This is a genomic window from Streptomyces qaidamensis, assembly GCF_001611795.1.
Lineage (GTDB): Bacteria > Actinomycetota > Actinomycetes > Streptomycetales > Streptomycetaceae > Streptomyces > Streptomyces qaidamensis.
The window spans coordinates 8,886,781-8,943,303 of record NZ_CP015098.1 but is presented as its reverse complement, the minus strand read 5'-3'; the positions used below and the strand labels follow the sequence as shown (position 1 = coordinate 8,943,303).

At 70.2% G+C, this 56,523-nt stretch carries 54 protein-coding genes and 2 pseudogenes (2 of these 56 cut by a window edge); 29 read left to right on the top strand and 27 right to left on the bottom strand.

All coding sequences use genetic code 11. From position 1 onward, the window contains the following. Window positions 1–26, top strand: partial view of a GNAT family N-acetyltransferase gene (locus tag A4E84_RS39250; RefSeq protein ID WP_062931101.1) — the 3' end only. The gene continues 1,192 nt to the left of window position 1, outside the view; the window shows 26 of its 1,218 coding nt (coding positions 1,193–1,218); the start codon falls outside the window, past its left edge; the stop codon is at window positions 24–26. Window positions 27–134: 108 nt separating this feature from the next. Here the strand turns inward: A4E84_RS39250 and A4E84_RS39245 are convergent, their stop codons facing one another. From A4E84_RS39245 to A4E84_RS39235, 3 genes are read right to left on the bottom strand one after another with little or no spacing between them, the layout of a single operon-like run. Next, window positions 135–665 (bottom strand): cupin domain-containing protein, encoded by a 531-nt coding sequence (locus A4E84_RS39245; protein ID WP_062931100.1) that lies wholly within the window; start codon window positions 663–665, stop codon window positions 135–137. 45 nt (window positions 666–710) lie between these two features. Further along, window positions 711–1,775 carry a phosphotransferase family protein gene (locus A4E84_RS39240; protein WP_237305090.1) on the bottom strand — a complete coding sequence of 355 codons (1,065 nt, stop codon included), beginning with the start codon at window positions 1,773–1,775 and terminating at the stop codon, window positions 711–713. Further along, on the bottom strand, window positions 1,772–2,776 hold the full coding sequence (locus A4E84_RS39235) for a C-terminal binding protein (RefSeq protein ID WP_062931099.1): 1,005 nt from the start codon (window positions 2,774–2,776) through the stop codon (window positions 1,772–1,774). The genes A4E84_RS39240 and A4E84_RS39235 overlap by 4 nt, the downstream gene beginning before the upstream one ends. A gap of 712 nt (window positions 2,777–3,488) precedes the next feature. On the opposite strand from A4E84_RS39235, the gene A4E84_RS39230 reads away from it, so the two are divergent. Next, window positions 3,489–4,757, top strand: coding sequence for an MFS transporter (locus A4E84_RS39230; protein ID WP_062931098.1), 1,269 nt, complete (start codon window positions 3,489–3,491; stop codon window positions 4,755–4,757). Between the two features lie 89 nt (window positions 4,758–4,846). On the opposite strand, the gene A4E84_RS39225 is transcribed toward A4E84_RS39230, so the two are convergent. Continuing rightward, the gene (locus A4E84_RS39225; protein ID WP_237305089.1) at window positions 4,847–5,671 is read right to left on the bottom strand and encodes a fumarylacetoacetate hydrolase family protein; all 825 of its coding nucleotides are present in this window, start codon (window positions 5,669–5,671) and stop codon (window positions 4,847–4,849) included. Between the two features lie 140 nt (window positions 5,672–5,811). On the opposite strand from A4E84_RS39225, the gene A4E84_RS39220 reads away from it, so the two are divergent. Further along, window positions 5,812–6,840 carry a LacI family DNA-binding transcriptional regulator gene (locus A4E84_RS39220; RefSeq protein ID WP_062931097.1) on the top strand — a complete coding sequence of 343 codons (1,029 nt, stop codon included), beginning with the start codon at window positions 5,812–5,814 and terminating at the stop codon, window positions 6,838–6,840. A gap of 85 nt (window positions 6,841–6,925) precedes the next feature. Here A4E84_RS39220 and A4E84_RS45055 read toward each other — a convergent pair. Both A4E84_RS45055 and A4E84_RS39215 read right to left on the bottom strand, forming a co-directional pair. Next, window positions 6,926–7,093 (bottom strand): annotated as a pseudogene (locus A4E84_RS45055) (helix-turn-helix domain-containing protein); the annotation flags it as partial. A gap of 71 nt (window positions 7,094–7,164) precedes the next feature. Then, complete coding sequence (locus A4E84_RS39215) at window positions 7,165–7,530, bottom strand: VOC family protein (protein ID WP_062931096.1); 366 nt, start codon at window positions 7,528–7,530, stop codon at window positions 7,165–7,167. A gap of 92 nt (window positions 7,531–7,622) precedes the next feature. Here A4E84_RS39215 and A4E84_RS39210 point away from each other — a divergent pair, with 92 nt between their 5' ends. Continuing rightward, window positions 7,623–8,588 carry a helix-turn-helix transcriptional regulator gene (locus tag A4E84_RS39210; RefSeq protein ID WP_062931095.1) on the top strand — a complete coding sequence of 322 codons (966 nt, stop codon included), beginning with the start codon at window positions 7,623–7,625 and terminating at the stop codon, window positions 8,586–8,588. A 636-nt stretch (window positions 8,589–9,224) separates the two neighbouring features. Here A4E84_RS39210 and A4E84_RS39205 read toward each other — a convergent pair. Then, entirely contained in the window at window positions 9,225–9,953 is a 729-nt protein-coding gene (locus A4E84_RS39205; RefSeq protein ID WP_062931094.1) for an SDR family oxidoreductase, read from the bottom strand. Between the two features lie 70 nt (window positions 9,954–10,023). Between A4E84_RS39205 and A4E84_RS39200 the strand changes: the two genes are divergently transcribed. Then, window positions 10,024–10,401: a MerR family transcriptional regulator gene (locus A4E84_RS39200; protein WP_062931093.1), complete on the top strand. Its 378-nt coding sequence runs from the start codon at window positions 10,024–10,026 to the stop codon at window positions 10,399–10,401. A gap of 151 nt (window positions 10,402–10,552) precedes the next feature. Continuing rightward, the gene (locus tag A4E84_RS39195) at window positions 10,553–11,455 is read left to right on the top strand and encodes a DUF3626 domain-containing protein (protein ID WP_062931092.1); all 903 of its coding nucleotides are present in this window, start codon (window positions 10,553–10,555) and stop codon (window positions 11,453–11,455) included. Between the two features lie 378 nt (window positions 11,456–11,833). Here A4E84_RS39195 and A4E84_RS39190 read toward each other — a convergent pair whose 3' ends face one another. Together A4E84_RS39190 and A4E84_RS39185 are read right to left on the bottom strand one after the other, a co-directional pair. Beyond that, window positions 11,834–12,832: a VOC family protein gene (locus A4E84_RS39190; protein ID WP_062931091.1), complete on the bottom strand. Its 999-nt coding sequence runs from the start codon at window positions 12,830–12,832 to the stop codon at window positions 11,834–11,836. Window positions 12,833–13,004: 172 nt separating this feature from the next. After that, the gene (locus A4E84_RS39185) at window positions 13,005–13,571 is read right to left on the bottom strand and encodes an NADPH-dependent FMN reductase (protein ID WP_062931828.1); all 567 of its coding nucleotides are present in this window, start codon (window positions 13,569–13,571) and stop codon (window positions 13,005–13,007) included. Between the two features lie 405 nt (window positions 13,572–13,976). Between A4E84_RS39185 and eno the strand changes: the two genes are divergently transcribed. The 6 genes from eno (at window position 13,977) to A4E84_RS39155 (ending at window position 20,166) form a co-directional block, all read left to right on the top strand. Next, complete coding sequence (eno, locus tag A4E84_RS39180) at window positions 13,977–15,287, top strand: phosphopyruvate hydratase (RefSeq protein WP_062931090.1); 1,311 nt, start codon at window positions 13,977–13,979, stop codon at window positions 15,285–15,287. Window positions 15,288–15,346: 59 nt separating this feature from the next. Further along, a complete protein-coding gene (locus tag A4E84_RS39175; RefSeq protein WP_062931089.1) occupies window positions 15,347–16,351 on the top strand; it encodes a VOC family protein in 1,005 nt (334 codons plus the stop codon). Window positions 16,352–16,383: 32 nt separating this feature from the next. Then, window positions 16,384–16,935, top strand: coding sequence for a carboxymuconolactone decarboxylase family protein (locus A4E84_RS39170; RefSeq protein WP_062931088.1), 552 nt, complete (start codon window positions 16,384–16,386; stop codon window positions 16,933–16,935). 40 nt (window positions 16,936–16,975) lie between these two features. Then, window positions 16,976–18,085, top strand: coding sequence for an alcohol dehydrogenase catalytic domain-containing protein (locus A4E84_RS39165; protein ID WP_174569497.1), 1,110 nt, complete (start codon window positions 16,976–16,978; stop codon window positions 18,083–18,085). Between the two features lie 87 nt (window positions 18,086–18,172). Beyond that, window positions 18,173–19,078, top strand: coding sequence for a LysR substrate-binding domain-containing protein (locus tag A4E84_RS39160; protein ID WP_062931086.1), 906 nt, complete (start codon window positions 18,173–18,175; stop codon window positions 19,076–19,078). A 221-nt stretch (window positions 19,079–19,299) separates the two neighbouring features. Further along, window positions 19,300–20,166 carry a 3-hydroxybutyryl-CoA dehydrogenase gene (locus tag A4E84_RS39155; protein WP_062931085.1) on the top strand — a complete coding sequence of 289 codons (867 nt, stop codon included), beginning with the start codon at window positions 19,300–19,302 and terminating at the stop codon, window positions 20,164–20,166. Between the two features lie 2 nt (window positions 20,167–20,168). Here the strand turns inward: A4E84_RS39155 and A4E84_RS39150 are convergent, their stop codons facing one another. Beyond that, the gene (locus tag A4E84_RS39150; RefSeq protein ID WP_062931084.1) at window positions 20,169–21,119 is read right to left on the bottom strand and encodes an AraC-like ligand-binding domain-containing protein; all 951 of its coding nucleotides are present in this window, start codon (window positions 21,117–21,119) and stop codon (window positions 20,169–20,171) included. A 251-nt stretch (window positions 21,120–21,370) separates the two neighbouring features. On the opposite strand from A4E84_RS39150, the gene A4E84_RS39145 reads away from it, so the two are divergent. Both A4E84_RS39145 and A4E84_RS39140 read left to right on the top strand, forming a co-directional pair. Further along, window positions 21,371–22,552 (top strand): acyl-CoA dehydrogenase family protein, encoded by a 1,182-nt coding sequence (locus A4E84_RS39145; protein ID WP_062931083.1) that lies wholly within the window; start codon window positions 21,371–21,373, stop codon window positions 22,550–22,552. Further along, window positions 22,549–23,043: a flavin reductase family protein gene (locus A4E84_RS39140; protein ID WP_062931082.1), complete on the top strand. Its 495-nt coding sequence runs from the start codon at window positions 22,549–22,551 to the stop codon at window positions 23,041–23,043. The genes A4E84_RS39145 and A4E84_RS39140 overlap by 4 nt, the downstream gene beginning before the upstream one ends. 76 nt (window positions 23,044–23,119) lie before the next feature. On the opposite strand, the gene A4E84_RS39135 is transcribed toward A4E84_RS39140, so the two are convergent. The 11 genes from A4E84_RS39135 to A4E84_RS39090 all read right to left on the bottom strand — a co-directional run bounded on the left by A4E84_RS39135 (window position 23,120) and on the right by A4E84_RS39090 (window position 34,471). Next, the gene (locus tag A4E84_RS39135) at window positions 23,120–24,085 is read right to left on the bottom strand and encodes an electron transfer flavoprotein subunit alpha/FixB family protein (RefSeq protein ID WP_062931081.1); all 966 of its coding nucleotides are present in this window, start codon (window positions 24,083–24,085) and stop codon (window positions 23,120–23,122) included. Window positions 24,086–24,119: 34 nt separating this feature from the next. Then, complete coding sequence (locus tag A4E84_RS39130; protein WP_062931080.1) at window positions 24,120–24,902, bottom strand: electron transfer flavoprotein subunit beta/FixA family protein; 783 nt, start codon at window positions 24,900–24,902, stop codon at window positions 24,120–24,122. A gap of 26 nt (window positions 24,903–24,928) precedes the next feature. Next, window positions 24,929–26,104, bottom strand: coding sequence for an acyl-CoA dehydrogenase family protein (locus A4E84_RS39125; RefSeq protein WP_107308446.1), 1,176 nt, complete (start codon window positions 26,102–26,104; stop codon window positions 24,929–24,931). A gap of 88 nt (window positions 26,105–26,192) precedes the next feature. Continuing rightward, complete coding sequence (locus A4E84_RS39120) at window positions 26,193–27,428, bottom strand: CaiB/BaiF CoA transferase family protein (protein WP_062931826.1); 1,236 nt, start codon at window positions 27,426–27,428, stop codon at window positions 26,193–26,195. A 56-nt stretch (window positions 27,429–27,484) separates the two neighbouring features. Next, a complete protein-coding gene (locus A4E84_RS39115) occupies window positions 27,485–27,919 on the bottom strand; it encodes a Zn-ribbon domain-containing OB-fold protein (RefSeq protein ID WP_062931079.1) in 435 nt (144 codons plus the stop codon). Between the two features lie 246 nt (window positions 27,920–28,165). After that, window positions 28,166–28,333 carry a hypothetical protein gene (locus A4E84_RS43650; protein WP_167455432.1) on the bottom strand — a complete coding sequence of 56 codons (168 nt, stop codon included), beginning with the start codon at window positions 28,331–28,333 and terminating at the stop codon, window positions 28,166–28,168. Between the two features lie 97 nt (window positions 28,334–28,430). Then, window positions 28,431–30,167 carry an MGH1-like glycoside hydrolase domain-containing protein gene (locus tag A4E84_RS39110; protein ID WP_062931078.1) on the bottom strand — a complete coding sequence of 579 codons (1,737 nt, stop codon included), beginning with the start codon at window positions 30,165–30,167 and terminating at the stop codon, window positions 28,431–28,433. An 81-nt stretch (window positions 30,168–30,248) separates the two neighbouring features. Beyond that, window positions 30,249–31,073: a carbohydrate ABC transporter permease gene (locus A4E84_RS39105; protein WP_062931077.1), complete on the bottom strand. Its 825-nt coding sequence runs from the start codon at window positions 31,071–31,073 to the stop codon at window positions 30,249–30,251. After that, a complete protein-coding gene (locus A4E84_RS39100; protein ID WP_062931076.1) occupies window positions 31,070–32,053 on the bottom strand; it encodes a carbohydrate ABC transporter permease in 984 nt (327 codons plus the stop codon). Before A4E84_RS39100 ends, A4E84_RS39105 begins: the two co-directional genes overlap by 4 nt. Before the next feature lie 10 nt (window positions 32,054–32,063). After that, the gene (locus tag A4E84_RS39095; RefSeq protein WP_062931075.1) at window positions 32,064–33,305 is read right to left on the bottom strand and encodes a sugar ABC transporter substrate-binding protein; all 1,242 of its coding nucleotides are present in this window, start codon (window positions 33,303–33,305) and stop codon (window positions 32,064–32,066) included. A 143-nt stretch (window positions 33,306–33,448) separates the two neighbouring features. After that, a complete protein-coding gene (locus tag A4E84_RS39090) occupies window positions 33,449–34,471 on the bottom strand; it encodes a LacI family DNA-binding transcriptional regulator (protein WP_062931074.1) in 1,023 nt (340 codons plus the stop codon). Between the two features lie 467 nt (window positions 34,472–34,938). Here A4E84_RS39090 and A4E84_RS39085 point away from each other — a divergent pair, with 467 nt between their 5' ends. The 6 genes from A4E84_RS39085 to A4E84_RS39065 all read left to right on the top strand — a co-directional run bounded on the left by A4E84_RS39085 (window position 34,939) and on the right by A4E84_RS39065 (window position 40,768). Next, window positions 34,939–38,589 (top strand): LamG-like jellyroll fold domain-containing protein, encoded by a 3,651-nt coding sequence (locus A4E84_RS39085; RefSeq protein ID WP_062931073.1) that lies wholly within the window; start codon window positions 34,939–34,941, stop codon window positions 38,587–38,589. 160 nt (window positions 38,590–38,749) lie between these two features. Then, window positions 38,750–38,953 carry a hypothetical protein gene (locus A4E84_RS39080; protein ID WP_062931072.1) on the top strand — a complete coding sequence of 68 codons (204 nt, stop codon included), beginning with the start codon at window positions 38,750–38,752 and terminating at the stop codon, window positions 38,951–38,953. Window positions 38,954–39,042: 89 nt separating this feature from the next. Continuing rightward, window positions 39,043–39,444, top strand: a complete 402-nt coding sequence (locus A4E84_RS39075; RefSeq protein ID WP_237305088.1) for a VOC family protein — start codon at window positions 39,043–39,045, stop codon at window positions 39,442–39,444. 96 nt (window positions 39,445–39,540) lie between these two features. Continuing rightward, entirely contained in the window at window positions 39,541–40,056 is a 516-nt protein-coding gene (locus A4E84_RS39070; RefSeq protein WP_062931070.1) for a P-loop nucleotide/nucleoside kinase family protein, read from the top strand. 26 nt (window positions 40,057–40,082) lie between these two features. Next, the gene (locus tag A4E84_RS42720) at window positions 40,083–40,229 is read left to right on the top strand and encodes a hypothetical protein (RefSeq protein WP_237305087.1); all 147 of its coding nucleotides are present in this window, start codon (window positions 40,083–40,085) and stop codon (window positions 40,227–40,229) included. Window positions 40,230–40,297: 68 nt separating this feature from the next. Further along, the gene (locus A4E84_RS39065; protein WP_062931069.1) at window positions 40,298–40,768 is read left to right on the top strand and encodes a hypothetical protein; all 471 of its coding nucleotides are present in this window, start codon (window positions 40,298–40,300) and stop codon (window positions 40,766–40,768) included. Window positions 40,769–40,973: 205 nt separating this feature from the next. On the opposite strand, the gene A4E84_RS39060 is transcribed toward A4E84_RS39065, so the two are convergent. Further along, entirely contained in the window at window positions 40,974–41,402 is a 429-nt protein-coding gene (locus A4E84_RS39060) for an ATP-binding protein (protein ID WP_107308445.1), read from the bottom strand. Between the two features lie 199 nt (window positions 41,403–41,601). Here A4E84_RS39060 and A4E84_RS39055 point away from each other — a divergent pair, with 199 nt between their 5' ends. Continuing rightward, window positions 41,602–41,967 (top strand): STAS domain-containing protein, encoded by a 366-nt coding sequence (locus A4E84_RS39055; protein ID WP_062931067.1) that lies wholly within the window; start codon window positions 41,602–41,604, stop codon window positions 41,965–41,967. A gap of 28 nt (window positions 41,968–41,995) precedes the next feature. On the opposite strand, the gene A4E84_RS39050 is transcribed toward A4E84_RS39055, so the two are convergent. From A4E84_RS39050 to msrA, 5 genes are all read right to left on the bottom strand, one after another. Then, window positions 41,996–42,874 (bottom strand): alpha/beta fold hydrolase, encoded by an 879-nt coding sequence (locus tag A4E84_RS39050; RefSeq protein WP_062931066.1) that lies wholly within the window; start codon window positions 42,872–42,874, stop codon window positions 41,996–41,998. 111 nt (window positions 42,875–42,985) lie between these two features. Next, entirely contained in the window at window positions 42,986–45,583 is a 2,598-nt protein-coding gene (gene rph / locus A4E84_RS39045) for a rifamycin-inactivating phosphotransferase (protein ID WP_062931065.1), read from the bottom strand. Between the two features lie 556 nt (window positions 45,584–46,139). Further along, on the bottom strand, window positions 46,140–46,409 hold the full coding sequence (locus A4E84_RS43640) for an aldehyde dehydrogenase family protein (RefSeq protein WP_062931064.1): 270 nt from the start codon (window positions 46,407–46,409) through the stop codon (window positions 46,140–46,142). Between the two features lie 215 nt (window positions 46,410–46,624). Then, window positions 46,625–46,753, bottom strand: a complete 129-nt coding sequence (locus tag A4E84_RS45310; RefSeq protein ID WP_257784362.1) for a hypothetical protein — start codon at window positions 46,751–46,753, stop codon at window positions 46,625–46,627. A gap of 299 nt (window positions 46,754–47,052) precedes the next feature. Continuing rightward, complete coding sequence (msrA, locus tag A4E84_RS39035) at window positions 47,053–47,562, bottom strand: peptide-methionine (S)-S-oxide reductase MsrA (RefSeq protein ID WP_062931063.1); 510 nt, start codon at window positions 47,560–47,562, stop codon at window positions 47,053–47,055. Between the two features lie 125 nt (window positions 47,563–47,687). Here msrA and A4E84_RS42715 point away from each other — a divergent pair. The 8 genes and pseudogenes from A4E84_RS42715 to A4E84_RS39000 all read left to right on the top strand — a co-directional run. After that, window positions 47,688–48,060 (top strand): annotated as a pseudogene (locus A4E84_RS42715) (TetR family transcriptional regulator); the annotation flags it as partial. 286 nt (window positions 48,061–48,346) lie between these two features. Then, entirely contained in the window at window positions 48,347–48,874 is a 528-nt protein-coding gene (locus A4E84_RS39030; protein ID WP_062931062.1) for a hypothetical protein, read from the top strand. 400 nt (window positions 48,875–49,274) lie between these two features. Then, entirely contained in the window at window positions 49,275–51,401 is a 2,127-nt protein-coding gene (locus A4E84_RS39025; protein WP_062931061.1) for a hypothetical protein, read from the top strand. A gap of 99 nt (window positions 51,402–51,500) precedes the next feature. Continuing rightward, on the top strand, window positions 51,501–53,021 hold the full coding sequence (gene pelF, locus A4E84_RS39020; protein WP_062931060.1) for a GT4 family glycosyltransferase PelF: 1,521 nt from the start codon (window positions 51,501–51,503) through the stop codon (window positions 53,019–53,021). Next, window positions 53,018–54,436 (top strand): hypothetical protein, encoded by a 1,419-nt coding sequence (locus tag A4E84_RS39015; RefSeq protein ID WP_062931059.1) that lies wholly within the window; start codon window positions 53,018–53,020, stop codon window positions 54,434–54,436. Before pelF ends, A4E84_RS39015 begins: the two co-directional genes overlap by 4 nt. A gap of 51 nt (window positions 54,437–54,487) precedes the next feature. Continuing rightward, complete coding sequence (locus A4E84_RS39010; protein ID WP_062931058.1) at window positions 54,488–55,489, top strand: GDP-mannose 4,6-dehydratase; 1,002 nt, start codon at window positions 54,488–54,490, stop codon at window positions 55,487–55,489. A gap of 43 nt (window positions 55,490–55,532) precedes the next feature. Further along, a complete protein-coding gene (locus A4E84_RS39005; protein WP_062931057.1) occupies window positions 55,533–56,246 on the top strand; it encodes a nucleotidyltransferase family protein in 714 nt (237 codons plus the stop codon). Between the two features lie 7 nt (window positions 56,247–56,253). Beyond that, window positions 56,254–56,523, top strand: partial view of an NAD-dependent epimerase/dehydratase family protein gene (locus A4E84_RS39000; protein WP_062931056.1) — the 5' end (the start) only. It continues 633 nt past the right edge of the window; 270 of the gene's 903 nt are visible here — the first part of the coding sequence; it begins with the start codon at window positions 56,254–56,256; its stop codon lies off the right edge, out of view.

Below are 56,523 nucleotides of genomic sequence, written 5' to 3'. Positions count from 1 at the left end.
CGCCGCACTGCCTGCACTGGTTCTGACCGCGCCTGCAGCCCTCGAAAACGTCCCGCTCATCGACTGCTCGGTCGGTGCGTCAGCCGCAGGAAGCAGCGGCAAGGATCGCCCCCGTTACTGAAGTCCGGCCCCGGTCAGTCGCCTTGTTCCGCGCCGATGAGGACGAACGCCATGGTGGCCGGCTGGTCGCTGCGGTTGCGCCAAGCGTGGCGGGTGCCGTTCTGGATCACGATGTCGCCCGGAGAGAGCGATGTGCAGTGGCCGTCATCGAGTTCGAGGACGATCTCGCCGTACAGCACGATGCCGTAGTCCACGGTCGGGGTGGCGTGCATGCCGTCGGGTTCGATGAGTTCGGCGATGCCGGGCGAGTCGGCCCGCTGCTCCCGGTCGAAGGCGGCGGGGTCGAACGCCGGGTCGGCGAAGGCGGATTCCGGCGGGAAGGTCAGCACGATGAACCGCGTACCGCCGGGCGCGGGCAGCAGGCTGGTGATGTCCGGGGTGGGGTCCTCCCCGGACCGGGTGGCCTTTTCGCCCGGTTCGGTGGCCCAGGGCAGCCGGGACACCCAGCCCGGCAGGCTGACGAACTCCCGGCTCCGCGGGACGGGGCCGTCGCTGACGACGATCGATCTGCCGTTCCCGTCGTGGCCGGTGACAACTCTGCGCATGTGTCTCTCCTCGGCCGGGCCGGTCGGGCCCGGCCCATCGGTCGGTCAGTCGAGCGGGGTGCCGACGGGTTCGGCCTGGGCCGGCAGGGCGGTTTCCCACAGGTCCACGACGTCCGACATCGTGGGAGCCGGCGCCCGCAGCAGGGCCGTCGCCGCCGTGCGTACGAACAGCCGGTGCCGGTCGTCCGTGAGGTACTCCACCGGGGACTTGCCGTCCACACGCGCCAGCAGCAGCGCCGGGAGCAGGGTGGCGGCACGCTCCTCGACGGCCGCTCGCGGCTCCCAGTCGACACAGCGGGCGTACGCCTCGGCCAATGCCCGGGCGGAGCGCAGGAGTTCGCCGCGGCAACCGGGCACCACCAGGCTCTTGAGGAGGAGGTGGTTGACGCAGAAGGCGACGTCGAAGGCCGGGTCCCCGTACCAGGCGCACTCGGCGTCCAGCAGCACCGGACCCGACGGGCCGACGAGGATGTTCTTGGGGCTGACGTCACCGTGCACCAGGGCCGCGTGGGTGGTGGCCGTGCGGTCGGCGAGGCCGCGGACGGTGTCGGCGAGGGAGGGGTGTGCGGCCGCGGTGGCGAGCAGGTACGGCTCGATGCGCAGCGCGTGGAAGTTGTCGTCGGTGGCGAACTCCGCCGCGAGGTCCGTGTCGCCCGCGCTCGCCGCGTGCAGCGCGCCGAGCAGTTCGCCGACCGCCGCAGCGGTCGTCACCCGCACCTCACCCCCCAGCAGCTGCGCCTTCCAGACGGGGTACCGCTCGGGAGGAAGGTACTCCATGGCGAACAGGCCGGCTCCGGGGTCGTGGGCCAGCAGGCCGGGGACGCTGTCCGGGCGGTGCCGGGAGGCGAACCGCATCCAGGCCCACTCGTAGGCGTTGCGCGACACCGGTGCCTGCCAGTCGGCCGTCACCTTCAGTTTGGCCAGGGCACGCTTGACGCAGAGGGAACGTCCGGGCAGGTCCACCCGCCACAGGTCGGACGAGACGCCGCCGGCCAGCGGCGTCCAGCGGGCGGTTTCGCCCGGTTCGGCGAGGCACTGGGTGATCAGGAAGTCCGTCAGCGCGGTGCCGGGCCCGAGGGCCGCACTCATCTGCGCGGAGCTCGCGTTCATCGCGGGTCACCCGACCCGGCGGGCAGGTCACGAGGGGTGTTGCAGGCGTGGGCCGGTGTCCCGCCCGCCAGGACCCGTACGACTTCCTCGGCGGCGCGGCGGCGCAGCTCGATGACCGACGCGTCGGAGGAGAAGGCGACGTGCGGGGTGAGGAGCGCCCCGGGCTGTGCCGAGAGCCCGGCGGGGACGTCCGGCTCGGTCTCCAGGACGTCGAAGGCGGCGCCGTCCAGGTGCCCGCTGTCGAGCGCCTTGATCACAGCGTCGGTGTCGACGAGGCCACCCCGGCTGACGTTGACCAGCAGACCGCCCGGCCGCATCAGCGCCAGCTGGTCGCTTCCGATGATGTGGTGGGTGGCGGGCGTGAGCGGCACGTGCAGGATCACCACGTCGCTACGGCGCAGCAGTTCCTCCAGGCCGGTCATCTCCACGCCGGGAGCGTCCCGCGGCGGGTGCGGGTCGTGGGCCAGGATCCGGCAGCCGAACGCGCCGAGCCTGCGTGCCGTGGCGCGTCCGATCCGCCCGAAGCCGACGATGCCGCAGGTCAGCGTCGACAGCCGGCGCAGCCGTGCGCTCGCCGGGTTCCAGCGGCCCGCCCGGACCTCGCGGTCGAGGACGGCCAGGCCGCGCGTCCAGGCCAGGACCATGCCTACGGCGTGGTCGGAGACCTCCTCGACGCAGTAGTCCGGAACGTTGGTGACCCACACGCCCTGCTCGGTGGCCGTGTCCACGGCGATGTTGTCCAGGCCCACTCCGAGCCGGGCCACGACACGGAGATCCGGGGAGGTCCCGATCGCGGTGGCGGAGACCGGGGCCCAGCAGGTCAGGATGCCGGCAGGGCGGTGCTCGGCCACCAGCTTCTCGATCGCCCCGGCGGAGGAGGGCTCGGCGGGGCCGGTCACCAGGGTGTGGCCCGCGTTCTCGATGACCGACCGCTCGACCGAGTCGTCGGGCCAGGCGTAGTCGGTGAGCAGCACGGTGCCGGGGCGGCTCGGTGGTTTCATGGCAGGTCGTCCTCGCAGAATCGTGCGGCCGCAGCGGACGGCCGGGCGTCCCGCCCGGTCGCGTCGGTCAGCAGGTTTGATCGTCATCCGGCACGGCGGCCGATGTCACGCCCGATCGGGCCTTCGGTCGCCGTGGGTGGGGTGGAGAGGTTCGCAGGGCTCGGGTGGGGTGCCGGTGCCCGCCGACTTGTGGTCGGTCGGGGCGGCGCGCCACGTCACGGGTACGGGTCACGAGATGCCGAGGCACGTCGTATCACTCTGTCATAGCCACTGGTGCTAACGATAGCACTGGCGGGCTTCTCTGCGTCAAGAGCGAGACAACAAGCCGGTTACCAAGCGGAAAACGGGGGCCGCCGAAGAAATCCGGCGTTCACATCTTGACGCGCCCTGAACTTCCCTTCATCGTTCTGGCAACGCCGACCGTGTGACCAGAGCGTGGAACGCACGAGATCCGGCTGTCGAAGACGCCATAGCCACGGACGTCCCCGACGGGCGACATACGGCTGAATTCCGCACGCGGCATCCGACCGCGCGGCTGCCCCTTCGCCCCCCATATCGCCGGTCGGCGCTTTCTCGCCACATGCCGGCCCGACCGTGCCGTTTTTCAGCTCACCCTTCTCGCCTCACCGCATCCGGCCGCCGTGCGCATCACCCCGTACCGGCGATACGTCCACCGCGGCCTGCCGTGGCCCGTTCCTCCTCAGGAGCCGTAGTGACTCACGCAGCGCAAGTCGACACCAGTGCCATGCCCGCCGACGACACGGAGGAGACCAGCGCCCCTCCCCTTTCCAAGAGCATGATCGGGCTGGGCTTCCTGCTGATCGTTCTCTCCTACATGGTCAATGCGATGGACCGCCAGGTCTTCCCCCCGCTGCTCCCCAACATTCGTCAGGAGTACGGATTCTCCCTGGAGCAGGGCGGGCTGCTGGCCACGAACTTCACCCTCGGCATGGCGCTGGCCGGTCTGCCCGCGGGCTACCTCCTGGACCGCTTCCGCCGCAAGACGGTGCTGCTCGCCAGCATCGTGATCTACTCCCTGGGCACCATGGCCACGCCGCTGGCGACCGGCTTCGCCGACATGACCCTGTACCGGGTCGTCTCGGGCTTCGGCGAGGGCATGCAGTCTGCGGCGATCTTCGCGGCGATGGGCGCCTTCTTCGCCCACCGGCGCGGCCTCGCCTTCGGTGTGATCGGCGTGGGCTACTCCGTCGGCGTGTTCATCGCACCGCTGATCGGCGTCGAGCTCATGAGCATGCACGGCACCTGGCACTCGCCCTTCTACCTGTTCGGCACGGCTGGGCTGCTGATCGCCGCCGCCTCCCTGTTCCTCGTGAAGACGGGTCTGACCGAGACCTCCGTCGAGAAGGTCCTCTCGACCAGGACGTACGAGCACATGCCGGCCTCCGCCTACAACCGCAACACCATCGCCCTGACCGTCCACGCCGTCGTCAGCGGTGTGGCGATCTACGGGTTCCTCGGCCTGTATCCGACGTACCTGATCAGCTCGCTGCACTACTCCCCCGAGCAGGCGGCCCTGGCCATGAGCCTCCTCGGCTTCGGCGGCATGACGGCCATACTCGGCGGCTGGCTCGGTGACCGGGTGAACCAGCGCAACCTGCTGATCCTCAGCCTGCTCGCCGTCTCGGTCATCAGCGTGTGCATCTACGAGACGCGGGCCGCGGTGGAGGTGCAGTGCGTGTTCGCCTTCCTGATGGGCGCCTTTGGGCTGGGCTTCATCTACCCGAACACCAACAGCGCGATCCAGCGGGCGGTCCGGCCGACGCAGATCGGGCGCGCCTCCGGCCTCTTCGTCACCGGCTACTACGGGCCGGCGGCGTTCTCGGGCCTGCTCTTCGCCGCGCTCGTGGACTCCTTCGGCTGGAGCCGGGCGGGGATGCTCCAGGTCACCGTCCTGCCGTTGCTGGGCGTCGTCGCCCTGGCATTCGTCCGGCCCGCGCAATTCAACAACGCGGTCCGCTGACCGCACGCTCCGCCGGCACTCAGAGGGCCTGCCCACCGCCGAGCGGTGGGCAGGCCCCGTCGTTCGTGGACACCGGGGGCGTCCGCCGGTCAACGGCTCTCGGCCACGACCGGATTGCGCAGGACGCCGATGCCCTCGATCTCCACTTCGACCTCGTCCCCGGGGCGTATCGGTCCGACACCGGAGGGCGTGCCGGTCATGATCACGTCCCCGGGGAGCAGCGTCAGATAGCGGCTGAGGTAGCTGACGATCTCCGGAACCGGGAGCAGCAGGTCGGCCGTGCTCGCGGACTGCACGACGGTGCCGTTCACCCGGGTGGTCAGGGCCAGTCCCGATGGGTCGAGTTCCGTCGCGATGACGGGCCCGAGGGGCGCGAAGGTGTCTTGCCCCTTCCCGATGAGAAGCGTTCCGAACGCGCTCTCCTTGCGCTGGACGACACGGTCGCTGACGTCATTGCCGCACGTGTAGCCGAGGATGTGGTCAGCGGCTTCGGAGGGCTTGACATGGCGAGCCTCCTTTCCGATGACGACGACCAACTCGCCCTCGAAATGAATCAGTTCGCCGTCGGACGGATACACGATCGCGTCGCCCGGCCCCACCACCGCCGTACTCGGCTTCATGAAGCACACCGGCACCTCGGGGATCTCACGGTCGGTCTCGCCGACATGTGAGGCGTAGTTGTAGGCGAATCCGAAAATCCGGGGCCGGTCGACCGGCGGGAGGACGACGACGTCATCGACTCGGTCGGTGTGCCCCGCAGGGGACAATCCGGTAAAGGGATCGCCTTCGAATCTGGCGATACCGACGCCTCCGGATTCAAGCTCTCCGTAATGACGTTCGCCGCCGACGGCATATCTGACGATGCGCACGGACACCTCCGCAACTAGGCAGCCGCGGGCGGCTGCACGTCCCATCCATCAGTGCTAACGTTAGCACTCGACCGAGCATACGCTCGAGGGCTCAGCTCCAGGCGACCACGGAGCGCAACACCGGTGCTATCGTTGGCACACGGAAAGTGACGACACGGGACCAGTCAGCCGAGGAGACTCCTTACGTGATCACCACCAGGGACATCGCCGAGCGCCTCGGAGTCTCCGTGTCGACGGTGGGACGGGCGCTGGCCGACGATCCGCGCATCAGCGAGGAGACGAAGTTCCGCGTCCGCCAGGCCGCTTCCGACATGGGGTACGTGGGCAACCGTGCGGCCCGGATGATGCGCGGAGCGTCCAGCAACGTGGTCGCGCTCGTGATCCCCGACATCCGCAACAGCTTCTACTCGACCATCGCGCACGAGCTGTCCAAGAACATGGAGTCCGAGGGCTTCCAGCTGATGCTGTCGGAGACCGACGACGACCGGACGGCGGAGCTGCGCCACCTGCGGGAACTGTCCGCGAACCGCGTGGCCGCCGTCATCATCGTGCCCAGCGCGCGCCCGCACAGCGAGTCCGTCAAGCTGTTGCGTGCCCTCCCGCATGTGCAGTTGCTGCGCCGGCACCCGTCGCTGGGTTCGCAGTGGTTCGGCGTGGACGACCGGGAGGCGCTGCGCCGGGCCACGGCCCACCTGGTGGCACAGGGCCACACACGCCTCGCCTACCTCGGCGGCCCCGAGGAGCTGCCCACCGGCGCCGAGCGTCTGCGCGGGTTCCGCAGCGCCCTGCGCGAAGGCGGCCTGCCGGACGACGCCGGGCGTGCGGAGCTGGGCCCGCCGTCGTCGGTCGACCACGGCCGCGCGACGGTACGCCGGCTGCTGTCCGACCCGGATGCGCCCACCGCGCTGGTGCTTGGGTCGATCCAGCTCACCCTCGGCGTCCTGGAGGAGCTGTCCCGGCAGGGCGTCAAGGTGCCCCAGGATCTGTCCGTGGTCGGGTTCGGCGACGAGCCCGGCTTCTCCTGGTGGGGCCCCGGACTCACCACGATCGGCCTGCCCATCCAGGAGATGGCCACCGGCTGCGCGCTGTGGATGATCCGACGGCTCAAGACCGAGCCGGGCAACGACGGCCCGTACACGGCAGTCTCCCCCGGTTCGTTGATCCTGCGTGGTAGCACGGCATCGCCTGACGGGGGGACTCCGTCTGGTCGATGAAGCGGCGTTTGCCGAGGCCGAACCGGGTGAGGTGTCGACTGCAGTCCGCCGGTCGAATCACAAAACTGATACTCACAACTTCGCGGTCGTGCAATCCCGCATCACCATGGAGCCGCCGGCGATTTACCCACTTGCCGGCGCATGCGCGAGAGGTGCCCATCTCAGCGGCGACGTGGGCGATGGGACGCGTCTCGCACCGCTTCACGAGCCGCCTGCGGCCCTCGACGCTCAGGGGCGCATTCGCGTGGGGCACTCGTCGTCCTCTCGAAGTCAGACAACGGCAGGCGCGACACCTGTCGTGCGTGCCTGCCGCATTGCGGCCTTTCAGTCCCGCGGTGCCACGCGGATCCGGTTCCCGTCAGGATCAGCTGCGAGGAAGGTCAGCCCGAACCCCGCATCATGTGGCTCCTGCAGGATCGTGACGCCCTTGGACTGCCACTGCTTGAAGATCGCGTCGACCTCGTCGGGCCCACCGCCGATGGCCAGGCACACCTCACTGGTACGCGGGACGTCCGGTGACAGATCCTCGAACTGGCCAGACCACAGAGCGAGGTCAGCGCCTGGCCCGAGGTCGAAGGTGATGTATCCCGGAGTCTCGAACGACGGCCTCATGTCGAGGAGGTCACCGTAGAAACGCGCTGCGGCGGGAGCGTCGTTCACATAGACGATGGACACGACGGATGTGGTCATGGTTGTTCCTTCTCACAGGTCGTAGGTACGCATCCATCAGCTTGACCGGGATATGCGCCGTATCATGTCGCAATTCCTGAGAAACTTGGTGTGTGACCCCGGACCGCTTCTTCTCGCTGATGCTGCTCCTCGCATCAAGGAATGCTGTGACCACACAGGAACTTGCCTCGGCGCTCGGGGTGTCCCTTCGAACCATCACCCGGGACCTGAACTGGCTCCGCGACGCCGGTCTGCCGGTGACCGCGCAACGGGGCCGCCTCGGAGGCGTGACCATGCTGCCCGGGTCCGGGCTCGACCTCACACGACTCACGCCGGGCGAGCGTGATCATCTGTCGCTCACCGGGCTGGATGAGAAGCAACGTGCGGAGCTCAACGCATCCGTCGAAAGCCGGCGCGCGCTCTCCAAGATCGCCGCTGGCCACTCACGTCGGGTTCATGAGCTCCTGCCGCTCACCGACGTAGTGCACGTGGACAGCCGTCCCTGGCTCCAGGCACATACGTCCGGCACGACTCCGGCTTCGCTGATCGGCGCAGTGCGGCGAGGTCGCCGACTACGGATCGAGTACGACAGCCGACGCGAATCATGCCCACGCCACCCGGTCGTGGATCCCTACGGGCTGTTCGCCAAGGCCGGCACCTGGTACCTCGTCGCCGACTGTGCCCGCGTGCCACGGATGTACCGACTCGAACGGATCACGACGTGGAAAGAAGTCGACCAGCCACGACGGATCCGCGAGAACCAGACCCTGGCCACCGTCGCTGCAGCGCTCATTGATCAGTGGGAACACAACCACGCGATCGAGGTCAGCGCCACCATCGACCAGACGCAGATCGAGCGAGCGCAACGGATCTTCGGCCAACGCCTCGTCCGGGGCGACCATGAAGAATCCGCCACCGGCCACAAGGTGACGATCCGCTTCCTGCATCTGGAGGACGTACGAGCACTCCTGCCGTTCGGGAGCGCCATCACTGTGCACGGCCCCACCGAAGCCAGGGCTCACCTCAGCGACCTCGCCACCAGCCTTGCCCAACACTATGCGCCGACACCAACGTCCTGACCCGCAACACCAGTCCTCGGCGAGAAGGGGGACTTGACCTGCCCGAGTCCTGGGCCGGGGAGAGTCGGCTCGAAGATCTACTTGGTGGGCCGGCGGCGCATCCCGAAGCCCTCGACCCGGACAAGTAGTTGCAGCCGGGATGCCGGACTTCCGAAGCTCGCGGGCCAGATACTCCATCTCGGGAAGCGTTCCTGAGTAGTCACCATCCAACACACGGCGCAGCACAGCCCTTGCGTACATCAGGCCGATGCCGAGCTCGGCCCGCAGCAGGCGCATGATGTCAACGCTCCTCGCCGGCGGAGGGCTCACCTGCAGCCACGCGGGTCCATGCTCGGAGAGCATGGACCCGTTGTTCTGCCGGTACGGTGTCACCGGACACGGCTGCGGTACAGCCACAAGTGGAACAGGTCGACTCCACGTCCCAGTGCATTTCGCTCTGCCCGCCGCATCCCCGAACGACCAACGCGACCATCGCCTGCACTGGTCCCTATGGCGTCGTCGACACCAGACCCGCGCCCGCGGCTGCCACTACCGCCGACGCGAGGCCAGAGCATGAAGATCCACAACTGCGGGTGGAGTGTCAATTGGCTGAGCTCAGAAGCAACCGACCGAAGGCAGTGCGCCCCGAGGGGCCCCTCATGCCGCCGTCAGCGCCGCCAGGGCGCGGTCCATCGCGGCGTTGAATTCTTCCGGCGTCAGCGGCAGCCGGGACTTGACGTCCCGACTCCACTGGTCGGCGAGGACCTCGGCGGAGTTCGCCTCGACACCGTCGAGCGCCGCGTCGGCCAGGTCCGACGGCGCGATCTTGGCCACGGGCCAGCCCGCGGCCATGTCGGTGTCGGCCAGGCCAAGGTGCACCGCTGTCACGAGTGTGCCCTGCTCGGCGAGTTCCAGGCGGACGCCGTTGGTCATGGCCCAGGCGGCGGCCTTGGTCAGGTGGTAGGCATTGGCGCCCTTGCCCCCGAACCATGACATGGCGGAGAGGACGTTGACGATCGCGCCCCCGTCGTTCCTGGCGAGCGCCGGCGCGAACTCCCGGATCATTCCCAAGTGGCCGAACATGTTGGTCTCCAGCTCGTGCCGTACCGCGTCCAGCGAACCGGTCACCAGGTCGGTCCCCGTCTGGATCCCCGCGTTGTTGATGAGCAGCGAGACGTCCGGGGCGGCCTCGGCTGCGGCCCTCACGGATGCGGGATCGGCGATGTCGAGGGGCAGCACGTCGACCCCGGGCAGGTCCACGGTCCCGGGCCGGCGAGCCGTCGCGTAGACCTTGCGGGCGCCCCGTTCGAGCAGGCGCTGGGCGAAGGCGCGGCCCAGGCCGCGGTTGGCTCCGGTGACAAGGGCAACTGAGTTGGTGATGTCCATGCCCCGTACGCTAAGACCTGACGCTAACGTCAGAGGCAAGCGCTGTTCAGGCCGGGGGAGAGGAATCGCCATGACCGTCACGGAGGCCGCGGGCGAGCGGCTGATCCGCATCGGCGAGGTGGCGCGGGGTGCCGGCGTCTCGGTACGCGCCGTGCGCTACTACGAGCAGCAGGGGCTGCTCATCGCCGAGCGCAGCCCATCCGGCCAGCGCCTCTACCGGCAGGATGCCGTCACCCTGGTCCGCTTCTTCCAGCAGATGTTCGCCGCCGGCCTGACCAGCCGAAGGATCACGGAACTCCTTCCGTGCTGGGACTCCGGGCACACCGACGCCGGGCAACGAGCCATGCTGCGCGCCGAGCGGGACCGCATCCAGGCCAAGGTCGACGACTTGCAGGCTGCCCTGGACCGCCTCGACGAGGTCATCGCGATCACGGACACGCACCCGTAGGCGCGGTCGGTCGGACGTCGCACCAGCGATCTACGGCTGGAGGACCAAGAGGTCGTCCCGGCCGGTGTTCAAAGCTCCGCCTCCCGCACGGTCGGACTGTCGGTGGACAATCCGCGTGCAGCGGTAGATCAGCTTGAGGAACACTGTGCGGATGAGCTCCGCAGCCTCCCGGACATCACAGGAACGGGCCCTTCGCCATGTCGCGGCACTGGCGTCGGGCCCTCCGATGGACCCGACGCTGCGGGTCACCCTGAACTTCCATCCAGACCGCCTGCTGCACGGCAAGCCGATCCTGCATGCCATGGCCGAAGACGGTGTCTACCGCTCACAGTTCGTCACGGGGACCAGCAACGGCGGACTGACCGCATATCTCGGCGGCGACCGGTGGCGCTGGGAGAGCCGGATCTTCGACGGAGCCTACGACGAGGCGCCCGCTCACGACCGGCCCGTCTATGGGGCGTTGAACTTCCGCCGCAAGCCCGTGGGCGGGGCACCGCGGTTCGGCTCTGCCCACTTCCGGCTGACAGCCGAGACGCCGGCGCGGACCACGTTCTGCTACCCGGACAGTTTCCTTGAACCCTCGGATTTCGGCGTCGCGGCCCGCCTGGGGCTCATCGACCTTGCCCTCGCCGATCGTCAGGACGACCTCGACGACTACATCGAGGCGCAGGTTCACGGGCCTGTACGACCGAGCTGCGACGCGGAGGCGCTGGTCCTGGACCCCTCCTATCGGGGTACTGCCGTCGAGGCTGCGGCCTTGCGCCTGGGCTGCCCCGTGGAGTGGCACCCCGGCTTCCGACTCGAGGTCGAAGAACTCCTCCGTCATCCCGGCTACCGCGGTCAGGAGTACGTCGACCTGGGCGCACAGATCGCCGTCGACGGCGTACTCGATCCGCGCATCGTCGGGGATGCAGCGCGTACCGGCCACCATGACCCGCAGGCGATCAAGAAGGTGTGGCACTGTCTCGCGCGCTTCGGGGCGCCTGGGAAGGCCGTTGACCATTCGGTGAGTCCGGCACCGACGGAGGGGGCTGTACTCGACGGGCTCCGTTGAGGGGCTGGTGCCGGAGTTCGTCGTGGCAGACCGTCCACGGACGCTCCTCCGAGTGGTTCGCTGCACGGGTGGGGAGGAAGCTCCATCGCCCGGTACTCGACGATCTCGGCGCCCGGGGAGATCCGGATGGTCGCGATGCGCGATGACCCTGTGAGCCCGGCCCGCGGGCCCGGCTCTGTTCGGCTGTGTGTCGTTCCAGGCAGCGGCATCAGGCCCGCCGGGTGCGGGCGAGAGTGACGGCGCTGCGGGACACCCTGTCCACAGCGGAGTGTCCGTCGTGCGGGGCGCGGTGGACGCCGGGGGCCAAGGCGAGTACCGATCGCCCCGGCCGCGATGCCTGCCGCCGCCTGAGCCCGGCCGACAGCAATCTCGTCGTCGTCACGCCGGCACCGAGGCCTGGCGGAAGACGATCGCGGTGCCGAGGGCGGCCACCGCCGGGACGAAGAGATCACCGGAGGGCGACTCCCGTAGCGGAATCCCTTCCTCCTTCAGTATGTCCCGGACGACGGCGAGCTCGCGCACGGCGACCGCGTAGGCGACGAACGCGGGCAGCGCGGCGGGGCGCTCGTCCGGGAGAAGTGCCGTGAGGTGTGTGTCCGGCACAAGGGTCAGTGCGGCGCCGTCGAGGTCGAAGGCCCGTGCCGGGCCGTCCGCCCGCGCCGGACGACCGAGGTAGTTCTCATAGCGGGCCTGGACGAGGGCTAGTTCGGCTTCGGCGACGCAGAGCACGACCTCGATCAGATCGAAGGCACCGTTGGGGTGGTCCAGAAGCCGGCTGCCCTGGATGTCCGCGTCCAGGTCCGCGACAGCTCCAACGCGGCCTTCCGTGGTGGAGCCGTTCCCCGTCCCCGTCCCCGTCCCGTCGCTGTCGATCTCCAGATAGCGGACGAGTTCCGTGCGGATTCCGCTGCTCGTCCCCACCGGGCGCCTCACGGCGTTCACCCCGCCGTGGCCGACACCGGCGGAGGCGAGTCTCGTCGCCGTGGCATCGATGTCGGGCGAAGAGAACATCAGGATGTGCAGACCCTCGAAACGCCTGAGCATGAACGCCAGTTTGGCGCTGGTCTCGCCGATCCGCTCCAGGAGCAGCGGCAGTTGGCTCGCCGGTGCCTGGAGCGGGACCAGGTGTGCGTCCTCCGGGATGCGCGTGGCGTCGCCGTCCCGCACACAGGTCGCGAGTTCGATGAAACTGCGCCGGAAGTCGGCGTGGGTGTTCGCCGCGCCGAACGGCTCGGGCTCGGCCCCCTCGGCCGGTGCCATCGTGGGGTAGCTCGGTGGCGGCACGGCAAATCCCAGGCGCCGGTACAACGTGAGCGCCTCCCCCATGCTGCCGACGACGTGCCCGACATGATGCAGACGTGCGATGTCATGTCGCATGGCCGCCACCGTAGGTCGGCGCCACCAGGCGGTCAACGAACCGGCGCCGGGGCACTTACGGAATGTGTCCGGCTCCTGTCCGTCACGTCCCCCTCGAACAGCAGGCTGCGGACACAACGCGATCCACCGCCCGCTGGAACCGAGCCCACCCACCGAAACGTGAAACAGGCACTCAGTACGTTTCCCTGCGCAGCCGGCGCATCACCGTTGCCGTGCGCACGAGTTCGTCCAGCATGTGCTCCGCGGCGGTCTCATGGATCTTGCCGGCCAGGAAGGCTCCGTCCTCGACGCGCTCGCTGACGAACGGGATGCTCACGGTCGGGCCGATCGGCAGCATCCTCAGGTTGGCCACCACCTGCTTGGCCATCTGCACGGCGCGGGTGCCCGCCGAGACACCTCCGTAGCTGACGAACGCGGCCGGCTTGTGCTGCCACTCCACGACGAGGTAGTCCCACGCGTTCTTCAGCGGGGCCGGGAAGCCTCCGTTGTACTCCGGGGTGACGAACACGAACGCGTCCGAGGCGTCGACGATGCGACTCCACGTGCGGGTGTGGCTGTGCGTGTACTGCTGGAGAGCGGGCGGATGCGGCTCGTCGAAGAACGGGAGGGCGAGTTCGCGCAGGTCGACCACGTGCGACTCGAACTGCTCGCACTGCGCGGCCCTGGCCGTGAACCAGTCGGCGACGGACCTGCCCACGCGCCCTGGACGCGTGCTGGCCACGACTGTGGTGAGGGTCATGGGGGCCGCAGAGGGCTCGGGGGACATGAGGACCCGCTTTCCTGTGGGCCGCGCAGGGCCGGCGAACCCGCGCTGCCTGTGCTGTCCGTCCGTCCAGGACAGCGCGGGCTCGCCGGAGTCTCTTCCGCGGCATCCCAGTCTCACGACGGGTTGTGCGAACGATAGCACTGACTCTCAGCAGGGCCAAGAGTGAGGCAGAACGGCAAGCCGAGCTCGCATTGCGGCACACCCCACCCCTTGACAGAACCATCAACAGTTCGCACGATTGCGCTATCGATAGCACGTAGTGAGCCGCAGCGGATGAACACGTCTCCGACTGCGGGGGCGCCCCTCCTCCTCCTTCTGGATGACCGGCACATGCCGCCCGGCGCCCCGATCGTCCGAACTCCGAAAGGTTGCACCGCCATGACAGACGCGCGGATCGCCGAGCTCTATGGCCGCCGGGTGTGGGATTCCCGCGGGCGCCCCACCGTGGAGGTCGAAGCGCATCTGGCGGACGGCGCGATCGGCCGGGCCATCGCACCGGCGGGCGCGTCGACGGGCCAGGGCGAGGCGCTCGACCTTCGGGACGGTGGCAGCCGCTTCGGCGGGCTGGACGTCCGGCGGGCGGTCGGTTCGGTGAACCACGAGATCGCCCCCGCACTCCTGGACCGCGACGCGAGCGATCAGGAAGCCATAGACCGGCTCCTGGTCGACCTCGACGGCACTCCCGACCGCAGCCGCCTCGGCGGCAACGCGATCGTCGCCACGTCCATGGCGGTCCTGCACGCCGCCGCGGCGTCGGAGGGCGTACCGCTGTGGCAGCACCTGGCGGGCGGACGACCCGTCCGGATCCCGCTGCCGGAGATCCAGATCTTCGGCGGCGGTGCCCATGCGGACCGTCGCGTCGACGTACAGGACTTCATGGTCATGTGCCCCGCGGCGGGCAGCTTCTCCGAGGCCCTCGACTGGACCGCGGAGATCTACCGGGCGGCCGGAAGCCTGATGCGCCAGGCGGGCAAGGCCCAGGGTGTGGCCGACGAGGGCGGCTTCTGGCCCGCCTTCGACTCCAACGAGGAGGCCCTCGAAACGCTCACCCGGGCGATCGAGAAGGCCGGTTTCGACCCCTCGACGCAGGTCGGCATCTCGCTGGACATCGCGGCCTCGCAGTTCGGCAGCGGCGGGCGGTACACGCTGGCCCTGGACGACCGCACGCTGGACACCACGGCGCTGATCGACATGCTGGGCGGCTGGATCGAGCAGTATCCGATCCTCTCCGTCGAGGACCCGGTGGGCGAGGACGACACCGACGGCATGGTGGAGTTCACCCGGCGCCACGGCCACCAATGCCAGGTGATCGGAGACGACTACCTGGTCACCCATGCCAAGCGGGTGGAGGCCGCGGCCACGACCGGGGCCGCCAACGCCGTCCTCGTGAAGCCGAACCAGGCCGGCACGGTCACGGAGGCGTTCCAGGCGCTGCGGGCCGGGAAGGACGCCGGCTTCGGCACCATCGTCTCCGCCCGGTCCGGTGAGACCGAGGACGTCACCATCGCCCATCTCAGCGTCGGATGGGATGCGGGACAGCTCAAGGTGGGCTCGTTCACCCGCTCCGAGCGCATGGCCAAGTGGAACGAGGTTCTGCGCATCGAGGAGTCCCTCGGCGCATCCGCGGAATTCAGCGGATGGTCCGCATTCACCTTCTCCGATTCCGGGTCTTCCACGACCGAGCCGTAAAAGCAGTTCAAAGTATTACAGTCATCGAAATACAGAGCCGATCGGAGCACGGAGACCCCATGCTGCCACCCGTCAATCTGCGCCCGAGTTTCAATATCACCCGCGCTAGCCACGTCCGCCTCACCGTCGCCGATCTGGCCGAGAGCCGGAACTTCTACGTGAACGCCCTGGGGCTCGTCGTCAGCGACGAGGACGAGCGCACCTGCTACCTGCGCGGCCTGGCCGAGGCCTGCCACCACAGCCTCGTCCTGGAGCTCGACGAAGAGGGCGCGGGCGCGTGCAAGAGGATCGGCTTCCGGGTGTTCTTCGACGAGGACCTCGATCTCGCGTACGCCTGGTTCCGGGACCGCGGGCTGCCCGCCGAGTGGGTGGACGCCCCGTACCAGGGCCGCACCCTGCACGTCAGTGACCCGATCGGCACGCCGCTCGAACTGTGCGCGCACATGGAGACCCGGCCGCGGCTGCACATCGACTTCCAGCAGTACAAGGGCGCCCACGCGCAGCGGCTGGACCACTACCAGACCTTCGCGCCCGACGCCTATGAGCTGTGCGCCTTCTACAGTGAGCTGGGCTTTCGCAACTCGGAGTACCTGGAGCACGGCGACAAACTGCTGAGCGCGTTCATGTACCGCAAGGGCACCTGCCTCGACCTCGCGATCGTCGAAAACACCGGGCCCGCCCTGCACCACTTCGCCTACACCGTCTCGGAGAGCCGCGACATCTTCACCGCGTGCGACTGGGCGGGCATCCTCGGCTACGGCGAAGGGGTCGAGCGAGGCCCCGGGCGCCACGGTCCCGGCGGGATGCTGTTCGCGTACCTCCGCGACCCCGACGGCCACCGGGTCGAGGTCTTCAACAGCCACTACCAGACGATCGACACCGAGGTCGAGCCGGTGCGCTGGGACGCGGCATCGCTGAGCACCAATGTGCGCTGGGGGCTCCCCGCCCTGGAGAAGTGGTACTTCGAGGCGTCGCCGTTCGTCGGCGCGCCGCTGATTCCGCCGGCCGAGAAGCCGAATCCGATGTCCCTGGAGCGGTTCCTGCTGGAGCAGCCCCTTCCCTGACCTTCCGCCCGCACCGCCCCCAAGGAGACGCCATGGCACGAGTTCCCTATCTGCGCCGCGAGGACGCGGACGAGTCGCTGAAGCCGCTGTACGACCGGCTGGAGACCGAACGCAAGGTCCCGACGGCGAACATCTTCCTCGCCCTCACCCACGCGCCCACCCAGCTGGACGCCTTCCTGACCTACGCCAACTCGCTGCGGGCCGCTGATCTCAGCCCCAGGCTGCGCGAACTGGCGATCCTGACCGTGGGTCACGCGACCCGGTCGGCGTACGAGGTCGCCCATCATCAGTCGCACGGCCTCAAGGCCGGGCTCACCGAGGAACAGCTCGCGGCGGTGGCCGACTTCGAGCACTCCGGTCTGTTCGACGAGACGGAGAAGGCGGTCATGCGACTCGCCAAGGAGTCCACCCTCCGGGTCGACGTCCCGGAGGAGACCTGGCAGGCCGCCGCCGCTCATCTGACGAGCCGGCAGATGGTCGAACTGTCGTTGTCCATCGCCTGGTACAACTCCGGCGTCCGCATCATGGGACTGCTGGGTATCGACCTCGAAGACAATTATCCGGACCCGTTCGCCCATTCCTAGGTTTCGGCACCGTACGGCTCACTTATTCAGGAGTATTTCCATGGCGAAAATGCTCGCCGCGAGACTGCACGAACTCGGTGCGCCGATGTCGGTGGACACGGTCGACGTGCCCACCCCCAGGCCGACCGACGTGCTGGTGCGGGTCAAGGCATGCGGAATCGTGCCGAACATGGCCAATGTGATCAACAACTGGCCCACCTGGTACCCGCATCAGCCGCTGCCCCAGCTCCCCGCGATCTTCGGTCTCGACCCCGCAGGTGTGGTCGAGGCCGTCGGCGAGGCGGTGCTCAACACCAAGCCCGGCGACCGGGTCTATGTGAGCCCGCTGCGGTCCTGCGGCAGCTGCCAGGTGTGCCGCGGCGGCGAACTCAGCCGATGCCGCTACTTCACCCTGAACGGCTACTTCAGCACCTCCCGCGACGGCCAGCGCATCTTCGACCTCTACCCCTACGGCGGTTTCGCCGAGTACATGACCGCGCCGCAGCACGCGATCGTCAACATTCCCGACACCATGACGTTCGAGCAGGCCGGCAAGCTCGGCTACATCGGAACCTCCTACGGCGCCCTCAAGAACGCCGCGGCCGCCCCCGGCCAGGTCGCGCTGATCGACGGGATCACGGGCACACTCGGTGTCGCCTCCACTCTCCTCGCGCTGGCCTCCGGCGTCTCCAGGGTGCTCGGCACCGGCCGCAACGAGGAGCTCATGAAGCGGGTCAAGGAGTTGGCGCCGGACCGGATCGAGGTCATGCGGCTGGGCGAGGGCTCCACCGGAGAGTGGGCCAAGTCCCGCACCGGCGGCGAGGGTGCGGATTTCGTGATCAGCGCGCTCGGTGCCAAGGCTCCGGTGGAGACGATGCTCGACTCCATGCAGGGTGTCCGCCGGGGCGGCAGGGTCGTCAACGTCGGCGGGGTGGCCGACCGGCTGCCCGTGGACGTGAAGTGGCTCATGGACGAGCAGGTCCAGCTGATCGGCTCCAACTGGTTCACCACCGCGCAGGGCCAGGAGGTCGCCGACATGGTGGCGACCGGAGCCCTGGACCTGTCGTACCTGATCACCAAGCCCTTCCCGCTGTCCGAGGTCAACGAAGCCATCTCGGGGCGGGTGACGGATCTCGACGGTGGATTCAGCAACTACGTCGTGATCCCCTGAACCCGTAGCCGCCCCGAACTCGCCCCGCGGCGGTCCTGTTCTGCCCTGACGCCGCCGCGGGGTGATCCCAGCACGACGGAGGTACCGGTGGAACTGCGCTGGCTGGAGTCGTTCGTCGTCGTCGCGGAGGAACTGCACTTCGCCCGGGCCTCGGACCGTCTGCATCTCGCCCCGTCGGCGCTCAGCGCCCAGATCAGGGCGCTGGAGTCCCATCTGGGTGTGCGGCTGGTCGACCGCGGACGGCGGACCCGCCCGGCCCTGACCAGTGCCGGGCGGCTGTTCCTCGAAGAGGCGCGGCTGACCCTCGCCCAGGCCGCCCGGGCCGAGGCGGTGGGCCGGCGCGCCGGTCGTGGGGAGCTGGGGCACGCGCAGATCGCGTACGTCGCCTCCGCCGCGTTCTCCGGGGTGCTGACCGACGTCCTCACCCGCTGCGCGGCCCCTGGTACCGAACTGACGGTGCAGGTACGGGAGTTGGAGACGCCCGCCCAGCTGGAGGCGCTGGCCGGCGGGGACATCGACGTCGGCTTCCTGCGCTTCAGGCCGGAGTACCCACCCGAGGTCACGGCGACCTGTCTGCTCACGGAACAGGTCGTCCTGGCGCTGCCGGCCGGGGCACCACTCGCGGCGTACGACGCCGTACTGGCGGCACAACTGCGCGACGAGTGCTTCGTGGCCCCGCACTTCGACGAGGAGTACGGCTGCCGCGACCAGATCCTCGAGGTGGCGGAGCAGGGCGGGTTCAGTCCCCGGTGCGCTCCCCCGGTGCGGGACTTCATCGCGGCTCTGACCATGGTGGGCGGCGGCCTCGCGGTCGCCCTGGTGCCCGACTCGCTGCGCCGCGTCCAGATCCCCGGAGTGGCCTACCGGCCGCTGGCCGACGTGGCGCCGACCACCCGGCTGGTCGGCGCCTACCGCAAGGGGGAGACCTCGCCCGCTGTACGCGGGGTGATCCGCCGGCTGCGGGAGGCCGCCGCCGCGACGGCCACAGCCTGAAGCGTCGACTTCGCCGGGCGTCCGGCACGGGCCGGACGCCCCTTCGGCATGCCCCGACGGCCGGCTGTCCGAGCCCTCTCTGCCGACGCATGTTTGTACGCAGATGACGCACTGTTCGTGCAGGTCAGAGGGGGTGTGTCGGGCCTACGCTCGACACGGCGGCACACACCGTGGCGGCGACCGGCGGCCGCCGCCCGACCGAGGGACAGGCGGAGGAACACATGACAGCGATCGAACACGTGGGCGTCGTGGGCGCGGGCCAGATGGGCCGGGGCATCACCGAGGTGTGCGCCCGGGCCGGGATACAGGTCACGTTGTGCGACGTGACCGAGGACAGGGCCCGGGCCGGGCTGGCCGGCGTGGCCGACTCCCTGCTGAAGGCGGAGAAGCGCGGCGCCGTGACACCCGAGGAACGCGCGCACGCCCTGGCCGGCATCTCGGTCACCGGGGACCTCTCCCGCATGGGCGGGGCGGACCTGGTCATCGAGGCGGCCGTCGAGGACGAGCGGGCCAAGACGGCACTGTTCCGGCAGCTGGGCGACATCGTCACGGACCCGGAGGCCGTACTCGCCAGCAACACCTCCTCGATCCCCATCGCCCGGCTCGCGGCCGCTGCGGGCCGTCCGGAGACGGTGATCGGCCTGCACTTCTTCAACCCGGTCCCCGTCATGCCCCTGGTGGAGATCGTCCCGTCCCTGCACACCTCGGCAAGCACCGAGCAGCGCGTGCGGGCCTTCGCGGACGATGTCCTGGGCAAGAGGACGATCGTCGCGCAGGACCGCGCGGGCTTCGTGGTGAACTCCCTATTGATCCCTTACCTGTTGGCCGCAGTGCGCATGGTCGCCTCCGGCACGGCGACGGCGGAGGACATCGACACGGGCATGACGGCCGGGTGCGCGCATCCCATGGGGCCGCTGCGTCTCGCCGACCTCATCGGACTGGACACCGTGGCGGCGATAGGCGAAGCGCTGTACGAGGAGTACCGGGAGCCGTTGTACGCCCCTCCCCCGCTGCTGCGCCGCATGGTCGAATCGGGTCTGCTGGGCCGCAAGTCGGGACGGGGCTTCTTCGACTACCAGCCCGCCTGACGTCATCGACGGGCCGCGCGAGCCTCCCGGGGACTCATGCCGTAGGCCGCCTTGAAGGCGTGGCTGAAGTGGGCCGGGTCCGCGAAACCCCAACGCCCGCCGACGGCACCGACCGGAAGGTGGTCCAGTGTCGGGTCGGCGAGGTCGCGCCGGCACCGGGCGAGGCGCTGTTCCCGGATCCAGCCTGCGACCGTGTACCCCTGCGCGGCCAGCAACTTGTACAGGTAGCGGCGGGAGATGCGGTGGGCGGCCGCGATGCCCTCAGGGCTGAGCCCGGGGTCGGCGAGCCGCTGCTCCATGTAGCCGAGGACCCGCTCGGTGAGCAGGGCCGGGCCGGCCTCCTCGGCCCTCCGGTCCCCGCCCGCGTGCTCCACGAGCAAGGTGCCGACGAGGTCGATCACGTTGTCGGCGAGCCGGGGCGTGCCCCGGGACTCCAGGTGTTCCATCTGCCGCGCCAGTCCGTGCAGGAGGGGCAGGACCACCTGCCCGAGCCCGTCGTGGCAGGGCACCGGAGTCGCCGTCACCCGCAGCAGGTCACGCTCCGCCAAGGGCAGCATCGTCCGGGGGAACATGAGCACGAGGCCGGTGTGGGTCTGGTGGAGGTCGTAGGTGAAGGGACGGCGCGTGTCATAGACGACCAGTTCTCCCGGTCCCACTGCGGCCTGGCGGTCCCGCTGGGTCAGCACGCCCTGCCCGGTGAGCTGCACCGTCAGCTGGAACAGGTCGGGTGCGTCGGATGCGATGTGGCGGCGGGTGCGCGCGATGCTGTGCGGCTCGGCCGAGATGACCGACATCTGTACCTGGCCGACCCGCACGGCGTGCAGGGACGCCCTGAAGTCGGCGCTCTCGCGAGGCCGGACCTCCAGGGGCACGAGGTTGCGGCTCACGGCGTCCCGCCAGCAGTCCAGTCGTTCGGTGGCCGTGCCTTCGCTCGGCGTCGTGATCCGGGGCATGCGGCTCTCCTCCCGGCGGTGCCGGAACCCACGGGAACGGGCTCGGACGGCACTCCTGGCGAGGATGGTAAGTCTCGCCGGGCGTTCTGCAACCGGCTCGCGGGCCGTGTTCTCAGCCACACAAATTGCCGGTGCTCCCGGACACAAGCGGGTGCTGCGCCGCCCCCCACATCATGCGAGCAGTGACGACGGGCCGCCTCGGCCGGTGTCCCGTCCGTCGTCCTGTGACCGCCGAAATCCGAGGATCCTCCATGTCTACCGTGCTCCAGCCCACCGCATCGCCCGACCAGGCAGCCGATTGCCTCGTGCTCGGCCGTGTCCGGGCACACCTGCCCGAGATCGCGGCACGATCCGCTGAGGCCGAAGCCGCCCGGGCCGTCCCCGCTGATCTCATCGCCGCTCTGCGCGAAGCCGGTGTGTTCCGCATGAGCCTGCCCAGGGCCTGGGGCGGCGAGCAGCTGGACCTGGTGGACAGCGCTCGGGTGGTCCGGGAGATCTCGCGGGCCGACGGGTCCGCCGGCTGGACCGTTCAGGCTGCTTCGATGGCCTGGTTCTTCGTCCGTTCGCTGCCCCACGAGACGCTCGCGAACGAGGTGTTCGGCGACGGCGCCGACCTGATGCTGCGTGGGGCGATAGCACCCAAGGGCAGGGCGACCGCGGTCGCGGGAGGCTACCGCCTCAGTGGGCGCTGGCCTCTGGCCAGTGGGTCGTTCACCCCGGACTGGATGCTCGCGGGATTCGTGGTCGAGGGCGCACCTCCGCTCCCGGACGGCCGTCCGGACATGCGCGTCGCGCTCTTCCGACCGCAGCAGGCCACCTTCCTCGACACGTGGGACGCCGTGGGTCTGCGCGCCACTCAGAGCACGGACTTCACGATGGACGACGTCTTCGTGCCCGAGCGCTTCACCGGACCGCTGGTGGGCGGCAACAACATCCCCGCTCCCTTCTACGGCTTGCCGTACTCCGCCACCGGCTCGTCGCACGACGCCGTCATCATCGGCTGTCTGGAGGGCGCGCTGGACGATCTGGCCGCACTCGCCACCACCAAGCGGCCGGCGTTCGATCCCAGGCTCGTCATCGGGGAGGACCCGGTGTTCCAGGAGAAGTTCGCCGAACTGCACCTTCGCACGGCGGCACTGAACGCCCTGCTGGAGCAGACCGGCCGCGTCGTCATGGACCGCGCGCTAGCGGGCGTGGAGCCCACCGCGCGCGAATGGTTCGGCTACACCGGCGGCCACCAGCACATCCACCACGAGGGCATCCGCCTCCTCAACGAACTCATGACCCTGTCGGGCAGTTCGGGGCTCTACAGCTCCCACCCCCTGCAACGCCGCTGGCGCGACGTCCGCTGCGTCTCCCAGCACGTCGCGGGCAACAACGGCTCGCTGCGCCGTCTGGGCGCGGTTCTCTCGGGCCGGGAGGACGTCCGATGAGCGCCCTCTCGACGCCACCGACCGACCCCGCCGTGCTGCGCCAGGCGTTCGGCTGCTTCCCCTCCGGGGTGACAGCCCTGTGCGCACTGGATGCGGACGGGCCGGTGGGCATGGCCGCGAGTACGTTCACCCCGGTCTCCCTTCGGCCGCCGCTGGTGTCGGTCTGTGTCCAGGACACCTCGTCGACCTGGCCCAAGCTGCGGATGCGGGGCCGACTGGGCCTGAGCGTGCTGGCGGAGGAGCAGGACCGGATCTGCCGCTCGCTGGCGGGAAAGGGAGTTGACCGGTTCGCAGATGTCGAGTGGGAGGCGTCCGAGGGCGGTGGTGTGTACATCCACGGCGCGGGTCTGTGGCTGGACTGCTCGGTTCACTCCGAGTTCCCCGGAGGCGACCACACGATCGTGCTGCTGGAGATCCACGCTCTGAGGGCTGAACCCGACCGGGAGCCGCTGGTGTTCCACGGCAGCCGGTTCCGGCGTCTGGCCGTCTGACGCGGGAGACAGCACACGCCAGAGCTCCCGCCCCCGTCACATGTACGGGGGCGGGAGCTCTCGCCCGGCAGGTCTCTCAGTCGGCCGCGCGCCGGGCGGCCACTTGCCGGGTCAGCTCGGGAGCCACGGCGAACAGGTCGCCCACCACGCCGTAGTCGGCGAGGTCGAGGATCGGGGCCTCGGGGTCCTTGTTGACCGCGACGATCGTCCTGGAGGTCTGCATCCCCGCCAGGTGCTGAATGGCTCCCGAGATGCCCAGGGCGATGTACAGCTGGGGCGAGACGGACTTGCCGGTCTGTCCGACCTGGTATTGGTGCGGGTAGTAGCCGGCGTCCACCGCGGCGCGTGAGGCGCCCACCGCGCCTCCCAGGGCGTCGGCCAGGTCCTCCACCACCGAGAAGCCCTCCGCTCCTCCGACCCCGCGTCCGCCGGAGACGACGACGGCCGCCTCGGTGAGTTCGGGACGGTCCCCTGCGATCGCGCCGCGACGGGCGGTGACGCGGGCGCAGCTCGTAGGGGCGGCCGGCGGCAGGGCGAGCTCCTTCACCTCCGCCCGCACCGGACACTCCTCCGCCTCGAACGACCCCGGCCGCAGTGTGATCACCGGCATGCCGTGCGTGACCTGTGAGCGCACGGTGTACGACCCGCCGAAGACGACCTGGGTGACCACGCGGGAGGAGTCCACGTCGACCGCGTCGATCAGCAGCCCGGTGTCCAGCCGCGCCGCCAGACGCCCCGCCACCTCCTTGCCGTCCGTCGTCGCGGAGACCAGAACGGCGGCGGGGGAAGCCTCCCCGGCCGCGCGTTCCAGGGCGTCTACGGCCGGCGTGCCGAGGAACTCGTCCACCTCGGCGGATTCGGCCGCGTAGACGCTCCTGGCGCCATGGCGGGCCAGGGACGCCTCCAGGCGGGCAGCGGTGCCGGGAGTTCCGACCACGACGGCCGCCGGCTCGCCCAGCCTCCGTGCTGCGGTGAGGAGTTCGTAAGTGGTCTTGTGGACATGTTCCCCGTCGTGGTCGACGAGGACGAGGACATCGGGCATGGGTGCCTGCTTCATGGTCGGGCTTGTCGGGCGTTCAGACGAGCTTCTGGGCGATGAGAAATTCGACGAGCTGCCGGCCGGCCGAGCCGTCGTCCGTGACGCGCGTGCCGGCCGCCCGCGCCGGACGCGGCACGGCCTCCACCACACGGGTGCGGGTGGTGAGGAATCCGGTGCCGTCCGTGTCGGGGAACAGCTCGTCGAGGCAGACCGTCTCCACCGGCTTCTTCTTTGCGGCCATGATCCCCTTGAAGGAGGGGTAGCGGGGTTCGTTGATCTTCTCGGTGACACTGACCAGCGCGGGCAGGGGTGCGTCGAGCGTGGTCTCGCCCTGCTCGGTCTCGCGCTCGGCGCGCACCCGTCCCGCGTCCACGTTCAGCTCCCGGGCGTGCGTCAGCTGCGGCAGGCCGAGCAGGTCCGCGACCATGGCGGGTACCGCGCTCGCCTGCCCGTCGGTCGTCGCGTTGCCCGCGAGCACCAGGCCGACGTCCCCCACCGTCCGCACGGCTGCCGCCAGCACCCGCGCGGTGGTCACCACGTCGGCGCCCCGCAGCCTGTCGTCGCAGATGTGGATGCCGCGGTCGGCGCCCATCGCCAGGACCTTGCGGATCGCGTCGAGCGCGGTGTCGGGTCCCATGGACACGACGGTGACCTCGGCCCCCACGGCCTCCTTGAGGGTGAGGGCCTCCTCCGCCGCGCGCTCGTCGATCTCGTCCAGCACGAGGTCGGCGCTCTCGCGGTCGAGGGTGTGGTCCGCCCCGGCGAGGGTGCGCTCCGCGCTGGTGTCCGGGACCTGCTTGACCAGTACGACGATGTTCACGGTCGTCCTCCTCCGGTTCCGGGTGGTCAGCGGAACGCCGGATAGCCGGTGACCGCCTGGCCGACGACGAGCGTGTGCATCTCGTCGGTGCCCTCGTACGTGCGGACGGACTCGAGGTTGTTGGCGTGGCGCAGGGGCGAGTACTCCAGGGAGACGCCGTTGGCGCCGAGGACGGTGCGGCACTCGCGTGCGATGGCGATGGCTTCCCGGACGTTGTTGAGCTTGCCGACGCTGATCTGCTCGGGCCGGATGCGGTGCTGGTCCTTCAGCCGGCCCAGGTGCACGGCGAGGAGTGCGGCGCCGCCCAGGGACACGGTCATGTCGGTGAGCTTCTTCTGGGTGAGCTGGAAGGCGCTGATCGGCTTGCCGAACTGCACGCGGGAGTCGGCGTAGCCGATCGCGGCCTGCAGCGAGTCCCGGGCCGCGCCCAGGACGCCGAAGAGGATGCCGAAGCGGGCCTCGTTCAGGCAGGACAGCGGTCCGCGCAGGCCCTGCGCCAGGGGCAGCCGCGCGGAGTCGGGCAGCCGTACCTGGTCGAAGTAGAGCTCGGAGGTGATCGAGGCGCGCAGCGACATCTTCTGCTTGATGTCCTGCGTGGTGAAACCAGGGGTGCCGCGGGGCACGAGGAAGCCGCGGACGCCGTCCTCGGTCTGCGCCCAGACGGTGGCGACGTCGGCGATGCCTCCGTTGGTGATCCACATCTTGGAGCCGTTCAGGATCCAGTCGTCGCCGTCGCGGACGGCCTTGGTGCGCATGCCGGACGGGTTGCTGCCGAAGTCGGGTTCGGTCAGGCCGAAGCAGCCGATCGCCTCGCCGGCGGCCAGCCGGGGCAGCCACTCCTGCTTCTGCTCCTCCGAACCCCACTTCCAGATGGAGAACATCGACAGCGAGCCCTGCACGGAGACGAAGCTGCGGAACCCGGAGTCGGCCGCCTCCAGCTCCAGGCATGCCAGGCCGTAGCTCACCGCGTTCGTCCCGGCGCAGCCGTAGCCTTCGAGGTGCATGCCGAGCACACCCAACTTGCCTAGTTCCGGGGCTAGTTCGCGGGCGAAGTGCGCGTTCTCGAACCACTCGCCGATGTGCGGACGCACCCGGTCGGCGAGGAACTTGGCGACCGTGGCCTGGATCTCGCGCTCCTCGTCGGTGAGGACGGAGGCGATGTCGAGCAGGTCGAGGGGGTCCTTCAGGGGCGTGCCGCTCATGCTGTGGTTCCTTGTCATCAGGGTCGGGAAATCGAGGTCGGTGAGGTGCTTGTGCCGGCACTCCGCAGGGCCGGGGCCGCGCCGGGCGTCACGCGGAGGCATCGTCGGAGCCGTCGAGCGGGCCGTCGAGGATCTCCGCGGTGTGCCGGCCCAGACCGGGCGGAGGGAGGCGGTACTGCGCTGGTGTCCCGCTCAGCGTGATGGGGTGCGCCACCTGGCGGGAGGGCGTGCCCTCGCCACCGCCGTCGGCTGCGCCGGGGATGTCGACGATGCCGGGCAGGCCGAGCTTGTGGGCGAAGGCGAAGGCGTCGTCGAGGGTGTTGACCGGTCCGGCGGGCACCCCCGCCGCGAGCAGGACGGTCGACCAGTGGTCGGCGCTCGCCGCACCGAGCCGCCTGGTCAGGATGTCCCGCAGTTCGACGCGGTGGGCGACCCGGTCCGCGTTGGTGCGGAAACGGTCGTCGTGGGCGAGACCGGGTTGCCCGACGGCCTCGCACAGCGCCGCGAACTGCCGGTCGTTGCCCACCGCGAGGGCGATCGGCCGATCGGCGGTGGGGAGGGTCTCGTACGGCGCGATGCTCGGGTGCGCGTTGCCCATGCGTTCCGGGACCACACCGGCGACGGCGAATGCCGAGGCCTGGTTGACCATGGCCGACAGCAGCGAGGTGAGCAGATTGACCTCGACCAGTTGTCCCCGGCCGGTGGCGTCGCGGTGCCGGAGGGCCGCCAGGATGCCGAGGGAGGCATGCAGCCCGGTGATCACGTCGACGAGGGCCACGCCTGCCTTCACCGGCTCCCCGTGCGCCTGGCCGGTCACGCTCATCAGACCGCCGACGGCCTGCACGAGCAGGTCGTATCCGGGGATCGCCGCGCCCGCGCCGCTGCCGAAGCCGCTGATGGAGCAGTAGATCAGCTCCGGGTGCTGCTCCAGGAGCTCCTCGTGGCCGAGGCCCAGCCGCTCCATCGTGCCGGGCCGGAAGTTCTCCACCAGCACGTCGGACCGGGCGATCAGGTCGCGTGCCCGTGCGCGGCCGGCCTCCTCGGTCAGGTCCAGGACGATCGACCTCTTGTTCCGGTTGACGCTCAGGAAGTAGGTCGAGATGCCGTCCTGGTCCGCCGGCGGGTGCCAGGCCCGGGTGTCGTCCCCCGTGCCGGGCCGCTCGACCTTGATCACGTCGGCGCCGAGGTCGGCGAGGAGCATGGTGGCGTACGGCCCCGCGAGAACCCTGGAGAAGTCGGCGATGCGCAGGCCGTCGAGGGCACCGCGGCCCGGTGCACGGGGGCCGGCGGCCCGTCCCTCCGGCTGCTGGTGCTGCGTGCTCATGCGCTTCCCTCTCTGGTCGTTCCGGCCGGCGGTGGGCGTGACGGAGCCGGGTTCCTTCACCACCAGCGCTCCAAGGACGTGGCGCGGTAGGTGAGTTCGACCAGGGGGAATCCTTGGCCGCGCGGAGCCGCGCCCCGCACGACCCGTACTCTCGCCCCGATCGCGACCACGACCGGTTCCGTGCCGGTGACCTGGCAGAGCAGGTTGAAGCCCTCGGCCATCGCGACGAACCAGGTGTTGAGCGGGGCCTGGCCGATACGGCGGACGAGGACCCCGGCGCCGGTGCTGCGCTCCCGTTTGAAGGTGGTGGCTCCGCAGGCACGGCAGAACGAGCGACGGTAGGCGGGGGTGCCGCACCACAGGCACCGCTGGAAGAAGAGGTCGCGGCAGATCGCCGACTGTGGCGGCTCGGCCGTCGCGGTCATGTCGAGGGCAGCCGCCTCGGTGTCTTCCTTGAGCTTGTCGTGTGCGCGGCTCTCTGTCCGGAGCATCGCGGCCTCCCGTACGCGGTTCGGTGACCGAAAGAAGGGGATCGGAATTCCGATGTCCCCATCACCTTGGCCCTGCCGCGAAGAGGAGGTCAACGACGGGTTGGCGTATCTTTGTGCGCGGAAAACGCGCCGTCCGACCAGCTCAGAAGGGTTCCTCCGGCACTAGGCTCAGCCAGGAGGCGCTGGTGTACGGCCGGCGAACCGCAGGTCCGGTGGCAGGGTGCCACCGGACCTCAGGGGCCCACGTCAGCGCCGGCGAGCCCAGCCGGCGCCGACTCCGGCGACCTGCAGGGCCAGGCACATCAGACCCAGCAGCATGACGTTGGTCGAAGAGAACACATCGTTGGTGCCGAGTTCTGCCGCGTTGATCAGGAACGCCACGAAGAACAACACCGCCGCGACTATGCCGAGCATGAGACGAGCTCCTCTCCAAGGGGGTGAAGCCCGTATGCCCCGCCCCCGCCGACCGACACCCCGGGGCGGATCCGGGCCTGTCCGGGGAGGCGGTCCGTCAGCAGCCGTCCCGCTGTGCGTGGGCTTCGGCGAGGAGGAGGTAGCTGCTGGCGGTCCAGGTGTACGCGCGGTCGCGCAGGCCCTTCCCGGTGAGCGCGTCGAAGTTCTCGGCGAAGCCGTGGGTTTCGCACAGAGCGCGGAAGCGGGCGCTGATGTCGTCCGCGAGGCGCTCGTGGCCGGCGCGGCGCAGGCCGTCCTCGATGAGGACGGTGGCGGGGGCCCAGATGGGGCCGCGCCAGTAGCCGTCGGCGAGGTAGTGCGGGGAGGTGGGCAGTTCGGTGGCGAGACCGTAGGGCGTGAGGTGGGCCTTGATGTGGTCGGCCAGTGTGCTGCTGACGCCGCCGGGCAGGTGCTCGCCGAGGACGACGGGCATCAGGTCGAGGAGGCTGGAGCTGCTCCAGGTGTCCCCGGTGCCGACTCCCCGGGCCACGAACCGGTCGGTGGCCCAGAGCCGGTCGAGCAGCGCCGCCTGCGTCTCCTCGGCTGCCCGTGTCCACCGGCGCACGTCGTCGGGCCTGTCCAAGGCCCGGGCCAGGTCGGCCAGTTCATGGAGCTGGAGGACGAGGAAGGCGGCCAGGTCGGCGGATTCGATCACCCGCTCGGGGTCGAAGGTGGTGGCGTTGTCCCAGCCGCTGTCGTTGCCGTGCTGGTAGTGCGGCAGGTCGGCGCCGGGTGCTCGCCGCGCGGTGAGCCAGAAGCCGGTCCAGCGTTCCAGCCGGTCGTAGGTCTCGGCGAGCTCGGCGGGGCCGGGGGGTGTCGGCAGCCGTCGGCGCAGGTGGCCGAAGGTCCAGCCGTGGATGGGCGGTTTGACGAAGTTGTAGAGGACCTCGGAGTGGGTGACGGAGTCGGGCAGGGCTCCGCTGTCGTCCTGGTGGTCGAAGGGCAGGGCGAACTGGTCGAGGGCGAGTTCGGGGCAACCGGGGGCGAGGGCGAGGGCGTTGAAGCAGTGGTCCCAGCTCCACACCTTGTCCATCCAGTGCTTGGACATCAGTACGGCGGGCCGCGTGACCAGACCGGTGGGGCGTACGGTGGCCGACCAGACGACGTAGGCGGCGAGTTCGGCGGCGGGGGTGGCGGACGAACGCCACGGGGCCACCTTGTCGACGAAGTCCGCGAACCGGGTCTGTGCGGCTTCGGTGACCGCGTCGAACGGCACGGAGGACGCGTACGGCGGGCGGGCGGTGTCGAGTTCCTCGATCGCGATCTCCCACTGGCCGTGGGTCTCCGCGGTCATGGTGAGGCCGCGGTGCCCGCCGCCCAGCGTCTGGGTGCCGGGGGTCCCGGCGACGGTGCCGGACAGCACGGTGACGCGGTAGCGGCGTCCGGTCTCGTAGGACGTGAACACGTGGGCGTCCGCGGCCGGGTCGCGGAAGAAGTATGTTCCGCTGAACGGGGTGAGGGTCCGCGCGGACGCGTCGACGCTGATGCCGAGGCCGCTCCCCCGCAGGCGGACGGTGTCGGGCGACTCGTAGGAGAGGTCGATGCGTCCGCCCGTGCTGATCCAGCTGAGCAGGCCCGGTGTGGTCTCGACGCGGGCTTCGGTCCGGTCGCCCGTCGCCGGGTCCAGGGGCACGAGACGCAGGACGGCGTGCATGCCGTTCTGGTGCGAGACGAGGTGGAGGTCCTCGGCGTAGGTCTTCTCGGCCACCACGGGTGAGATGTCGAACCAGGACCCGTGGGTGCTGAACGGGATCTCGTGGACGGAGAAGGCCGGGCCGGATCGGGCGGCGGTCATGAAGCTGACTCGTTTCTCGAGCAGGGGTCACCGGTCGCATGACGGGCAGGCGGCTCAGTCGTGACGGGGAGGTTGAGGCGGTCAGTCCTTGACGGCCCCGGCGGTCACGCCGGCGGCGACGTAGCGCTGGGCGAGGACGAGGATGACCGCGGCGGGCAGTGAGGCCACGACGGCGGTGGCCATGATGGCGTTCCACTCCTGGTTGTTGTTGCCGATGTAGTGGTAGATGCCGAGGGTGATCGGCTCGTGGGCGCCGCCGTTGACGAGGGTGCCGGCGAAGACGAAGTCGGACCAGGACCACAGGAACGCGAACAGGGAGACCGTGACGACGGCGTTGCGGCTCATCGGCAGGACGACGGACCAGAACGTCCGCAGGGCCCCCGCTCCGTCGGTCCTGGCGGCCTGGAGGAGTTCGCCGGGGATGCCGGACATGAACGCGGTGAAGATGAGCACGCCGAAGGGGACGGCCAGCGTGGAGTCGGCGACGATCAGGCCGGGGACGGACTGGAGCAGGCCGAGCTGGAGGTAGATGGCGTAGAAGCCCATCGCCATGATGATGCCGGGGATCATCTGGGCGGCCAGCAGCACGAAGTTCAGGATGCCGCCGCCGCGTGGGCGCAGCTTGGCCAGGGCGTAGCCGGCGGGGGCGGACAGGGCGACGGTGAGGACGACGGTACCCAGGCCGATGACGAGGCTGGTGCCGAGGTAGGGCAACTGCTCGTCGAGGACGGTGCGGTAGCCGTCCAGTGTGCCGTGGGCGGGGAAGAGGTCCGGTGGGCTCTTGCGCATGTCCCGGTCGGGGGTGAGGGACACGTTGAGCATCCAGTAGACCGGGAAGAGCATGAGTGCGGTCAGCAGCAGGCCCAGGGCGGTCTTCCACCAGGTGCGGCCGGTGCGTCGGTTCATGACAGGGCCTGCTTTCGCTGGACCTTGAGGTAGATCAGGCCGAACACCAGGGCGGCGACGACCAGCAGGTTGCCGACGGCCGCTCCGGGCCCGAAGGCGGGCAGGAGGTTGCCGAACCCGAGTTGGTAGGACCAGGTGGCGAAGGTGGTGGACGAGTCGGCCGGGCCGCCCTTGGTCATGATCCAGATGATGTCGAAGACCTTGAGCGTGTAGATCAGGCCGAGGAGGAGGGTGATCGCGGACACCGGGCGCAGCAGCGGGAAGGTGATGCGCCAGAACCGCTGCCAGGCGTTCGCGCCGTCGAGGGCGGCGGCCTCGTACAGGCTCGCGGGGATGGACTGCAGGCCGCTGTACAGCACGACGAGGTTGAACGGGACACCGATCCAGATGTTCGCGATGATCACCGAGGTCAGCGACCAGGACGGCGAGGTCAGCCAGTTCACCGGCCCGATGCCCAGGGCGTGCAGGGCGGCGTTGACGATGCCGGAGTCGCTGTTGAGCATCCACGACCAGGTGGACGCCGACACGATCAGCGGCAGCAGCCACGGCACGAGGAACAGGGCACGCAGCGTCGCCGACAGCCGGAAGTGCTGGGTGAAGAAGACCGCGAGCGCGAGGCCGATGGCGTACTGGAAGAGCAGGCAGACGCCGGTGAAGAGCACGGTGTGGAGCAGGGCGGGGGCGAAGGTCGGGTCGTCGAAGACGGTCCGGTAGTTCTCGATGCCGGTGAAGGGCGCGTTGCCCTGGACGAAGGAGCGGACGGTGTAGTCGCGCAGGCTGAGGTCGAGGTTGCGGTAGAGCGGATAGGCGTAGAAGAGGGCCAGGTAGAGGGTCACCGGGGCGAGGAACGCCCAGGCGGCCCACTGCTCGGAGGCCGGGCGGCGCCGGTCGCGCGCGGGGGCCGGGGGCGGGGCGGCGATGGCCGCTCCGTTCCGGACGTGCGCGGACGGGTGGTCCGGCGGATGGATCGTCTGCTTCATCGGACCCTCGTCACTTCACCGCGGCCTGCGCCGACGTGAGGGCGTCCTTCGGGGACTTGGCCCCGCTGAGGGCGGACTGGACGGCCTTCCACAGCTGCTCGGAGATCTTCGGGTATTGGGTACCGAGATCGTCGCTGGTGCGCCCCTTGGCCGCCTTGACCGCCTCGACCCAGGGCTTCAGCTCGGCGTTCGCCGCCACCTGCTTGGCCTGCACCTCACCGGTGGGGGCCACGTAGGACAGGGTGGTGTCGGTGTCGTACAGGTTCTGGGTGCTGGTCAGGCAGGTCGCCAGCTTCTGGGACGTGGCGTAGCGGCCGGTGTCGCCCTGGGTGGGGAGGGTGACGAACTCGCCGCCGGTCGGGGCGGCGGCGCTGCCTCCGTCTGCGCCCGGTATCGGCAGGACGCCGTACTCGAAGCCGGCCTTCTCGGCGTTGGCGAGCTGCCATGTTCCGTTCTCGGCGAAGGCGTAGTCACCACCGGCGAACTCCTGCCAGCTGGTGGTCTGCGTGTTGTTGATGACCGAGTTGGGGGCGTACCCCTGCTTCAGCCAGTCCTTCCACAGCGACAGGGCGGCTGCGGCCTGGTCGGAGTCCAGTTCGGTCAGCTTCGCGCCCGCGCCCCAGAACCACGGCAGGAACTGGAAGCTGCCCTCCTCCGTGCCGATCGCGGAGAACGTGATGCCCTTCTTGCCCGCCGCCTTCACCTTCGCCAGCGCGGCCGTCAGCGACTCCCAGTCCTTGACCGAGGCGATGTCCACCCCGGCCTCCTCCAGGACCTTCTTGTTGTAGTAGAGGGCGAGGGTGTTGGCGCCGATCGGGGTTCCGTAGGTCTTGCCGTCCGACTGGCCTGCGGCGAGCAGGTTGGGGTCGACCTTGGAGGTGTCCAGCTTGTTGTCCTCGGTGCTGGTGAGCACGCCCGCCTCGGCCAGGGTCGACACCACCGGGTTGTCGACGATGAGGACGTCCGCGGAGTTGTCCTGCTGGGCGGCCAGCAGCGCCTTGTTCGCCAGGTCGCTGGTGTCGAAGCCGGTCCTCTTGATCTTCACACCGGCCTTGGCGCCGCAGTCGTCCAGCAGCTTCACCCAGTCCGAGCCCTTGGCGAACTGGGGGTACGGGTCCCAGATGGTGTATGTGCCGCTGTCCGAGCCCTTCGTGTCGGCACTGCCCGAGCCGGAGGAACAGGCGGCACCGGTGACGGCGACGACGGTCGACAGGGCCACAGCGGTGAGCCGGCGCCTTGAGGAGCTGTGCATGGCAGGTCCTTCGTTCTTGGCACACGTGTGCCGCGGGAGGGGGTGACGGGGGGGGAGGCGGGCACGCCGAACCGGCGAGGGTGAGGGGGTCGGGTGCTCGGCGGAGTGGGAGAGGAGTGAAAGGGCGTGACGTGCGGTCGGGCTCAGGAGATGGCGGTGCCGGTCGCGGGCCCGGTGCTGGCCCGCAACGAGATCGGCGGGGTGAGCAGGTGGTGCCGGCCCGGCGCGGTGGGCTGCTCGATCCGCTCGACGAGCAGGTCGACCGCGCGCCGGCCCATCTCCTCCGCCGGCACGTCCGCCGCGGTGAGCTGCGGGGTGACGGTCTCCGCCCACCGGCTCGCGACGATGCCGGTGACGGAGAAGTCGCGCGGTACATGGCGGCCCGCCCGGGCGAGCCCCCGGTACAGGCCGCCCAGAGCGGCCTCGTTGAGAGTGACCAGAGCGGTGGTGGCCGGGTCGTCGTGCAGGATCCGCTCCACGCACGCCTGGCCGGACGCCGCGTCGTCCCCGCAGCAGTACGTCCGTACCGTGAGCCCGCGCTCGGCCGCGGCCTTGGTGAAGCCGTCCAGACCGCGGTGCGCTGACTCGTACCCCGCCTGCAGAAGCTGTTCGGGCCGGTTGACGAAGGCCACCCGGCGGTGGCCGAGGTCGGCGAGGTGGTGGACGCACGCCGCCGCGAGCGCGGTGTGGTCCAGGCTCACCCACCAGCCGCTCTCCGGATGCGCGGTGCGGCCGATGGCGACGGAGGGGAAGTCCAGCTCGGCCAGATGCTCGACCCGGTCGTCCTCCAGCCTGATCTCCATCAGGATGGCCCCGTCGACCCTCCGCTCCCCCAGCAGCCGCTGGAACGAACGGTCGCTGTCGACGCCGCTGGGGGACAGCAGCACGTCATAGTCGTGGGCCGCCGCGGCCTCCACCACACTGCCGATGAAGTCCAGCTGCATCCCGGTGTAGTGGTTGCCCGCCGGCGGGAAGACCAGGCCGATCGTGCTGGTCCGTCCGTTCGCCAGAGCTCGCGCGCTGGCGTTGGGCCGGTACCCCAGTTCGTCGATGACCTGCTGGATCTTGCGACGGGTCTCCTCCGACACCGAGCGCTTGCCGCTCAGCGCGTAGGACACGGTGCTCCGCGAGACACCGGCCCGCTTGGCGATCTCACCGATGTTCACGTCGGCTCCTTGCTCGAACCGGTTCGACACCTCGTAGGAGGGAGCACGCGCCGGTCGCGAGGGTGAGGGGTGGGACGGGGATGCGAGGCCGGTCGTCGAACCGGTTCGCGTGAAGCGACCGTAGGAACTGCCCGAGGGCCTGTCAACACCTCGCACCACACTTACCCGGACCGGCCAGGGGTCAGAGACTTCCTTGCGCCGGAGGGATTGCTGGCCGGGTTTCGCGGTGCTAGCTTCGCGAACCGGTTCGACGAAGTGATCCTTCCGGCGAGCCTGCGCTCTGTCCGTACCCGTTGCGGAGACGAGCTGCCGCATCTCCCGGTCGGCGACCTGTCCGCAGCCCGTGAAATCGAACCGATTCGACGTCCATCACCCACCCACTCTCCTCGCTGGGCCGCCCCGCGTACGAGCAGCCGACCGAGTCCGGCCGGCCGGAACCGCCTACCCAAGGATTGAGGACGCCATCCATGCCATCCGCTGACAGATCCGCCCGGCGACGGGCGCCGGCCGCCGTGACACTGGCCCTCGGCGCGGGCCTGCTGGCCGCACCGGCCGCCCCCGCGCAGGCGGCCGAGGTGCCCCGGCCCGCCGCCCGCTACACCTTCGACCAGGACGACACGACGTCCGGGAAGATCACCGACAGTTCCGGCAACGGGCTGACGGCGGACCTGGTGAACGGCTCCACCGCCCGGTCCGTCGAGGGCACGGACGGGGGCAAGGCCCTCGCCCTGCCCGGCGGTGCGGCCGACTCCGGCGGCGCGTACGTCCGGCTGCCCCGGGCCGTGGTCGGCGACGCGGCCGACCTGACGGTCTCCGCACGCGTGAAGTGGAGCGGCGACAAGTCGCCCTGGCAGCGGATCTTCGACCTGGGCACCAACACCACCAAGTACCTCTTCAGCACCCCCTACAACGGCAGCGGACTGTTCCAGACGTCCGTGACCACCGGTGGAGGGGGCGCCGAGGCACAGGTCCGCGGTTACGCGCCGCTCCCCCCGGCCGAGTGGCGGACCGTCACCGTCACCCTCGACACCTCCGCGGGCCGGCTCACCACCTACCTCGACGGCGTGGCGGTCTCCTCCGCCGGGACCGCCGTCAAGGCCAAGGACCTGCTGGACGCTTCGGCCGCCGCCGGGTACATAGGCAAGTCCTTCTACCCCGATCCGCTGCTCAAGGGCGCGATCGACGACTTCACCGTGTGGCACTCGGCGCTGAGCGCGGAGCAGGTCGCCGCTACGGTCGGAACCGTGCCCACCCTCCAGGAGCTCTCGAAGACGTCCTTCGAGGCGCGCACCACGACCGGGACCGCCCCTTCCCTGCCCGCCGCGGTCCGCGCCTCCTTCTCCGACGGCTACGACCGCGACACACCCGTCACCTGGGACGCCGTCCCCTCCGACGAGTACGCAGCACCGGGCACGTTCACCGTCTCCGGAACCGCGGCCGGGCGTTCGGTGAAGGCCACCGTCACCGTGGTCCGCGAGGGGCAGCTCACCGTCGACCTCGGCTCGGACACCGGCGCGTTCCACGGCGGCGCCTCCGGCACCCTCTACGGCGTGTACGGGCCGGACGTCCCGACGAACAACCTCATGGAGGGCATGGGCCTGCGCACGGTCTCCACCAAGGCGCAGGACGGTCCGCAGCACCCCGGGGCCGACGCCTTGGAGGTGGTGAAGCCGCTGGCCGACTCCACCGACGGTGACGTGTACATCTACATGACCGACATCCACCGCGGCTTCCCGTACCAGTGGCCCGGCGACACCCCCGCGGAGAAGCTGAAGCTCTACAAGGAGAAGATCGCCGAGCAGGTCGACCAGGTCCTGAAGCTGCCCGAGCAGTACCGGGACAACATCGTCTTCGTGCCGTTCAACGAGCCCGAGGGCAACATGTTCGGCACCGGCGAGTGGAGCTACAACAAGGTCAGCTGGCTCAACGACCCCGACGACTTCCTCGCCGCCTGGGACGACGCGTACAAGCTCATCAAGGGCAGGATGCCGAACGCCCGTATCGCCGGGCCCAACACCAGCGTCCTGTACGACCAGGTGAAGGGCTTCCTCAGCCACACCCTGGCCGCGGGCACGCTTCCGGACGTCATCACCTGGCACGAGCTGAGCCACCCGGAGGCGGTGCGGCAGAGCGTCGCCAAGTACCGGGCGTGGGAGAAGGACCTGTTCAAGGGCACCGACCGCGCGGGTACGCAACTCCCCATCAACATCAACGAGTACGCCTTCAACTACCACACCTCCGTGCCCGGCCAGATGATCCAGTGGGTGTCCGCGATCGAGGAGTCCAAAGTCGACGCCGACATCGCGTACTGGAACATCGACGGCAACCTCTCCGACTCGGCCGTGCAATCGAACCGCGGCAACGGCCAGTGGTGGCTGCTGAACTCGTATGCCTCGATGAGCGGTCACACGGTGGAGGTGACCCCGCCGTTCCCCGGCGAGAACTACACCATGCAGGGCGTCGCCACCCTAGACGAGAAGCGGAAGCAGTCCCGGCTGATCTTCGGCGGCTCCACCGGCAAGGGCCACATCACCTTCGCCGGCGTGCCGAAGAACGTGTTCGGCAAGAACGTGCACGCCTGGGTACGGGAGATCGAGTGGAGCGGGCAGGTCGGCGACTCGTCCGGCCCGAAACTCCTCGCGGAGACGAACCTGAAGGTCGGTGACGACGGCACTGTCGCCCTCGACTTCGGTGAGGGCGCCCTGCCGAAGCTGAAGGAGTCCTCGGCCTACGAGGTCGTCCTCAGCCCTGCCGGGGAAGCGAAGGGAACGCAGGCCCCGCCCGTGCGCTGGCAGTCGTCGCACGAGGCGGAGGACGCCGCGCACACCGGCTCCGGCTGGTCGAAGAACGGCCCGGAGGGCTCACCGCGTGACGTGTCGAAGTTCTACACCTCGGGCGGTTACGACGTCGGCGGCCTGCGCACCGGCTCGGACGTCGCCCTCGACTTCACCGTGGACGTGCCCGAGGACGGCACCTACGACCTGAGCGTCTTCGCCAACTCCCTCAACACCTTCGACAAGGTCAAGGAGCAGGGCCCCACCAACGTCTTCCTGCGCGTGGACGGCAAGGCCGGCAGCGAGCGGGAACTGCACCTGCCGCTCGGCTACAAGTGGGTCGTCTGGGACCACACCGACACCCAGGTGAAGCTCACCAAGGGCAAGCACACCCTGACCCTCGCCGCGAAGAGCGCCGACGGCAAGCGCGCCACCAAGGGCGACGCCATCGTCGACCGCCTCACCCTCTCCCTCCCCCGTGCCTCGGCGGACACCCAGGTGTACGAGGGTGAACTGGCCTGGCCGTCCGGCGGGGCGCGCCCGGTCTACGACCTTCCGAAGCCGGCGGCCACCGGCTCGGGCGCGGTCCGCGTCGCGAAGGGCCAGAGCGCCACGTTCTGGGTCTACTCGCCGGCCGACCGCGAGGCCACCCTCAAGGTCGACACCCTGGGCGGCACGGGCGCACGGCTCTCCGTCAACGGCCACGACGTCCTGCGCCTGGCCAAGGGCCGGAGCGGCGCAGCCGTCTCCCTCTCCGGCGGCGTCAACAAGGTGACCGTGACGGGAGGCACGTCCACGACCCTGGTCGACCGCCTCACGGTCACACCGACCCAGGGCACGCTGCCGGTGCGCACCTACGAAGCGGGAGACGCCCGGCTCGCGGGCTCGGCCACGCTCGCCTCGCTCTCCCTCGCCACCGACGGCACGGCGATCACGGGCATCGGCGGGGCCCCCGGCAACGGCAACACCGCGACGTTCACCGTCTCGGCCGACCGGGCCGGCCTGTACGCGCTGCGCATTCGCTATGCCAACCCGGAGCAGTCCGAGGCCACCCACTACAACCCCGACCCGCTCGCCCGCCACGCCGACATCAGCGTCAACGGCGGCACCGCGCGGCGCGTCGGCTTCCCGCACAGCTTCCACCAGAACAACTTCTGGGAGCTGACCGTTCCGGTGCAGCTGAAGAAGGGGTCGAACACGATCGGCTTCCGCTCCGAGGAACTGCCGAACTTCGACGGCACCACCTACGCCTCGGACACCTTCCCCGGCGTGCTGCTCCGCTCCCGCTACGCGCCGCTGATCGACCGGATCACCGTGGCGCCGTACGCGCGGGAGGTCAGCTGAGGTGAAGCGGCCCGGTCCGTCGCACCTGACGGACCGGGCCGTCCCCGACCGGCGGGCCGTGCTCCTTGCGCACCCGGCCGTCACCAGACCTTCACGTCTGCGCGCTGCCGGCGCAGCCTCCCTGGGAACCCGGGTGTCATCGACCGGGAGGGACTGGGCTGTGATCGCTGTCGCCGTGCTGCTGCTGCCGGCTCTGGGTGTGCTGCTGTTCGTGATGGACCGTGTCGAGGACCGGTTGTCGGTCCGCCCGCCCGGGGCGCGCCACGCCCGCAAACGTCACCTGCGCCTGGTGCACGACGCCGGCCCGTCCGCCAACCGGCGCATTGCGGCCCGGCGTTCCCGGCGTCACGGCAAGGCGGCGTGACGCCCGGCCGCGCGCACCCGTTTCGAACCCGCTCACCGGGCACACTGACCGCCGGAGGTGATCACATGTCCGGACAGGGATCACTGAAAATGCATCAGGTGGTGCTCGACAGCACCGACATCCGAGGACTCGCGGAGTTCTACCGCTCGTTGCTCGGTCTCGTCTACGGCCCGGGGGACGAGCCGCCCGAGGCGGGCGAGCACGACGAACGGGGGCGGGACTGGCTGGTGCTGCGCACTCCCGACGGCGCGCCTCGGCTGGCCTTCCAGCACGTTGAACGGGTGACGCGGCCGACGTGGCCCGACGGCCCGGTGCCGCAGCAACTGCACTTGGACCTGAGCGTGACGTCGATCGAGGACCTCGACGCACAGCACCAGCGCGTGCTGAGCCTCGGCGGCCGTCTGCTGTCCGACAACCAGCAGGGGCCCGACGAACCCTTCCGGGTCTACGCCGATCCCGCGGGCCATCCGTTCTGCATCTTCGTCGCCTGAGCCTTACCGCGTTCAGCGGGTGCGGGGCCGATTGGACGGCACGGCACCGGTTCACCGCCGAGCCGAGCCTAGCCCCCACACGCTAGCGTGTGTCCTGTGATCGTATGGCTCAACGGCACCCACGGCGCGGGCAAGACGACGACCAGTACGCTCGTGCAGCAACTGATACCGGATTCACGGGTGTTCGACGCCGAGAAGGTCGGCGAGACACTCATGGACATCAAGCCGGGGCTGCCCTGGACGGGGAACTTCCAGCACTGGCCGCCGTGGCGGCCGCTCGTGGTCGAGACCGCTCGCCGCGTACTCGACTACACCGGCGGCACCCTGGTGATGCCCATGACCGTCCTGGTCGAGCAGTACTGGCGCGAGATCAGCGCGGGCCTCGCCGAACACGCCGTTCCCGTACGGCACTTCGTCCTTCATGCCGACCAGGACACGCTCCGCAAGCGCATCGAGGGGGACACCGTGCTCGGCCCCTCCTCGTTCCGCCTCGAATACCTCGAGCCCTACGCCGAGGCGGCCCGCACGTGGCTGCACGCCGAGGCCGAGGTCGTCGACACCACACATCTCAGCCCTGCCCAGGCCGCCATGCGCATCGCGGAGGCCGTGTAGGCCCAACTCCTTCCGCCAGACCGGCGGTGCGCTCGCCCGCCCTCTTCGGAGGCCTGCTCTCCGGCGCCGGCGGCGGCTTCTCCCTCCCGGGCATGCGCATCGGACTGGTCGCCGTCGCGGTTCTCCTCCTCGCGACGACCGCCCTGTCCCGCCTCCTCCTGCCCCGCGGCTGACGCCGGGCCCCGGCGGGAGCTCCGGCCCGGTGGGACAAGATGGGCCCCTCAACAAGGAGGTCGAGGGGATGAGTTACGACCTGCAGGCCGTGATCGCTGACGAGGCGGCACTGCGTGTTGCCACTCGGGGCCTGTCCACCGCCCGGCTGGCGTCGATCGGACAGGGCCTGTCACTGATGCCGATGACAGACACACTGTTCGGCACCCTCACGGACGGCAGTGGTGCAGGCGCCTTGGGGTTCCGGCGCCTCCCGGGAGGCTTCGAGAAGACGCTCGCCGACTGGTCGGCCGGTGGCCCGGTGGCGTACGTGGAGGCGGAGTACTTCGGTGGTGTGGGCGAGCAGCGGGCCGCCGTCTGGGACGGCGGCACCCTCGCGATCGCGCCGCTCCACGTGGACGAGGACCAGCCCTTTCCGCCGGCGGGCAGTCCGATCTCCCAAGCGCTACGGCGATTGGGAGCGGTGGCGGGCGCAGGCCAGGACGAGTTCACTGCCGTGGGGTTGCACCGGCATCGGCACACCGGGGCGTGGATCGCCTGACGCGCACCGTGTGGGGCACCCCCGGTGTGTCGCGTCAATCCCTCTCGGTTGCGAAGCGGGGCGCGAGGTCGATCAGATCCGCCGACCGCCACACCCGTCCGCCGAAACCGGACAGGGACAAGGCAGGGCACAGATCGGGGCGGCTCCTGACAGGGGCAGGCGCACGGGTTCGTGCAGGCATCGATCGTCCCTTCGTTCGGACACGTCACAGGTGGCCGGGGCCGTCGGCCAGGGCGATCCGGGCGGTGATGCGTTTGCCCACCGGCTCCCGCTGTACCTCGAAGTCCTCGGCCACGGCCTTCACGATCTCCAGGCCGTGCTGGCCGATCCTGCTGGGATCGGTGGCCCGGGCCGCGGGGATCTTGGGGTCGCTGTCCCACACGGTGATCTCCACGGTGCGGGCGGAAATGCGCAGTTCCAGCAGGACGGGCCCGGGAGCGTACTTGCGGGTGTTGGTGACGAGCTCGCTGACGACCAGCTGGGTGAGGTCCCTCGCCCGGGCGGAGACGGGCAGGTGCTGGTCGTCGCTCGCCCGGTCGAGGAAGACGGCGGCGTGACGGCGGGCGTCCGCGATGCAGCTGTCGTCTCCGTCCAAGGCGTACCCGACGCGCAGGAGATGCACGTCCGGTGTCATACAGCCGTCACCGTCGGCAGCAGATTCCACTGGCCTCGCCCTCACTCCCCGTTCACGCGCGCCGGTACCCGTTCTGCGGCCCTGCATGCCAAAAAGGTGTTGTTCGGCACAGCCACCCGGGTGTATCCGGCCGGGGCGGTGGGGCAGAATCAACCGTGCACGTTCTGACCGGGCAAGCCTAAACACAGTCGAGGAGAAGGTGTCCCAGCACGAGAAAGCGGACCGGCCGGGCCGGCTCCACGCCGAACACCACATGGCCGGAAGCATCCGGGTCGTGACCCTGCGGGGTGAGATCGATCACGATGTCCAGGACGTGCTCAGCGAGGCCCTGCTGGTCGACAGCGGCGCGGTGCAGCCGCGGACGGTCGCGGATCTCAGCGGGGTGACCTTCATGGACTCCAGCGGCATCAACATCTTCGTCACCGCACACCAGCAGGCAACCGGCGCGGACGGCTGGGTGCGTATCGCCGGCGCTCAGAGAGCGGTCCTGCGCGTCCTGGAGCTGGTCGGCGTCGACACCCTCATCCCCTGCCACCCCACCACGGAACAGGCCCTGGCCTCCTGACCCGCGTGGCCCTGCCGACAGCCCTGGTTCAACGGCCGGCGTCGCTCCGCCAGAAACCGAGCAGGGCGGCCGCGAGGGCGTCGGGGGCCTCTTCGGACATGTGATGCCCGGAGTCGATCGGCCCCCCTTCGAGCCGGTCGCCCGCCCAGTCGCGCCAGACCCCCAGGACGTCGCCGTACAGGGTGGCCATGTCGTCATGGGTGGCCCACAGCACCTGGAGCGGGCAGTCGATACGGCGACCGGCCTGCTGGTCGGCGTCGTCGTGCTCGCGGTCGATCCCGAGGCCGGCGCGGTAGTCCTCGCACATGGCGTGCACGGTCGCCGGATCGTGGATCGCCCGCCGGAAGTCCTCGTAGGCTTCGGCGCCCATCTGCTCGCTCGTGGCCGTGTACCAGGCATCGGGGTCGGCGTTGATGACGCGTTCGGCGGGCTTCTTGGTCTGCCCGAGGAAGAACCAGTGCCACCAGCTCTCGGCGAACGTCGCGTCGCAGCGCCGCAGGGCCTCCCCGATCGGAACGACGTCCAGGACGCTGACGGCGGACACGGCTTCCGGGTGGTCCAGGGCGAGACGCATCGCCACGTACCCACCCCGGTCGTGCCCGACGACGGCGAACCGTTCGTGCCCGAGGCGGCGCATGACCGCCAGGCAGTCGCCGGCCATGGCGCGCTTGGAGTACGGGCGGTGCCCGGGGTCTGAGGCGGGTTTGTCGGACTCGCCGTAGCCCCGCAGGTCCGGGCAGACCACCGTATGGCCGGCCGCGGCCAGCAGCGGGGCCACCCGGTGCCAGGTCGCATGCGTGCGGGGATGACCGTGCAGCAGCAGCACGGCGGGGCCACGGCCGCCGTGACGCACCCTCAGCCGGGCCCCCTCCCCCTGACATCGCGTCAGCTCAAAGCCGTCGAACACACAGCCTCCCCGGGGTTGCGGACGTCGCGGTCCTGGTGCCCCTGAGCGGGCCGTCCATGCGGGGAAGGCGGCCCTGTGGGCCTCGGGCCGCCACACCGCCGCAGTCGTCGGTCAGGACAGGATCTCGATGTACCCGTCGGTTCCGTGCACGCGGATCCGCTGTCCGTCCCGGATCAGCCGGGTGGCCTGATCCACGCCTACGACGGCCGGCAAGCCGTACTCGCGAGCGATCACCGCTCCGTGGGTCATCAGGCCGCCCACCTCCGTCACCAGGCCGGCGATGCCGACGAACAGGGGGGACCAACTGGGGTCCGTGTAGGCCGTGACCAGGATGTCACCCGGTTCGAGGTCCGCTTGGGCCATGTCCAGGATGACGCGGGCCCGTCCCTCGACCGTCCCGCCGGACACCGGCAGGCCGATCAGGGCACCGTCGGGCACGTCGTCGCGTCGGTACGCCCCGTTGACGCCCTCGCCGTCCGATGTGAGGACCCGCGGAGGTGTGAGCGCGTCGTACGTACGGAACTGTTCCCTGCGCTGCCGGACGAGCCGGTCGTCCACCCGGTTCGAGCGCGTGACCTCCTGGAGCTCCTGGAAGGTGAGGTAGAAGATGTCCTCCCGCTCGCCCAGTACGCCGGCCCGCACGAGGCGCCCGGCCTCCTCCAGCAGCGCCTGCTTGTAGACGAAGAGGCGGCTGACGATGTCGTACTTCGGGTACTCCCGGTATCCGATGAAGGTCCGGACCCGGTCGATCATCCGCTTGGTCTCTTCGGCCTTGCTCTCGCCGCCGGGCAGGGCCCGCAGGCGGGTCAGCACCTCCTGTTCCTTCTTCTCCGCCTCCCTCCGCCCTTGCTCGAAGCGCCGCTCGGCCGCGCCCTGTTCGAAGTTCCTGACGTTGTCGAGGATCGCCGGCACGAGCGTGCCGGGCTGTTCGCGCCATCGAGGCCTCGTGATGTCGATCTCGCCGGCACAGCGCATGCCGTACCGGTCGAGGTAGGTCTCGATGGCGTCGCGTGCTTCGGTCCCGCCCGCGAGCTTCGCCAGCTCGTCCAGGAAACCGTCGCCCTCGACGTCTCGCAGGAACGCCACCACCTCGGGATGGGGACGGATCACGTCGGCGACGTCGAGCAGCGCCAGTCCCATCTGCGACGTGATGTTGTCGGGGGCGGACAGCGTGAGCGTGTCAGCCGCGTTCTTCTCCCCCAGCCACTCGTGCAGCTTGTCGTTGAGCCACCAGGTGGCTTCCATCCCCGCCATGATCACCTGCATGCTCAGCGGATCACCGAGGACCCGCTTGTGCTCCGTGAAGGCCTCCAGCAGGAAGTCGAACAGGGCTGGTCCGGTCTTCGTGCCGATGTCACGCCGCAGGGCGGCGATGGACACCTGGCTGTGCTCGATCAGCCGCGAGACGATGGCCGGGTCGGTCCCGATCGGGGCGGGCGGGTCGCCGGCCGGGGGGTTGCCGGCGGCCGGGTCCGCAAGCAGGGGGAGGAAATCGTCACGTTCGAGGACGGTCTCCAGCGCGTCCCTGGTCAGTGGATCGCCCCTGCCCACGAGGTCGAGGAGGCCCGTGCGGCTCGTGGGCGTCGTCAGGGCCCGGGTGGCGTCGACCCACAGCCTCCCGCCGGCGTCGGTCATCGGCGCCATGGCCGTCAGCTTCCACACGGAGAGCCCCAGGGGCTTCATGGGGTCGGTCATCATCTGCTGATGACCGACGGAGACGTAGACGTGATTCTCCTCGTCATCGGTCTCGGGGACGGGGAACAGCGTCGTGATCGGCCGGCTCTGCACGATCTGGAAGCCGTCGTCATCGAGGCACCATTCGATGTCCTGCGGGCGGCCGAAGTGTGCTTCGATCCGCCGTCCGAGGTGCACGAGTTGCACGACCTGCGCATCCGTCAGGGCCGGCTGCTCCTGCCGCTCGGAGTCGACCGCCCTCTCCTGCGTACCGCCGGCCGGCAGGGCGTGAACGGCGCGCTGTTTCGCGGCGATCGTCCTGGAGACGATCTCGCCGTCCCGCACCGCGAAGACGTCGGGGTTCACCAGGCCGGACACCAGGGCCTCGCCGAGGCCGAAGCCGGCGTCCACGGTGGCCACCTTCCGGTTGCCCGTGACGGGGTCAGCGGTGAAGAGGATGCCGGCCGCGTGCGGGAGGACCATCCGCTGCACGACGACGGCCATGTGGACCGTGCGGTGATCGATGCCGTTGCGCCGCCGGTAGGTGACGGCCCGCTCGGTGAACAGCGAGGCCCAGCAGCGGCTGATGTGCTGGAGGATCGCCGTCGTCCCCATGACGTTCAGGTAGGTGTCCTGCTGGCCGGCGAAGGAGGCCGTCGGCAGGTCCTCCGCCGTGGCGCTGGACCGGACGGCGTAGGCGGCCTGCTCGCCGTGCCGGGCGAGCGCGCCGGTGATCGCCGCCGCGAGATCCCCCGGGACGACGATCCCTTCGATCGCCCGGCGCGTGCGCGCGCTGAGCGTGCGGATCGCCTCCCGGTCGTCCGGGTCCGAGCGGGACAGCCGGTCCAAGAGGGCCTCGATCGACGGCGCTTGCGTCACGATCTGCCGGAAGGCCTCCGTGGTCACGCAGAAGCCACCCGGCACGCGGATGCCCGCGATCCGCGACAGTGCACCCAGATGCGCGCCCTTGCCCCCGACGACAGCGATCTGTGTCTCGTCGGCCTCCTGAAGATCCAGCACATAGGGCTCGTTCATCTCCAACGCACGCACGTCGTCCCCGTTTCCGCAGGTTGTGGCTTCGGTCGACGATTCTGCGCCGCCACCCGGGCCTTGCCGCAAGCCCCCCTGTGCGCTATAACTTGAGAGAGGCAAGGAGATCTTCTCCTTGCCTTTGTCGTTGACCGTGCATCGGGGAGCCACAGACGTGGTGGGTGCAGACGACATCTCCGGGTAGGACCCGGATGTGACGGCCACCGTCGACCGTTTTTCGGCCCTGAACAGGGGCTCGGATGTGACGTGGGCCTTCAGGCCCAGGTCGAGCGCGAGGCACGAGTAGCACTTCCACGAACCCTCGGGGTTGTACGCGTTCGCCCCGCCCCTCGATGCGGCTTCCGCCTCTTCGGCCATGTTCTCGAAGCGGATGCGCTCGGGGGAGCTTGCCGAACCGCGCGTGCCGTACCGCTGCGGCGGTGTCCGTCGACAGTTTCCTGCCCATGAGCGGTCTCCCCTGCGGAATCACGCTGGTTCCTCGGACGAGCAGCATGCCCCTCCGTGCGTCACCTGTCACACCGGTGACGACAGCTCTCGGGCATCAGACGGTGATGGTCTTGCACTCGGTGTAGGCACCCAGGCCGACCGCGCCGCACTCGCGGCCGACGCCACTGGCCTTGAAGCCGCCGAGCGGGCCGTCGAAGGCGACCGGCGCACCGTTGACCGTATCGGTGCCGGTGCGGATCCGGCGGGCGACCGCCAGGGCACGGTCCTCGTCGGCGGACCAGACGCCGCGGGAGAGGCCGCTCGGAATCGTCGGCGATGAGACCGTGAGGGTGAGGCAGTTGCCCTTCTCCAGGCCCTCGGGCACTGCGGGCCGCCGGTGATCAGGCGGGCCCCTTCCTCGATGCCGAGCCGGATGCAGCAGGGGCCGGGATGATCTTCGCGGTGGTCGAGGAGGAGGGCGAGTTCCACGGGATCACCGCGCCACGACGCCGATCGCCTCGCGGCCCACCACGCTGCGCACCGGGGACGCCGGGTCGGAGGGCACCAACGTCTCCTCCCGGCCGAACTCCTCCGCCGCCTTCAGGTAGGCGCCGCCTTCAGGTAGGCATCGGCCTGGCGGGTCAGGCCCGGCTGACCGGCCCGGGTGAACCATCCCGCCGAGCCGTTCTCCAGCGAGATCAGGGGTGCGATCTTCTCCGCCTTCTGCACGCGCAGCGCATCGCATCGCCGCAGGACCGCGATCCGCTCCGCGGGCGCGGTGGTGCCAGGCGCCCTTCTCGAAGGAGGCCCGCCCCGCCGCGACCGCCCGGTCCACGGCGGCAGGCTGCGCCCGGGCCGCGCGTCCGACCACCGACCGGTCGTGCGGTGAGGTGATGTCCAGAAGCTCCGGATCACCGGGCTCCACCCAGGAGCCCCCGATGAACAGCCGGTCGCAGGTGGTCATGCGCTGTCTGACGACGCGTGGCCGGGGAGGGCAGAGCCCTCCCCGGCCACGTCGGCAGTCCGGATCAGCCGCGCCGGGGCAACCGCCAGTTCGGGCGCGGGAAGTGACAGGTGTACCCGTCCGGATAGCGCTGGAGGTAGTCCTGGTGCTCGGGCTCGGCCTCCCAGAACGCACCGGCCGGCACCACCTCGGTCACCACCGGGCCCGGCCACAGCCCGGACGCCTCTACGTCGGCGATGGTGTCCTGCGCGATGCGCCGCTGTTCGTCGTCGAGGTAGAAGATGGCGGAGCGGTAGCTCAGGCCGATGTCGTTGCCCTGCCGGTCCCTCGTGGTCGGGTCGTGGATCTGGAAGAAGTACTCCAGGATCGCGCGGTAGTCGGTGGCGGTCGGATCGAAGACGATCTCGATCGATTCCGCGTGCCTTCCGTGGTCACGGTAGGTGGCGTGGGGCTTGTCGTCGTCGCCGCTGTAGCCGACCCGGGTACGGATTACACCGGGGAGCGACCGGATCAGTTCCTGCATTCCCCAGAAGCAGCCACCCGCAAGCAGCGCCCTCTCCTCGACATCACTCATGACGCATCACCCTTCTCGCCGGTATCCATCCACACGGGACCAGCCTCGCACACACGCCCATCGCGTGCAGTCACCATTCTGACAGGTGACGACGCGATCCGCTGTCGCGGCCCACCGGAGCGCGCATGCTCGCCGCCGACCCGGGCGCGACCATCGCGAGCATCGCCGCCGAGGCCGGTGTGGACCGCCGTACCGTCTACCGGCGTTTCGCCTCCCGTGAGGACCTCCTGGCCGCGATCTACGCAGCCCGCCTCGCGGCCACCGAGCACTCCATCGAGGACGCCCGACTGCGCGAAGCCCCCGTCGCCGTCGCCGTCGCCGTCGCCCTGCACCGCTACGTCGAGAACGTCATCGCCGTGAACCGCACAAGGCCGCCCGGACGCTGCGCTCCCCGTCGCCCCCCCCTGGCCCGCCGACCTCGCCCACATGCTCGCCGACGACAGCGCCCGCGCCCGCCGGGACGCCTCCGTACGCGAGGTCGACACCTTCCTCCAGCGCGGACGTCGTGGTCGAGACCTCGTCCAGGTGATCAGAGGTGAGGGAGAGGTCGACCGGATCCGATACGCGCCAATGTCATGCCTTCGCACCGCGGAAGCGGTCGACGGCGCCCACCCCGCACCCCCGGCCACGCACGCACCGACTGCCTGGGCGAACGCGACTCCGGCCGGGCCGCCACACTTTCGTCACGCACCGTCCACACCATGAACACTTCCAGCCGCACGACGAGCAGCGCCTCCCCCTCGGTGCAGACGCTGCACTCGACCCCTGCCTACCCTCCGTGGCCATGCGATCACCCCTGATGAGACGTTTCGGTCTCACTGCCGTCCTCGCCCTCGCCCTCGCCGTGTTCGGTCTGGCCCCGGCCGCGAGCGCGGCCGGCCCGGCGCCTGCGGAGCTGACCTTCGCCACCGACAGCGCCACGACCACGCCCGGCGGTTCGGTCAAGCTGTCGATGACCCTCACCAACAACAACACGTACGACGTCTGGTTCGTGTACCAGACGATCGAACCGACCTGGCTCACCACACAGCGCCCCGACCTGAAGTACAGCTTCAGCGGGTGCAGCCTGACCACCGCGAACGGCCCCGCCCCCTGCTCCGGGACCGGCCCGGCCAACCTCGGCACGAACTACGGCGCCACCATCCCACCCGGCCAGAGCCGCACGGTCACCCTGACGCTGGACGTCGCCGCCGACTCCGGCTGCAACGGCAACATCGGCTTCTACTCGTACTTCTACGCCGAGTTCAGCGACTCCACGAACGTCAGCGGCGGCCCGGTCTACACACCGATGACGCGCGTGCTCTGCCCCTGACGCCCGGTCCGTGACCCGGCGAGCCGTGACCTGAAAGCCGCCACACCCGGACATCCGCTCCGGTCTGGACCACTGGCACGACGACCGGCGGGCCCCACCAGCCCGCCGGTGCGCCACGCAGGGCCCGGACCAGCACGCCGGGCTCGCGCGCCCGTCAGGTCCGGCCTCGTCCGGCAACCGGGAAGGGCTCGCTTCGCTTTCGAATGAACCCCATTCGACACCTGCGCTTTTCCGTCATGTTCCGCAACATGACCGCGAAATCTCCACACAGACATCACTATGTGACACGAACGGATGCGTGACGAACCGGCTTCTGAGGGGGACGCCGGCGGCGCGCAAGGGGGTGCGTCCGCTCCACGGGAGCCGTACTCGCCCCTGCCCGGGGAGGGGACCTCACCGCATGAAGCGGACCTTACGCACCACCGTTCTCACGGTGGGCGTGCTCATCGCCGCACTGGGCCTGCCGGCCGGCGCGGCGCATGCCGACACCACACCCCGCGTCGATCTGCGGGTGCTGGTGGTGAGCGACGGCGGCCCGTCCACCGACGCGATAGCCGCCGAACTGGCCGCGGCCGGAACGCCGTACACCCGGATCGACCTCACGCAGTCCGGCCGGATCGTGATCGACGCCGACTTCCTCGCGGACACCGTCGACGGCCGGCCGCGCGCGAAGTTCCAGGCCGTCGTGCTGCCCAACGACAACCCGTTCCCCGCCGGCTCGGCCGAGATGGCGGCGCTCACGGCGTACGAGCAGACCTATGACATCCCACAGGTCGACGCCTACACCTACGCGCGTCCCGAAGCCGGTTTGCAGTACCCGATCCACGGGGGCTACTCCGGCAGTATCGACGGGAAGCGGGCGGAGGTGACCGCCGCCGGCAGGTCGGGTCCCTTCGGCTATCTCGACGGGGCGGTGCCCTTCGAGGACAACGACCCCGCGGTGGGTGAGAGTTACGCCTATCTGTCGAAGCCCGTTGCGGGAGCCGACTTCACCCCGTACGTGGAGGCGGCGATCCCCGGGCAGTCGGCCAAGGGCACGCTGGTGGGCGAGTACCGGCACGACGGGCGGCGCGAGCTGGTCGTCACCTTCGTCTACAACCGGTACCAGCAGCAGTTCCGGCTCCTGGCCCGCGGCATCGTGGAGTGGATGACCGGCGGTGTGCATCTGGGCGCCTCACGGAACTACTTCTCCGTCCACGTGGACGACGTGTTCGCCGCCGACGACCGCTGGAACAGCACGCTCAATTGCACGCCCGGCGACGTCGACTGCACGGACCCGAACGCGACGCCCGACCCGATCCGGATGACGGCCGCCGACGTCGACCACGCCGTCGACTGGCAGAACGACAAGGAGTTCACCCTCGACTTCGCCTACAACGGCGCCGGCAGCGTCGACCACCGGGAGGACAACAACGGCGCCGACGCGCTCGCCGACCGGCTGATCGCACGACGGGGCGAGTTCCGGTGGATCAACCACACCTACTCGCACCCCTTCCTGGGCTGCGTGCAGGACACGACCGTGGTGCCCTGGAAGTGCGCGACCGACGCCGACGGCAGCACCCGGTGGATGAGCCGCAACGACATCTCCGACGAGATCGCCACCAACCGGGTCTGGGGCGAGCGCGCCGGGCTTCCGCTGGTGAACGACGAGTTGGTCACCGGCGAGCACTCCGGTATGAAGGTGCTGCCGCAACAGCCCGAGGACAACCCCAACCTGGCGCTCGCCCTCGACGACAACGACATCACCTGGCTCGGCTCCGACAACTCCCGTGAACCCGCCCAGCGTCGGGTCGGTCCGGCCACGACCGTGCCCCGCTATCCGATGAACGTCTTCTACAACGCCGGCCGGGCTGCGGAGCAGGTCGACGAGTACAACTGGATCTACACCAGCCGCGCCCAGGGAGGCAGCGGCATCTGCGAGGACAACCCGGCCACCAGCACCTGTCTGGCGGCTCCGCTGGACGCAGCCACCGGCTACGCCGACCACATCGTGCCGCTGGAGACGCGGATCGCTCTCGGGCACGTCCTGGCCAACGACCCCAAGCCGCACTTCATCCACCAGTCGAACCTGGCCGAGGACCGCATCGCCTACCCCGTGCTCGACGGAGTCCTGGACGGCTACGAGGCCCTCTTCACGGAGGACACCCCTGTTGTGAACCCGCGGATGCGGGACATCGGCACCGAACTCCGGCGCCGGGCCGACTGGCAGGCCGCCCTCCGGGCCGGCGAGGTCACGGCCCACCGCATCGGCGACACCGTGACCGTCGACGCCCCGGGCGGACTCGCGGTGCCCGCGACCCTGCCCACCGGCACCACGCAGGCCGGTGCCGCGTTCGGTGAGGCGTATGCGGGGGCGGCGTCCGGCTGGACCCCCTCCACAGGGGAGCCGCTCGCTCTCACCCTGCCGTCGTCCGCCCCGGCTCCGGTCGCCGACGCCGCACAACCCGCCCCGGCCACCAGCCCCGCGCCGGAGACCCGGATCCCCGCGGGCGTCACCGATCCGGTGGGCCACACCTCAGACGGCTGAACGGCGCGCCCGCCCAAGACCGACCGATGGTCCTGGCCGCCCCGGCGGGCGGCCAGGACCGGCCCGAACCACCCCACTCCTCGGCCGTGGAGCACATCGATGCCCGTTCCCCAGGGCGCGCGACGCACCGGAGCAACGCGCGTCACCCTGCTCACCGAAGGCACCTACCCGCACAGCCACGGCGGCGTCAGCGTCTGGTGCGACCAGCTCGTCCAGGGCATGCCCGACCTCGCCTTCGACGTCATCGCCGTCACCGGAACCGGACGTGAGCCGGCCGTATGGGACCTGCCCGCACACGTCTCCAGCGTGCTGTCCGTCCCCATGTGGGGCGCCCCGCCCGAGGGCCGCCCGCCCCGGGGCCGATCCCGCAACCAACTGGCCGCCTCCTACGAGCGGTTCCTGGCCGCGCTGCTCGACCCGCGCGCCGAGGACGGGTTCGCTCCCGCCCTCTACGCGCTGGCACGCGCGGCGTCGGACGGGACGCTGAGCCCCTTCCTGCGCGGAGACCGGGCCATCACGATCCTCACCGCGCTGTGGAACCGCCCCGGGCTCGCCGTCCGCGAGGCACAGCCGACCCTGCACGACGCGCTCACCGCGACCGCCCTGCTGGAGCACGCCCTGCGTCCGCTGGCCGCCCCGCCGCCCGAGGTCGGGGTCGCGCACGCCGTCAGCGGCGGGGTCGCCGTCCTGCCGGGGCTCGCCGCCCTCGAACGCCACGGCGTCCCGCTGCTGTTGACCGAGCACGGGGTGTACCTGCGCGAGCGCTACCTCGGCTATCGCACCGCGCCCTACCGTTGGCCGGTCAGGGCCGTGATCCTCGGGTTCTTCCGGCTGCTCGCGCAGGAGAGCTACCGCCGGGCCTCCCTGATCACACCGGGCAACCGCTACAACCGGCTGTGGGAGGAGGAGGGCGGCGCCGACCCGGCGTCGATCCGCACGGTCTACAACGGTGTCGACCCCGCCGCGTTCCCGGCGGCCGGCCCCGAACCGGACGCCCCGACCCTCAGCTGGGCGGGCCGCGTCGACCCCATCAAGGACCTGGAATCCCTGATCCGGGCCTTCGCCCTGGTCCGCGCCCGGCTCCCGCACGCTCGGCTGCGGTTGTTCGGCGGGACGCCCCGGGGCGGAGAGGGCTACCGGGAACGCTGCGAGACCCTGGCCGCCGAGCTCGGGCACGCGGACGCCGTGACCTTCGAGGGGCGCGTCGACGACATCAAGGACGCCTACGCCGCCGGGAACGTCGTGATGCTCTCCAGCATCAGCGAGGGCTTCCCCTTCACCCTGATCGAGGCCATGTCCTGCGGACGGGCGACCGTCTCCACCGACGTGGGCGGGGTACGCGAGGCCGTCGGAGACACCGGGCTCGTGGTACCTCCGCGCGATCCGGAGGCGATGGCCGCGGCCGCGCTGGAGCTGCTGGGCGATCCCGGACGGCGCAGGGCGATGGGCGAGGCGGCCCGACTGCGGGTCATCGAGCAGTTCACCCTCCGGCAGACCATTGACACGTTTCGATCCGTCTATCTGGAACTGGCCCATCCGGAACAGGAGTTGACGGTCATGCCCACGATGGCCAGGATGTCCGCCCCGGCAGTCAACGGCTCCGGAAGCCTCGCCCGGTGAGCGGGCCGATGTCCCTCGAACCCGGTGGGGCCGAGCAGGACACGCTGGCCATCCGGCTGGCCGGCACCCGTCCGCCGCGCCGCCGGCCGCGCTGGGCCCTCGACGACGCCACCCTCGCCATCCGGCTGCCCCGGCGCGGTCCCGACGACGAGGCGGTCAGTGAACTCGCCGCCGAACTCGCCGACCGCATAGGTCCCGCCGTCCACCCCTACGAGGTGGCCGCCCTGCTGGAGGCGGAGGGACTGTCCGCCTCCCTGATCAACGAACGGTACGGCCACCCGAACCTCTTCTCCCTCGCCTCCGCGCTGTACGAGCGGGTGCCGCGCACGTTCCCCGAACCCGCCCCGGCCGCCGACCCGTGGCGCCCCGACACCGTCCGCTGTCTGCTGCGGGGTGTGCTGTTCGCCCTGCCCGGTCTCGCCTACCTGCTGACCGCGCCGCTGTGGAACGCCGGCGGGTACGCCCCCGCCCTCATCGTCGCCGGACTCGTCTCCTGGGCGTGGGGGCAGGCACTCGGCCACCGTGCGCACCTGCGGCTGGCGACCGGACGCCGGGAGGCGGGCCGTACCCTCCTGGCCGGCGCGCCCGCCGGAGCCGTCGTGGCCACGACGGTCGCCGCGCTGCCGGCCGACGGCGGGCCGGTGACCCTGGTGGCGGCGGCACAGTCCGCGTACCTGGCGGCGGCCGGAGTCCTGCTGGTGCTGGGCCGGGAGCGGCTGCTGCTGGCCGCGCTGAGCCCACTGGTCGCGGGTGCCGCCGTCCTGCCGTGGTGGGAGCCGGGTCCCGGGCTCCGGGCCGGGCTGCCCCTGCTGGCGCTGCTCGCCACGCTCACCGTCACCGGCCGGGCCCTTCGGGCTGCCCTCGCCGTCCCGGCCGTCGCCGGCGCGACCCGGCCGCGTCTGCTGTGGTCCCTGCCGTACGGCCTGTTCGGACTGGCCGCGGGGGTGCTGGTGCTGCTGGAGGGGCGGGAGGAGCCGTACGCGGTGATCGTGCTGACGCTGAGCATGGGGCCGGCGGAATGGCTGCTGTACCGCTACCGCGGACTGTCGGTCGCCGCCCTGCGCGCCACCGCCACGCCCGCCGGGTTCCTGCTGCGCTCGGCCGGCATCCTCGGCCTCTGTCTGCTCGCCTACCTCGCCCCGCTGCTGCCCGCGGCCCTGCTCACCGGCGCCGACCCCGTCACCCTGCTGCTGCTCGCGTCCGTTCTGTGGACCGCGCTGCTGCTCCAGGCGTTCGGGGCGGCGTGGTCGTCGGCCGGGATCTGTCTGACGGCAGCGGGCGCGGCCGGAACGGTCGTCCTCTTCCAGCTGCCACCGGGCGCCGCCCCGGCCCTGCCCCTCGCGTGCGGCGCAGCCGCCCTGTGTCTGTCGGCGTGCGCGCTGTGGCTGCTCGGCCGGCCCGCCCCGCACACCTGAGACCCGCCCCCACTCCCGCTCCCATCCCACCCATCCGAAGGGACACCGCAGTTGACCTCCGCACCGCTCGCCGCCGTCACCGGAGCCGAGGGCTTCATCGGCTCGCACCTCACCGAGGCACTGGTCGCCTCCGGACACCGGGTCAGGGCCATGGCGCAGTACAACTCCTTCTCCTCCTACGGCTGGCTGGAGACCCTGCACCCGGACGTCCTGGACCAGGTGGAGATCGTCCTCGGTGACGTACGGGACCCGGGCTCCGTCCGCGGCCTCCTCGAAGGCGCCGACACCGCCTACCACCTGGCCGCCCTGATCGCGATCCCGTACTCCTACCAGGCCCCGCACAGCTACGTGGACACCAACGTCACCGGCACCCTCAACGTGCTGGAAGCCGTACGCGCCCTCGGCACGCCCCGGCTGGTGCACACCTCCACCAGCGAGACGTACGGCACCGCGCAGACCGTGCCCATCACCGAGGACCACCCCATCAACACCCAGTCCCCGTACGCCGCTTCGAAGGCCGGCGGGGACCGGCTGGCCGACAGTTACCACGCCAGTTTCGACACCCCGGTCGTCACGCTGCGGCCTTTCAACACCTTCGGACCGCGCCAGTCGATGCGGGCGGTCATCCCCACCGTCATCGGGCAGGTCGCGGCCGGGGAACGCACGATCACCCTCGGCGACCTGCGTCCCACCCGGGACTTCACCTTCGTCCAGGACACCGCTCAGGCGTTCCTCGCCGTCGGTACGGCGCCCGCCGAGCGGGTCGTCGGACGTACCTTCAACGCCGGCACCGGCGGGGAGATCTCGGTCGGCGACCTGGTCGCGCTGATCGGCAAGGTGATGGACACCGCCCTCGACGTGCGCGAGGACACCGCCCGCATCCGCCCCGCCAACTCCGAGGTGATGCGCCTGGTCGCCGACGCGAGCCGGCTCGCCGCCGCAACCGGCTGGCAGCCCGCGCACACCTTGGAGGAGGGCCTCGCCCACACCGTGACGTTCTTCCGCGACCCGGCCCACCTGGCCCGCTACAAGACCGGCATCTACAACATCTGACCCCGTCCGGCACGTCAGCGCACGTTCACGAAGGAGGAGCCCCATGCACGCAGTGATCCTGGCGGGAGGCAAGGGCGTCCGGCTGCGGCCGTACACCACCGCGCTGCCCAAGCCGCTCGTGCCCATCGGCGACCAGCACGCCATCCTGGAGATCGTGCTGCGCCAGCTGTCCACGGCCGGCTTCACCACCTGCACCATCGCGATCGGCCACCTCGGCGAGATCATCCGCGCCTACGTCGGCGACGGTTCCCAGTGGGGCCTGGCCGTCGACTACGCGACCGAGGACAGCCCCCTGGGCACCATGGGCCCGCTGCTCAACCTGCGCCACCGGCTGCCCGAGACGTTCCTGGTGATGAACGGCGACGTCCTCACCGACCTCGACTACGCCGACGTCCTGCGCCGGCACCGCGCGTCCGGGGCTCCGCTGACCATCGCGACGTACGCCCGCAAGGTGCACATCGACTTCGGGGTGCTGACCACCGACTCCAGCAGGGTCGTGGCGTTCACCGAGAAGCCGAGCATGGACTACCGCGTCTCCATGGGCGTCTACGGGCTGTCCCGCGCCACGCTGGAGGGCTACACGCCCGGACTGCCGCTGGGCTTCGACGAGTTGGTGCTCGATCTGCTGAAGACGCAGAACCAGCCGCACGCCTACGAGTTCGACGGGTACTGGCTGGACATCGGCCGCCCGGACGACTACGACCGGGCCAACGCCGAGTTCACCACCCGCAAGTCGCTGCTGCTCAAGGGAGCCTGAGCACGTCATGCGCATTCTCGTCCTGGGCTTCACCGGCTATCTCGGCACTCACGTCGTCGAGCGGCTGCGCACCCTGCCCGGCGCGCTGCTGCTCGGCGGCGGCCGGTCTGCGGCCGCCGACCTCGACGTCGATCTCGCCCGCGTCCGCCCGGAGCAGCTGGCGAAGGCCCTCGCGTCGGCCGCGCCCGACACCGTGATCAACTGCGCGGGTTCGACCGGCGGCGACGCCGTCACCCTCGCCGAGGTCAACGCCCGCGGCCCCGCGGTGCTGTGCGCC

Coding starts and splice junctions, on each gene's coding strand:
- A4E84_RS39235 (WP_062931099.1), bottom strand. CDS start 2,776: ATGAAACCACCGAGCCGCCCCGGCACCGTGCTGCTCACCGACTACGCC.
- A4E84_RS39240 (WP_237305090.1), bottom strand. CDS start 1,775: ATGAACGCGAGCTCCGCGCAGATGAGTGCGGCCCTCGGGCCCGGCACC.
- A4E84_RS39205 (WP_062931094.1), bottom strand. CDS start 9,953: ATGGACATCACCAACTCAGTTGCCCTTGTCACCGGAGCCAACCGCGGC.
- pelF (WP_062931060.1), top strand. CDS start 51,501: ATGCCCGTTCCCCAGGGCGCGCGACGCACCGGAGCAACGCGCGTCACC.
- A4E84_RS39155 (WP_062931085.1), top strand. CDS start 19,300: ATGACAGCGATCGAACACGTGGGCGTCGTGGGCGCGGGCCAGATGGGC.
- A4E84_RS39095 (WP_062931075.1), bottom strand. CDS start 33,305: ATGCACAGCTCCTCAAGGCGCCGGCTCACCGCTGTGGCCCTGTCGACC.
- A4E84_RS39185 (WP_062931828.1), bottom strand. CDS start 13,571: ATGACCCTCACCACAGTCGTGGCCAGCACGCGTCCAGGGCGCGTGGGC.
- rph (WP_062931065.1), bottom strand. CDS start 45,583: ATGAACGAGCCCTATGTGCTGGATCTTCAGGAGGCCGACGAGACACAG.
- A4E84_RS39025 (WP_062931061.1), top strand. CDS start 49,275: ATGAAGCGGACCTTACGCACCACCGTTCTCACGGTGGGCGTGCTCATC.
- A4E84_RS43650 (WP_167455432.1), bottom strand. CDS start 28,333: ATGCTCGGCATAGTCGCGGCGGTGTTGTTCTTCGTGGCGTTCCTGATC.
- A4E84_RS39200 (WP_062931093.1), top strand. CDS start 10,024: ATGACCGTCACGGAGGCCGCGGGCGAGCGGCTGATCCGCATCGGCGAG.
- A4E84_RS39125 (WP_107308446.1), bottom strand. CDS start 26,104: ATGAGCGGCACGCCCCTGAAGGACCCCCTCGACCTGCTCGACATCGCC.
- A4E84_RS39030 (WP_062931062.1), top strand. CDS start 48,347: ATGCGATCACCCCTGATGAGACGTTTCGGTCTCACTGCCGTCCTCGCC.
- A4E84_RS39120 (WP_062931826.1), bottom strand. CDS start 27,428: ATGAGCACGCAGCACCAGCAGCCGGAGGGACGGGCCGCCGGCCCCCGT.
- A4E84_RS39085 (WP_062931073.1), top strand. CDS start 34,939: ATGCCATCCGCTGACAGATCCGCCCGGCGACGGGCGCCGGCCGCCGTG.
- A4E84_RS39245 (WP_062931100.1), bottom strand. CDS start 665: ATGCGCAGAGTTGTCACCGGCCACGACGGGAACGGCAGATCGATCGTC.
- A4E84_RS39075 (WP_237305088.1), top strand. CDS start 39,043: ATGCATCAGGTGGTGCTCGACAGCACCGACATCCGAGGACTCGCGGAG.
- eno (WP_062931090.1), top strand. CDS start 13,977: ATGACAGACGCGCGGATCGCCGAGCTCTATGGCCGCCGGGTGTGGGAT.
- A4E84_RS39165 (WP_174569497.1), top strand. CDS start 16,976: ATGGCGAAAATGCTCGCCGCGAGACTGCACGAACTCGGTGCGCCGATG.
- A4E84_RS39100 (WP_062931076.1), bottom strand. CDS start 32,053: ATGAAGCAGACGATCCATCCGCCGGACCACCCGTCCGCGCACGTCCGG.
- A4E84_RS39195 (WP_062931092.1), top strand. CDS start 10,553: ATGAGCTCCGCAGCCTCCCGGACATCACAGGAACGGGCCCTTCGCCAT.
- A4E84_RS39135 (WP_062931081.1), bottom strand. CDS start 24,085: ATGCCCGATGTCCTCGTCCTCGTCGACCACGACGGGGAACATGTCCAC.
- A4E84_RS39060 (WP_107308445.1), bottom strand. CDS start 41,402: ATGACACCGGACGTGCATCTCCTGCGCGTCGGGTACGCCTTGGACGGA.
- A4E84_RS39110 (WP_062931078.1), bottom strand. CDS start 30,167: ATGACCGCCGCCCGATCCGGCCCGGCCTTCTCCGTCCACGAGATCCCG.
- A4E84_RS39215 (WP_062931096.1), bottom strand. CDS start 7,530: ATGACCACATCCGTCGTGTCCATCGTCTATGTGAACGACGCTCCCGCC.
- A4E84_RS39005 (WP_062931057.1), top strand. CDS start 55,533: ATGCACGCAGTGATCCTGGCGGGAGGCAAGGGCGTCCGGCTGCGGCCG.
- A4E84_RS39150 (WP_062931084.1), bottom strand. CDS start 21,119: ATGCCCCGGATCACGACGCCGAGCGAAGGCACGGCCACCGAACGACTG.
- A4E84_RS39225 (WP_237305089.1), bottom strand. CDS start 5,671: ATGGGACGTGCAGCCGCCCGCGGCTGCCTAGTTGCGGAGGTGTCCGTG.
- A4E84_RS39145 (WP_062931083.1), top strand. CDS start 21,371: ATGTCTACCGTGCTCCAGCCCACCGCATCGCCCGACCAGGCAGCCGAT.
- msrA (WP_062931063.1), bottom strand. CDS start 47,562: ATGAGTGATGTCGAGGAGAGGGCGCTGCTTGCGGGTGGCTGCTTCTGG.
- A4E84_RS39170 (WP_062931088.1), top strand. CDS start 16,384: ATGGCACGAGTTCCCTATCTGCGCCGCGAGGACGCGGACGAGTCGCTG.
- A4E84_RS39190 (WP_062931091.1), bottom strand. CDS start 12,832: ATGCGACATGACATCGCACGTCTGCATCATGTCGGGCACGTCGTCGGC.
- A4E84_RS39175 (WP_062931089.1), top strand. CDS start 15,347: ATGCTGCCACCCGTCAATCTGCGCCCGAGTTTCAATATCACCCGCGCT.
- A4E84_RS39140 (WP_062931082.1), top strand. CDS start 22,549: ATGAGCGCCCTCTCGACGCCACCGACCGACCCCGCCGTGCTGCGCCAG.
- A4E84_RS39115 (WP_062931079.1), bottom strand. CDS start 27,919: ATGCTCCGGACAGAGAGCCGCGCACACGACAAGCTCAAGGAAGACACC.
- A4E84_RS39105 (WP_062931077.1), bottom strand. CDS start 31,073: ATGAACCGACGCACCGGCCGCACCTGGTGGAAGACCGCCCTGGGCCTG.
- A4E84_RS39065 (WP_062931069.1), top strand. CDS start 40,298: ATGAGTTACGACCTGCAGGCCGTGATCGCTGACGAGGCGGCACTGCGT.